Source organism: Paenibacillus paridis, assembly GCF_006345825.1.
In the GTDB taxonomy this organism is placed as follows: Bacteria; Bacillota; Bacilli; order Paenibacillales; family Paenibacillaceae; genus Pristimantibacillus; species Pristimantibacillus paridis.
Map to the genome: position 1 here is coordinate 57672 of NZ_VCIX01000078.1, position 57671 is coordinate 115342.

Consider the following 57671-nt stretch of genomic DNA (forward strand, 5'->3'; position numbering starts at 1 on the left):
AGCACCTGTAGAGCCGCCGAATGTACCGTCTACATTGTTATTCATGATCTTGAGCTGCAACGCTAGTTCGACATAACCTTTGGCCCAGTCGGATACTGTATTGTCAGTAACGCCAGGCTTTGATTCGGCTTCATCGCGTTTACCAAGACCTCGAACGAGAAATGTGGCCAGTTGCTCCTTGCTCACTTTGCCGGCTGGATTAAAGGTGCTATCGCTAACTCCATCCGTGATTCCTGAGTTTTTAAGCGCCTCAATATAAGGCAATGCATAACCGTTAGCGGAATCGTCCAACTTTACGTCTTTAAAGCTAGACTCCTTCAGGTTTTTATCGACATCCAATTGGTAGATCAACGCAGCCACTTTTGCAAATTGAGCGCGATTCATCTCTTCTTTCAAACCAAATTTATTTTCGCCGACGCCGTCAAAGATTCCAGCACTGATCAACGCATCGAACTTAGCTTTGGTGGCTGCATCCAGGTCTTTCAGGTCGGTAAAGTCTGCGGATGTTTTGGCCTGTGCAGGGACTTGTGTGAATACGAGCACAGAAGAGCTAAACAAAGCCACGAGACTCATAATGATCCATGTCTTCTTCATAATCAAACTCCTATCCTTATGTAATAGTTGCCAAACGTAGTTCTATTGTAGCAAAAGGCTAATAAACAAGAATGATGAAATTTGCAGGTAGAAAACCTAGAAAATGCTTGATAGACAAGGGTTGTAAAGAATCATTCTATTAAAATACCAGAATTTTCAATTTGTAAAATAAACTATTTATTGTCTTTTTTTCATATTAAACACGATTATAGACCTATCTCTTTAAATGCATGATCCGCTTAATCTCATCACCAGGTTCTTCCCGGTATTCGCGGCGTAACATTCGTTTAAGCACATCGTATTGTTTTAAGGCAGCGAGACGATCGTGATCGTCCAGATGCGCTCGAATCAGCAAGTTGTGCAAGGTTTCGTTCCATGGTATTTGTTTGATCGCTTTTTTGAGTAGTTTGATCGAGGCAGAGTATTTCCCTTCTTCCATATAGTAATGGTTCATTCCAATTATGAGCTCAAGATACTTGTTCTCAAATGATGCTCGACGCTGCTCGGTCCAGCTGTAATCCTTGTTCGCCAGGTAGCCTCCGGTATACAGCTTAGCGGCATCCTCGCATCCTTTAATGTTACCGAAATGAATGGTTTTACAGGTAGGCATCCAACGTTCAAAGGTAAGCGAGTCGACATCGAAGGCCTCCACCCGAATGCGATACATCCCCTTGTGATGCTGCAAAATATCGGATAATCCGATGTTTGTTAAATTGTTGCGTAGATAATGCGCCGTCGTATTGAAATAGGCAGGAGTTTTTGCGGCATCATCTCCCCACAGAGCGTCCATGATTCGAGAACGGTCTACAGCCTCTCCACGGTGGTGGACAAGATACGCCATTAGCTCTTGCGCTTTGGACGTACGCCATTTCAAAGCTTCTCCGCTCGGAGATAGCAGCATAAACCGTCCGAAGCATTGAATTCTGGCTTGTATAACGTTCATCCACAGTCCTCCTGGACCTTCTATTTCGTCTCATTAGTTCCACTACAATATCCTCCATAAGTGTAGCATCGCGAAATCATCTCGCCAAGTGAAAATATGCGTTCTTTCGACACAATCAGCGTCCCTATTAGCACAATATTCGACCTTAGCCAGGTGAACCGGCTATCGCCATCCTCTGCAAGAGACGGCGCCAGGCGAAACCCGTTTTTTGATGAAAAATCAGAAAGAAAACGAATGTAAACAGATAGAAACAATATGGGAATTAAATTCTAAACCTTATTATTTAAAGCTATTTTTGCGGTTTCATATTAAACCTGACTAAACAGATGGAATGAAAAGCATAATCATACATCCAGTTTTAACGGAATAATCGATCATTGCCTTTAATATAACTAGAAACTCAAACTCCATTTTCTGTATATGAAAGCTAGAACTTTATAGACTAGTGCCGGGTATAGTATAGACGTCACTAACACTAGCGCTACATTCACTTTCTAAATGTTCAAATAAATACAAAATATCCCCCACCAAGTGTTAAGTGAGGGCTATTAAAGCTTTTCCTTATTTCAATGTAACTCCCACCGCTTCAATAAACGCATCAACGGCTTCGTCTACCAAATAAGGACCATAGTTCCATTTGTTGCGGGTCACGTTTATGATACGGTTGTTCTTCACTGCTGGAATCGCCTGATAGACCGGCTCTTGAAATAGTTTGGTCATCTCTGGAAGTTCTTCAACCGTCATTTGAGTAAAGAAATAGTCAGCTGGGCGATCAATCAATGCTTCCATCGATAAAGCAGTTCCGCCATCCGCATATTGTTCGAATTGCTGCGGCATTTTGAAACCAAAATCCTCATAAATCAACTTGCCTAGCGTACCGCCTTTGCCTCCCAACAGCACCTCGCCGTTATAAAGAATGAACGTTGCGGCAGTAGTGCCCGGTTTAATATTAACATTGATTTGCTCCCGAATCCGTTGCAGCTTCTCCTCGAATTTGGAAATCCACGCCTCTGCCTCCGGCTTCCGATTCATTACGTCGCCCATGTCACGCAGCGTGTTGATCACATCCGGATCGCCTCCCCAGGCCACCGCAACTGTCGGAGCGATTTTTTGATACGTTTCATAGATTTCAGCGCTATGATAGTCTGGCAATATGATTATATCGGGCTGAAGGGCAGAAATAGCCTCTACATTGCCAAGCCCCTCCCCAATGCTTTCCACATCTGCAAATGCGTCTGGGTATAGATCAATGGTGCCCTTATCCGCGCCTACCGGCTCTAAACCAAGCGGCAGCAAATAACCGCCGTAAGTCACAACAACAGCCTTGCTGGGCTGCACTGGGATTTTCACCTCTCGTCCCAAAGCATCCTTATACAGCCTCGTCTCAGCCGGTAGCGCATCTGTGCTCTCTGCCTGCTGCGTGTTATTGCCCCCTGCATTTTGTTTTACTTCCGGTTCGGCTCCGCCGCACGCCGCCAGCAGCAGAGATAAGCTAAATAAGAGCGTAACGGCAAAAGATGGCTTAAACCTAAAATTCATTTCATTCACTCTCCAAGCATTTTGTTGATAATGATTATCACTGTTAACAATATAACCTTCTCCTGCTTGGGCAGCAATGAACGATTCGGGCATAAAATTCGTGCGAACTGAACCTTTTAGGGCTAGATTATGCATTTTAAATTGCGCAGGAGTGGCACCCGTCTGTTTTTTGAAAAGCCGGCTAAAGTAATACATGTCTGTATAGCCGATACTGTCGGCAACCTCGCGAATCGTTACATCCGTTTCGTTCAACAAAAACTTGGCCCGATTTATACGTGTTTGGATGAGATATTCGATGGGGCTGCATCCATACTTGCGTTTAAATACCCGGGACAGATAATGGGTACTGTAATGGAAACAACTCGCCAGCATTTCCATAGAGATGGCTTTCTCATAATGTTCCTGAATAAAATGGGCAATCTGCGCAGCCAATTCTGGCGCTGATGTATCGCTTTCTTCCATTTGCAGTTGACGAAACTGCTCATGCACAAATTGATAGAACAACCCCATCACCTGCAGACGATCAAGCGCTTCTGTACTCGTCCACTGCTTATACATCGGCTCTAACAAAGCAAGCAAAGCCAAGGGATATCTCGCTTGAAAAGTATAGATCCTCCCAAATGGAGCCGGCGGCTCATTCCGTTTATGCGCGGATGGACTAGCTAGGCCATCCAAAGGTTTATATAAAATTAAATAATAGTCAAATGGTTGCTTCAAAGCGCGGATGTTCAAGTGCGCGCCCTTGCCGCCATGAAGGACCTGCATTGGTGCTGATGCAACTTCCATGCCATCAAGCCTTAATTTGGCCCCGCCTTGGTTAGCGATGATAAACGCACATGCAGGAAGACGATAGGAGGCCAGTTCATCTCCTGCCTTCATTGCCAAATGCCGAATGTCTATTACTTTGACCTGCGTTTGGCTCCACCGTTTAATGGTTTCTTGCCATTCCATGAATACACCTCGTAACGGACTCCTTAGATTAACTACTTATAGTGAGAAGAGATATCATTTATAATAGTAATCATACCGTATTTCAATATGCACGGATACAGAAAGCAGGGCTCAGGAGATGGAAATACACGACCATATTGTGTTATGGAACCATGCTTACTGCAAAATTATAGACGTTCGTCGCATTCGAATGCGATCTAACGAATTCATGTTTCGCTACAGCGTTCCTGCCAGTATTTTTGTCATGTCTATTCGTGGAAACGCCCAGGTGAAATTGGACGGTACCGAGCATAATGCCAATGGCTTCAAGGTGCTTCATGCCGGCAAAGGGGCGATACTCGACATTTATCCGGGTGAAGAGGGATTTGAGTATTATGCCATTTATTATAAAGCAACTATTCCATTGCCCGCAGGACAGGAAATGATAACCCGCATGGACCAAGTCCTGCCCTTTCATGTTCAATATGGTTTCACGCCTGCATTTCCAGTAGCTTTGTATCGCTATATGACAGACATGTATAAGGAATGGGAAAAAAGAGATCCGCTCAGCCGACTTCGCGCGAAGACTTTGCTTCACCAATTTGTGTACGAGCTGATGCATCAAATGCAGATGCAGGGCATGCGTCTGGAGAAGCGCAACTTAGCTGCCCAGATTATCGCTATTATTCATGATCGCTATGCGGAAGCCATCTCTTTGGAATCTTTGTCGGAGAGCTTAAATTACAGCGTTCCTCATCTATCTTCCTATTTCAAAAGCCGGACGGGCCTTAGCCCCATCGATTACTTAATTAAGATACGGATGAACAAAGCTGCGGAGCTGCTGCTAGAAACCGACGCAACCCTCAAAGAAATTGCTGCAGGTGTCGGGTATCAGGACTCCTATTATTTAGGAAGATTGTTTAAGAAGCACACCGGACTCTCGCCTACACGCTTCAGAGAAGAGCATTCAACCAAATACAGGCTAGAAGATAGTCCTTCCACAACCATGAGATCGTCCATTGTCTCCCAGAAAACGCTCCGCTATACTAATGTCGATGATAATCATTATCAACGATCAGGAGAGGGAGAATTAACAATGTTTAAAGAAGCCAAACCGCCCATCGCAATGGCATTGCTTTTGAGCTTTATGCTATTGTTAAACGCATGTGGCGCAGGGAATACGGCAGAAACGAGCCCTACGCCAATAGAGACGGCACCTGCTGCCAGTGAACAGCCGCAAACCAAAACCATATCTACCATTGCCGGAGACATTGAGGTTCCTACCCATCCGCAGCGAGTAGTTGCAGGAGAATATTTGGGGAGTTTAATTGCACTTGGAGTTATTCCCGTGGGCACATCCAACCATCATATTCAAAATCCTTATTTCAAAGGCGCTCTGACCGGCGTAGAGGATATTGGCGATGGAAACGGCAATATCGAGAAGATTTTGGATATGCAGCCTGACCTAATCATTATGGATGATACCTATGCCGAAATGAACGAGCAGCTTCCCAAAATCGCTCCAACGGTCATCATTCCATTTGCGTCGCTAAAAACCGTACATGAAGAGATCACCTATTTTGGCGAACTGCTCGGCAAAGAACAGGAAGCAGAGAAATGGCTCGCTGATTACGACCGCCGCATTGCTGAAGCGAAAGAAAAAGTGCTGAAGGTCGTACCGGCAGACACCACATTCTCTGTTATGGAATTGATGGACAAAAACATTTCATCCGTTGGCCCAAACTTTGGCAAGGGCGGACAGGCCATATACAATAGCTTTGGCTTTAAGCCTCCCGCTGAAGTCGAACTGGAGCTGACTGATCCAGGTTGGGCATCGCTATCTGCGGAGGCATTGCCAAAATACGCGGGAGATTACATCATACTGACTACGGATTCCCATACATTAGAAGACCTTAAGGCTGATCCGATATGGAATTCACTGGATGCCGTTAAGAACGATAGAGTGTACATTTGGAGACCTGACCGTTCTTGGTATTGGGATCCGATTGCCATACTTACGCAGACGGAAGAATTGGCAGAGTGGCTAACGAGCAGATAATCCTGTATACATTCAAAAAGACAACAAAGGGGTTCGCCCATTGTTGTCTTTTTTTTCGTTTCTAGGCCGCTTAGAACACGCATATTAGATGCAAAACCTGCTTTGAAATTGCGATGAAAATCATTGTGAGCTACAATGATCCTAAGCTTGTCATAAGGACGGTGAGAAGGCTTGGATGATCTTGTACAGAACATGAAAAACAACGAATATAAGCCGCTGGAGGGCATGTGCTTTAAGCTTCGGGATATCGAATATATAAAAAATAAAACGCAGGAATGGTCATTGCGGCTTCAATTCATGGAATCACATCTTATTCTGGTCGCAGCAAGCGGGCAAGGGTGGCTCAACATTGACGGACGATTTAACGAATTGCGGCAAGGCAGCGCTTATCTATGCGCACCCGGCCAATTAGTCGAAGCGTCCGCGCACTCGTTTGATGAACGCGGATTTTATCATTTAAGATTCGACATCATTAGAGATGAGCCATCGGTGAAAGCTAATGATCAGGTTGAGAGGCAAAGCAGCAGCTTTCCCGTTAAAGGCGAAGTTGTTGTTCTATCCCCCGTTTCTGTTAATGAGCTTTGTGAAACGATTGCCCAGTGCTGGCAGCATGAGGATTATTTAAAGCGGTTCCGCAGCCAAATTCTCTTTCAAGAGATGCTGCATACGATTCTGCAAGACGCTCTGCTTGTGCAAGAAAGCGATTCCGAAGCTGCGCTTGATTTCACAAAAGTGTATATCGAGCAGCATTATCAACAAGAGCTGACGATCGAACAGTTGGCTAAGGTAGCTGGAATGAGCTCACGTCATTTTATGAGATTATTCAAAAAAAGATTTGGTTTCAGCGCGATTGACTATTTAGCCATTTACCGGATTGAACAGGCGCAGCAGCTCATGAGGATGAATGGTCATTATCGGCTTCGCGATATCGCACGGCATGTCGGTTACCATGATGATATCTACTTTAGACGCAAATTTAAACAGGTCACAGGCATCCCCCCCGCTGCCTTTATGAAAAACAGCAGGCAAAAAATCGCCGCTTATCATTTCCCAAGCATCGGACAGCTTATAGCGCTGCAAGTTACTCCTTGCGCTGCACCCGCTGCCCATCCCTGGACCGAATATTATAGAAGAAAATATGAGACGGATTCCGTGCTTCCTTTAAGCACCGATTATGAAGCTAAGCTAAGGGAGCTCCGGCTGCTGCATCCCGATTTCATTATCGGCATTGATAGCCTCGCCTCCCCTGAGGAACAGGCAGAGCTGCAGAAAATCGCACCCGCTTACTTCGTGTCTTGGGTCGGAAATGATTGGCGAACGCATTTGCGTTTATTAGCACAATTTCTGAATAAAACAGCAGCAGCGGAAATTTGGCTTGAACATTACGAACGAAAGGCTCGCTTTGTAAGAGAGCAAATCGAGCACACCGTTCATTCCGATCGGCTGCTCATTCTGAGAATAACGGGAGAAGACTACAATGTTCTGGGCAGCCACAGCTTGGGAACCGTATTTTACGACGACTTGAACATTGTCGCAGCTTACGGTGTCGATCTAATGAAGCCCGATCAGCAAGTCATGCCCGTTGAGCTAAATCGATTCAAAGCGAATCGGCTGCTGGTCATCGTCGATCAGGATGCCCAATCCCAATCCAGCTGGCATACACTCATGAACTCTGAGCCTTGGCGCAAGCTGAATGCAGTCAGAGACGGCCGAGTAGACTTTCTTCCCTCTTATCTTTGGGTAGAGTATACGGCCTTCACCCATGATCTTATGCTGGATGAAGCGCTGAAGCTGTGGCGGGATTGTACATGAAATAATGTCTGGATCGTCAATATTCTCATGTTATAAATTCATCTATACTCCTGTTATGTGATAATGATAATCAATTTTAATACGGGATTGTCATTTATAAATTAGATTTTCAGGAGGGGCACCAAAGAATGAAACGAAATACACGTACGATGGCAGGATTATTTCTTGTATTACTGTTAATGATCAGCACGGCCTGCGGAGCTGTAAATTCAGAATCCAATAAGACCACTTCGCCAACTGAGGAGCCCGTCACCACCAATACGGAAGCCTCCAATCAGCAGCGCGTCATAACCACCTTGAAGGGCGATATCAGTATTCCATCCAATCCGCAAAAGGTCATTGGACTCTCTGTCGTATATCCTGAGTTCCTGTATGCGCTTGGTGTTACGCCAATTGCGGTACAAAACTACCATGAGGACTTTCCTTCCTACCTGCAGGAACCGTTTAAAGATACGGTGAAAATGGGAATTGCCCAAACGCCTAACTTTGAAGCGATTCTTGCCGCTGAGCCCGACTTGATTATCGCGCCTACTTGGTGGTCCGATAAGGACTACGATCAGCTATCCAAAATCGCCCCTACTGTGCTTTTGCCTCAACGGGATAATTGGCGCGAGGAGCTTATGGATATTGCGGATGTTCTTGATAAGAAAAGCCTAGCCGAAAAGGTCATTCAAGACTTGCAAACCAAAGAGGCCGAAGCCAAAGAAAAGCTTCATAGCCTTGTCGGAGACCAAACGGTTATGTATATGATGATCATGGCTAAGGAAATCGTCATCTACGGGGAAAATATCGACCGGGGCAGCTTCATCCATAAGCAACTGGGCCTAAAGCCTATTCCGGAATACCCACAAACGGAGCTCAGCCTTTCGATTTCTCTAGAGAAAATACCCGAATATAATCCTGACCATATTATTTTGCAGCTTGATGATGAAGCCAGCGAACAAGTTCAGGACAGATACAAAGAGATGCTGGAAAGCTCATTATGGAAAAATATGACCGCTGTGAAGAATAATCAAGTCTATACGATGGGAGGCAAGGAATGGTTTAGTCTCGGCATGTCTCCTCTAGCAGACAGCTTTGCTATTGACGAGGTCGTTCGTGCCTTTGAAAATAAACAAAAATAAAAGGATGGCTTGCATGAGCACGATTGACTTTTGACAGCTGGAAGTGAATTTTTTGCTTACGTTAGATGCATTGGGAAGCACCGTGCTTGCCCTGCAAGCCTTCGATCTTACAAAGTCTGACAAGATACTGCATCTCATCCATGTATGTAGCCCACTCATCAAAACCAAGGAGCGGCCCGTAGCGGCCGCTTTTTTTCTGCAGCTGGTATGCGAGTGGTACAAAAAGACTTACTTCCCGCAACAATATTTATTTAAATCATCCTATAAAAAAAAGCAATTGCCCAGATATAGGACAATTGCATAGATAGCATTCCACCGATAAAGCGGACTGACTATGTACGTGGGACAGCCTCAAAAGCGGCCACGATTCCAGCCTTTTGCAGCGACGCTTGATCTTGCACGTTAGCTGGGCGGTAGCCCTTTTCTAACAATTCTTTAACGTACATTTTGTTATAAATAAAAGAAAAGATAATACCCGGAAGCCAAGCCCCAAAACCTAAAGTAAATACTCCAACGGCAGTTGCGGCGACAAACATAATAGCAGCCCATTTCAAATCGCCTCTAAAAAGAGCTGGGAAAAATCCAAAGAAAAAAGTAGTCCAACTAAAACCAATTTTTACTTCTTTCAAGCCACCAGCCGCATTGACCAATTGTACGTGCATGAATACATCTCTCCCTATAAATTTTTTCCAATTATAATTCGATTATAGGTAAATAGTAGTAATTTGTCGATATTTATTTTATTTTCCTAAATAAACTAATTTTAATGATCCTTAAGAACTACATCCTCAGAAGCATGCATTCTATTTTTCCTAAGCTGTTTACGGTTTTGATAGACAGCTCTCATCCATTAGTCGGATTCCTTCCTCATATACTGCCTTACCTTCTCCCTAATTTCCAGGTTGCTGTCATGCAGCAGCTCATCCCAAACAGTAGAAGGCAACCAATGATTAGCAATCAAAATATCGATAAACCCTTCCCTACAGCTCGTGCACCTACCTTCACGATAAATATGCAAAATTAAATCAATACTAGAAGGGTCCTTCTGCTTCTCAAAGATATGCATGACATCTAGAGCCCGATCATGAAAGGCATCCTTATTTTGTTTCTTCAATAAAATCCGCTCAACAATAGTTAAATCCTGCTGCTTATAGTTAAGCTCAAGAAGTTCTAAAGCATAATGATGCGGCTGCTCATCTTGCAGCAGTTCAAGCGCAAATTCATGCACGGCCTCTGATTCTATGTTTCTCAAGGCTAAGATCGCATAATTGGAAATGCTTTTTTTAGGGGAACGAGCTAAAGACAATAGGAACTCTTCAGATAAGGGGAATTTTCTTTTTAGAAAAATATTAAGATAGAGGCAAAGCTTTTTCTCATTTGTCTGTTTTAACAAGTCTTCTGCTGCAAGCCGCAAATCGTGATCCGAAGCTTTCTTACCCCAAAAATGATAAAAAAATCGATGTTTGCTCGTATCTTTTTGTGAAATGGAATCGCGGATCTCCTCATAGGGAATAAGCTCATATGGTGTTCTGCTGCTCTCTCGGTTCCTATATTCCATCACAGAGTTCAAGTAGGCACTCACGTATAAATGATGACTTTGGGACCGGAAGAACGCATCGACGGCATCTTCGCCTAATTGCTCAATTGCATAATTATAGGTAAAATCAATTTCCACGTAATCATCATCTACGATCTTCTTCCCGATCACTTCCACGACGCGCTTTAGTCCATTCTGTTTATCTATAGCGATTAGTTCCTCATCACCAATAAAACAATTCCACGCTTGGCTAAACTGAAAGGATTTCCGTATCGCCTCTCTGGCTTCTTCGTTTCCATCTTCTGCAAAACGCCTCGCAAGTCGGAGCATTTGCTGCGTATCATATTCTTCCTCAGACGATAACAAATGATCGAGCACTTCTTTTTGTATACGGCTTGAAAATCCCGAGTACTTTACTGCCTCGTATAAGTATTCCGTTCTTTCCGTTTCCACTTGCGGATCATAAGCCGTATTCCGAACACAGGCTTGCACGATCGTATGGATATACTTTTTTTGCGGTTTATTGCTATGGCTAATTAAATGCAGCAGCGGTGCGCCTAATCCCTTGAATAGTTGTTCCCGGAATGATTGAACTAGCAATTCCGTCCCTCCTACCTCTACGAATTCAAAATGTCCATCTCCTAGGCAAATCATTTTGCGCGAATGAATAGGATTCATTTATACTTATCTGAAAGACTACTATGCTAGCCACAGGAATGGAAGCCGCGATCGATTCATTTCCATAATAAACAGCAACTTAGAAGGAGTTGGCACTCATATGGAGCATTCAGGAATTCCCCTTCTCAAAAACATGTATGCTTATTCGGCAGCCTTGCAGGCGATAGACTGCACGTATCACCGGGATACTTATAGCTTATTATTCATAGATGCTTCATCAGCTACACTGACGATTCATAAACATTCACATAGGCTCAGTGGCTTTACCTGTATATCTTTGCCGCCAAATACTCCGCTCCATATTTACCAGGATGCAAAGGAGAGTCTTCATTCGCCTACCGATCAGCTTCGTTTATATGCTTGCGAATATGAATGGATCTGCGAGGAGCCTGCGAATGATCCTCCACTTTTGCCAACGCTGGTTGAGCAAAATAGTACTATTTTGTTGGATCAGATATCCGCCTTGTACGATTCCTACGAAAATAGGCTCTATCATAGCATATCACAGCGGCTTCCCTTACAGGCAAAGTTCATGACTCTATTCGCTGATGCATGGTGGGCGCTCGAACAGCCTGCTTCCATTTCGTTCACCAAAACATTAGACGGTATCGATCAAGTTATAGCTTATCTGCACACCCATTATGATCGCAAAATCCAGCGAGAGGATGCGGTGATCATGTCCGGGTTAAGTTTGCGGCAGTTTACGTTAAGCTTCAAGCAGCGTACCGGCTATACCTTTGTCGAATACCTTAATCGCATAAGGATCGACAAGGTTAAGGCCATGATGCTTCAGTCTCGCCAATCATTAAATGAATTAGCCCGTCAAGTCGGTTATACGGACGAATTTTATTTAAGCCGGAAATTCAAACAAGTTACCGGAATGTCCCCCACCGTCTACTTGCGCAAGCCCTTGAAAATTGCATCCTTGGACCATGCCTATACGCTGGATTTGTTGTCGCTCGGTGTCACGCCCTGCACGGCTATCACAGATACCTGGGTAAATCATCGTTTCCAGCTTTCCCAAGTTACTCGTTCGTTTCAACCGCTCTATTGGCAGACAAAGCAAGCCGAGCGCCTTGAAGTGCTGCAACGTGTTAAGCCTGATATTATTCTCCATCCACTGATGGATGCAGGCGACGATGGCCAGCTTGAACCGTATCGCCCTTTAGGCTTGGTCATACAGATCCCATGGCGCGGGATCAGCTGGAAACAACATTTTATGAATATTGCTCAAATTACGGGTTTGGAAGCACAAGCCTACCGCTGGTTGGAATATTTTGAGCACCGGGCAGGTCACGCACGCGAATCCTTAAAACGGGAATTAGATTCCCAAACCAAAATTGCCATCATAAATGTACGCAGCGACCGTTTGCTCATTTATGCCCATGGCTACATGGGAGCTGATTTGCTTTATGATATCTTGCAGTTGACACCTCCTCCGGCTGTGAGGGCGATGCGCGTTCAAGGATTAGAGCACCCAGAGCTTTCTATCCCTCAATTGCCTCTTTACGATGCCGACCACTATTTTGTATCCATTGAGAATAATCAAGCCGCGAGGCTACGAGCAGCAGAGATGATGAAGAGTCCCGAATGGATGACTCGGACGGCTGTGAAGCAACGATGCGTGTACCCGGTGGATATGACGAAATGGTACGGCTACGGACCCGCTGCCTTGGATGCACAATTAGACGATGTCATGCACTATCTTCTGCCCAATCGTCCAAAGAAACAGGTATCATTCTGACATGTACATGATCTGATGAACTTGCTATCATTGTTAATGATAATGAGAATCATTATATACAGGGGGCATATGGACAATGGGTAGGAAAAGGATCATACTGATATGTTTTATGGCAGTGGTCATGCTTGTAGGAATGATCGCCTGCAGCAATACGAAAAATTCGGAGAACAAAGCAGGCAATCCGGCCGCATCTCCGGCGACAGATAACGCGTCAGCTAACAACAATGCAGCGACTGATGTGGGGAATGAAAAGTCTACCCGCCTATACGAACATATGGCAGGCAGCTCAGAGATTCCTGTCAAAGCAGAACGTGTGGTCACGGACTGGTACTATGGTCAACTCGTTGCCCTTGGAATCAAGCCTATAGGCACAGATGATTATGTATTAAATAATCACCCTTTCATCGAGAAAGAGGGTACGGAAAGTATTGGGCAATCTTTGGAGAAGATCATCGAGCTTCAGCCTGACTTGATTATTTCCTGGGGAGCGACAAAATACGATGAATTCTCGAAAATCGCTCCAACGGTTCCCTTGGAATTAAGCGGCGGGCCAAAAGAGTCCGTACGGATTTTCGGAGAAATTCTTGGCCGGGAGGCCGAAGCGGAACAATGGATTACTCAATTCGATAACAAGGTACAAGCTGCAAGGGAGAAGGTCTCTCATACCATTAAAGAAGATGAAACGTTTACGATCTTTAACATCTGGAAAAACAAATTGCGTGTTTACGGATTTGTAAATATGGGCGGCTACGCCCTCTATGAAGGCCTGCAAGTCACGCCTGCGCCAAAAGTCGATGAAGTGTTCCGCAATTCCGAGGAATGGTACCGCGAAATCTCGTACGAAGTCATATCGGAATTCGCTGGCGATCACATTATTTTGACCACTTACGACCCCGAGGGCACCTCAACTGTCCTCAAGGACCTTGAAGCCAGCGCCATCTGGAATAATCTTGATGCAGTCAAAAATGGACGTGTGCACACGATTGACTATAACTCCCTGTATAATGACGACCCTATCGCCATTGAGAATCAGGTTGAACTATTAGCTGAAGCAATCCTTGCTGGACGTTAAAAAAACAAATCAAAAAACGCCATTACTGCAACAATGCAGTATGGCGTTTTTTGGCTTAGCTTGCCTGACGCCGTTCTCCTAATGGGAGAGCTCGCGCCATTCATTAGCTACCTGCTGATTTTATCCTTTAGTTCTCCTAATTTCTCCTGTGCGGTGCCTTTAAGCTTGTCTAGCTTGCCTTCAGCCTGCAGCTTCTTATTATCTGTGGCCTCACCATATCGATCTTTCACTTCGCCTTTGGCCTGGTTCGCCATGCCTTTAACTTTATCCTCTAGCCCATTGGTTTTCATGGTTACCATCTCCTCTGTCGTTGTATGCTCTTATCTTACCTCCAAGCGGGCATTTTGAAACATTCACGTAAGATAGAAGAGCGCATTATTCCATTAAAAGTAAGTCCCCAGTGAAACACCTGAAGCGATAATCCATGGTGAGCTGACGGCGACGCGATAGGTTCCGTAGGGCTGGCCAGTGGCAAGCGGATACCAGCTAGTCACCGTTTGGCCTGCCCCCACGTAGACCGAAGTTGTGCCTACGCTCACCTCCCCGGAGCTTGTTACCCGGTAAAGCGTAATATACATCGTTGTTCCGTAATCGCTGCGTGGATTCGTAAGCGTGGCGCCCATCCGAATATTGCCATACAGACCGGAGAAGGTCCAGCTGTCGTTGACAGAGGGCGTACTGACCACAACCGTAGACTCGGCGGTTTGTCCGTCACTGCTTCTTGCTACTACCTTGAACCAGACCGCTGAGCTCGGAATAACCGATACCGTATAATTCCTGCTGCTGGTCGTCGTAACATAATTACCATCTTTGTAAATATCAAAGTTCACTGCATTTGAAGAGGTCCAATTGAAGCTCACGGAATGATAATAAGCATTATAGCTAATCACGGGTGTTGACGGTGCGCTTGCGAACACAGAGGTAGCAAACGCTGGGATTAGCATAAAGATTAGGGTCAATGACAAAAAAGCCTTCGAAATACGCATTTTCATAAAATCCGTCCTCTCTCTTCTTTAAATGTTCTCCGTTGTCTACAAACTTTCTATTCATGCTGTGTTTGCAGCAGGCTTGTCCGTTGTTGCTCAATCACCTCCTTTTAATGTTCTAAATTCCAGACAAACCCATAGTAGCACCGCATTTCCAGTCACACAACGCCATATGAGCAATGCGATAAGATTACACATGAAAAGATAATTCAACCCCAGTATTTGTATAAAACAAGCGATAAACAGATGTTTAAACCTAGATGCCGCCACCGCATATCCAAGGCTTAAACAATAATAATGCACATGATAATCGTAGGAATGCATCTTCAGCATGCGATGCAACTGCTTTATGCTAGGATTATAAGATCGTTCACAGCGCCGCATGGTTATGCCATATTACCTGCCGATTTTGCAACCAATATTAGACTAATATTGGTTTTATTTATTTGTGGCTTACAGGCATGGCAATATGCAAAATGGGTTAGCGGCGTTTATTCATATCCCATAATTAAGGAGGTGGTTTCAAAAGAGAACGCCGGTCTGCGCAAAAATGAAAGCGCATTAATTGTTGTTTGGTTAAAAATATACTAGGAGGTTTTTTATGTTCTCTATGAGCCAAATGCTGCAAAGAAAACCGATTGTTATTTTATTTTTGGCATGTGTCCTCTTGTTATCACAGCTCACTCTGTATCCTTCCTCCTCTTCAGCCGCAGGCGGTCCTAACCTTGCTCTCGGCAAAACGGTAACGGCAAGCGGCCACGCCGATGTGTACGTTGCCAGCAATGTCAATGACAGCAATGCGGGTACGTATTGGGAAAGCACAAACAATGCATTTCCGCAATGGATTCAAATTGATCTCGGAGCAAGCACCAGCATTGATCAAATCGTGTTGAAGCTGCCCGCTGGCTGGGAGTCGCGTACGCAAACCCTCGCTGTGCAGGGCAGCACGAACGGCTCGACATTTACCACTATTGTCAGCTCTGCAAGCTACACCTTTAATCCTTCCGTAAGCAGCAACGCGGTGACCATTAATTTTGCCGCTACCAATACCCGCTACGTTCGCCTAAACATGACGGCTAATACAGGCTGGCCGGCTGGGCAGCTTTCCGAATTTGAAATTTACGGCTCCACCGTAACACCATCTCCTTCACCGACGGCTACGCCTACACAAACTGCAACTCCAACAGCAACACCGACTTCGACTCCTACACCAACTCAAACACCGACACCAACAATAGTACCTACACCAACAACTACGGTTACGCCAACGCCTCCGGCTGGGTCCAACTTAGCACTAGGCAAATCAATCACTTCTTCCTCAACGATCCACACATTCGTAGCCTCAAACGGCAATGATGGCGATACGGCTACATACTGGGAAGGCGGCAGCAATCCGAGTCAGCTGACTGTCGATCTTGGTGCCAACCACACTATTACATCCATTGTTGTGAAGCTAAATCCGTCTAGCGCATGGGGTACTCGTACGCAAACCATTCAAGTGTTAGGCAACACCCAAGACACGGCTGCATTCACTACCTTGGTTTCTGCTGGAACGTATACGTTCAACCCTGCTAACGGCAACTCGGTAATCATTCCGGTTTCAGCTACAGCCAAACAGGTTCGATTGAACATAACAGCCAACAGCGGCGCTCCTGCCGGCCAAGTAGCCGAGTTCGAAATTTATGGTGCCGCGGCTCCCAATCCGGACCTCACCATTACAGGTTTGACTTGGACGCCAACGGCTCCCATTGAGACAAACGCCATAACACTTAGTGCAACGGTTAAAAATATCGGCACCTCAAACTCTCCTGCGACTACTGTCAACTTCTATCTAGGCAACGAACTTGCCGGTTCCGCTCCGGTGGCTGCTTTGACAGCAGGCGCATCAGCAACCGTCTCGCTCAATGCCGGTACGAAAAATGCAGGCACGTACCTGGTTAGTGCCAAGGTCGATGAGGGCAACGCGATTATCGAACAGAACGAAACGAACAACAGCTACAACAGTGCGACTGCGCTGACTGTCGCTGCTGTGCCAAGCTCTGATTTAGTCGCAACAGCTACTTGGAATCCTAGTAATCCGAGTGCTGGAAATACGGTAACTTTTACAGTAAATCTTAAAAACCAAGGCAATATTGCTTCTGCAGGCGGCGCTCATGCCATCACGCTCGTACTCAAGAACGCTGCCGGCGCAACCATTCAAACCTTGAATGGCTCCTATAACGGCTCGTTAGCGGTAGGGCAATCCTCTAATGTGACAATGGGAACGTGGACGGCTGTCAATGGCAGCTATACGGTAACCGCAACGGTTGCCAATGATGCGAATGAAGTCGTCATCAAGCAAGCCAACAACAGCAATACGACAAGCCTATATTCAGGCCGCGGGGCAAATATGCCGTTTACCATCATTGAAGCAGAATCGGCTTCCAATACGACGAACGGAACTAAATTAGTTCCAAACTTCAAGCCTGGCGACTATGCCGGCGAAGCTTCCGGGCGCTCGGCCGTTCTTCTTGATGCCACAGGCGAATATGTAGAGTTTACGCTGACTTCGGCGGCTAACGCGTTTGTCCTGCGCAATGCGGTTCCGGAAAGCACGACTGGAACCGTTAGCATTTACGCTGACGGTGTAAGCAAAGGCAAATTCACGGTATCATCCAAGTTCTCTTACGTATACGCAACGCCAAGCACGCTTGGCCGACTTGGCTATGACAACAGCCCTGGAGCAGGCTTAACCGCTTACTGGCTCTATGAAGATGCCCAGCTTCTGCTTAACCAAGTCTATCCAGCCGGAACGAAGATCAAAATCCAGAAAGACGCCGGAGACGTATCGTCCATTTATGTAGACATGATCGAAACCGAAAATGTCGCTCCTCCAGCATCCAATCCGGACCCGACCAAATATGTTGAGGTATCTGCATCCAAATCCATTGAGCAAGCGCTTAATGAATTTAGACAGGATTCTACGAAAAAAGGAATCTTTATCCCTGCTGGCGAGTGGACGATTAACAGCAAAATATTCCTTTATGGACGCGCAACCGAAATTATTGGCGCAGGCCCGTGGCATACCAAATTGGTAGCCCCACAAAACCAATCCAATACGGATGTAGGCTTTAACATCGGTTCTACTGCAAACGGTTCGACGATTAAAGATCTGTCTGCATGGGGCAACTATGTGTACCGGACAGACGGACCTGGCAAATTTATCGACGGTAACGGCATGCAAAACGTAACGGTTCAAAACATTTGGGTGGAGCACTTCATCTGCTTGTATTGGGGAGTCAACTCATCTAACAATACGTTCAAAGACAACCGTATCAAAAACACATTCGCAGATGGCATTAACATGACAAATGGTTCTTCCTACAACGTCATCGACAACAACTATTCAAGAGGTGCTGGTGACGATGCCTTCGCCTTGTTCAGTGCAGTTGATTCGGGCGGTTCTTACAATGTAGGCAACAAGTACATCAACCTAACTGCAACTTGTGTGCGACGCGCAGCGGCTTTTGCCGTATATGGCGGATCGGATAACCTCTATCAGAACCTCTATGGTGCGGATACGTTAACTTATCCTGGCATAACCATTAGCAGCTTGAGCTTCGGTTACAACACATTAGGCTTTGGCGATAAGGATACCGTCATTGACGGCGTAACCTTAGATCGGACGGGTGGAGATTTCTGGACCAGCGTCGGAGCCGATGACAAAATCAATGAATATCAGAACTTTGGAGCGATCTGGTTCTTCGGTGGAGATCGAACCTTTAAGAACGTTCTGGTGAAAAACGTAGATATTAATAATCCGGTCTACTTTGGCTTAATGTTCCAGACGAAGTCCCCGGAGAACCTAGCTATGCAAAATGTTCGCGTTGAGAACGTCAACATTAACAATCCGAGCCGCTACGGGATCAAGCTTGTAGTCAGAGGAGAACAAGGCCAAGGCCCAGCGATTGGCGGAGCAAGCTTTACGAACGTGAAGGTAAATAACCCTGGTGTTGCAGCTATTTATGGCGAAAGCGGCAGCCCGAACTTCACCGTTACAAGAGTATCGGGCAACAACTGGTGATCTAACATAATGAACAGCAAACAGCTTACTCGGGTAGCCGGGTAAGCTGTTTTTTTATTTGATCGTGATAGCTGCTTCAACTCAATGCAAGTTTATGATGCGTGTGCCAATAAGATGGCATGAAATTTTAAATAAATCTCCCGCTCCATTGACTATCTTGGTTTATAGTTATAAACTCAGATTATAGGTTTATAACCACAAACCATTAAGGGAGGTTATTATGAGTAACTTAAAGCTATGTGAAAGTGATTATCGCTTTATGCTGGTCGTGTGGGAGAGCGAGCCGGTAGCGTCGGGAAGGCTGGTCACCCTTTGTTCTGAAAAGCTCGGCTGGAAAAAACCTACCACCTATACCGTGCTCCGAAAAATGTGCGAAAAAGGACTTCTTAAAAATGAAGATACGATAGTTAGCTCCATTATCCCGAAGGAGCAGATACAAGCTTACGAGAGCGAGCATTTTATAGAGCGGACCTTCGAGGGCTCGCTGCCCCAGTTTCTCGTATCTTTTTTCGGCAATAAAGGTCTCTCCACTAAAGAGGCCGAGGAGTTAAAACGCCTGATTGACGAGCATAAGGAGGGGTGAGTATGGAAACCATCTTTCTAAAAATACTTAATATGTCCCTAACCGCTACATACGTAATCGCTGCCGTGCTTCTCATCCGCCTGCTGCTGAAACGAGCGCCGAAGAAGTATTCCTATTTGTTGTGGGCGATTATGCTATTTCGCCTTGTTTGTCCGGTATCTATTTCTTCGGAGTTCAGCATCTTCAATGCTCCTCCTTTTGATATGGCGGCCGCACAAAAGAACAGTCCATCCGCGCTGAGCTATGTGCCTGCGGATATCGGCTATATGGAGAAACCGGGGATGACCGTGGGCATTCCGACCATGAATGCCATGATAAGCGAAAGCCTGCCTCCGGCTGCCCCTGCCGCTAGCGTAAATCCTCTGCAACTATGGATTAAGATCGGCACTATTGTTTGGGGTTCAGGCGTAGCTGCATTGCTCCTTTACGCCTTGGTGTCCTACTTCCGCTTGAAACGACGCATGGTCACGGCCGTCCGTCTAAATAACCAGGTCTACGAGTCCGACAGCATTCGGTCGCCATTTATTCTTGGCTTTATCCAGCCGCGGATATATATCCCCTTTGGCCTTCGGGAACAGGAACGCGTCTACATCCTGAAGCATGAGGCCTACCATTTAAGAAGGAAAGATCATCTGCTCAAGCCGCTCGCATTTGTAGTTCTTGCCATTCACTGGTTTAATCCATTTGCGTGGCTTGCCTTCGCATTAATGGCCAAAGATATGGAGATGAGCTGCGATGAACGGGTGCTGACCGAGACTGGTTCGGATATCGCTAAGGAATACTGTTCGTCGTTGCTAGCCTTTGCAACAAACCAGCGTTTCCCGTCTGCAAGCCCATTGGCTTTCGGTGAGACGGGCATCCGGGAGCGCGTAAAAAATATTTTGCGCTTTAGGGCGCCGAAAAAACGAATGATTGCCTTCTCTGCTGCTGCCTGTATCCTGGCTGTCGCCGTTTGTGCCACGAATCCAATCGTGAATGGAGCAATCGATGAGGATATTGAGCCGTATGGCAGCTATCGTTTTGAGGAGCAGGTCTATATGAATCTATTTAGCTCGTTTTTGGCCTTTGAAGGGTTTAAGGAATACTACACATTTACCGAAAACTCGCTTATCATCACTGATGAAGTCGGCAATCAACAGAAAATGGCGGCTATCTATGAACGGGAAGCTTTAGATGAGCAAGAATTCAAGAACAGCTTTATAATGCCTAATATGAAAGGCGCTAGCCTTAATGTCCCTAATATTTCAGGGTATAAAGAACGTTATCAATACAAACTAACTCATTCGGCCGTTAATTCGGATTATCGCCTTTATTTGCTGGACGATGAGCTATGGCTTGCAAAAATGCACAAGGACAACGTAAATACACTTAAGAGCGAATATGTTTGGAGCATCTATAAAATTTCAAAGCTTAACGAGGACATGCCCGAAAATACGACGATCACGGGAACTCAAGACGGTGTGGATGCTTTTCTAGCTTTGCAACAGGACTTCAAATCAGGCTATGACACAGACATGCCCTATAACATTACACCGGAATCAATGAAAGAAAACTCTGAATATCGGATTTTTAAATATGACCAATCCTCCGCATCCTTTTTGCTATATAAGGGGGAAGTGTATCCACTTGGGGAGTGGTTCGGCGGGTTTGGCGTGACCAGCATGGCTCTCGCCGATCTGGATAGCAGCGGGGAATCGGAGTTGTATTTTACCTATTCATTTGGCTCCGGCCTTCATCGCTCCCTAGCCGGTTACTTTGATCCGGTTACGGAGCAGGTCCAAGCCTTTGACTATGCGCATATGGGTGGGGATATGGCACTCATGCCTAATCGTGACGGCACCTTATCCCTTTATGCAGCAAAGATATCTAGCAGTGCTGGCTTTGTTAATTTCACCGCCGAGCGTACTGATTTTATTGCGGATATCGTTTATGCAAAGGGGCGTATCTCACTTAAGCCTGCAAGGGACGAATAATATGATTTGAACAATAAAACAGCTTATTCGGAAAACCGAGTAGGCTGTTTTTTTCTTGAAATATAGGAAAGGATATCATTTCGCTATCCCTTCACTACTAAATAAAGATAACGTTAATGTAATTATAATTGTTCGATAACCGCAGTGCTTCCATACTCGTCATCGAAGAGGATATCGATTAATTTTGCTGCTGTATCTTCCGCTGTTTGCAGCTTTCCTTCTTCTGCTAACTCTATAAATTGGTCGACGTAAGGAAATTGTTCTTTGCTTACCGAACGAATATCCGCCTGCAGCTGTGTATCAATCATTCCTGGGTATACGGAGGCTACCTTAACAGGTTTCAATTGATTTGACTGCTCCATGCTTACGCTTTTGGTGAACGAGTCCAAGCCAGCTTTGGAGGTGCTATAGCAGCTTTGTGACGGCATCAGATATCGGGCAGAAGCTGAAGAAATATTCATGATTCGCTTATCTATCCTTAATTGCTGTGAAAGCTTAATAAAATTGGACGTTGTAATCATCGGAGCAAGCAGATTTACATGTACATTTTCAATAATGCTGGCAGCAGTGTTTTGTTCAATTGGCGCAACCGGAGTTAGCATTCCTGCATTGTTTATCAAATAGATAGCGGTTAAATCAGCTGCATCTTCCACTTCTCGAAAAATCTTCTCAAATAGCTTATCAATTTCACCTAGTTGATTAAGATCAAATGAGCAATAGCTCAGCCTGGCTTTTTTTTCTTGGGCCCGTTCAATTAACCGTTTATTGGAGGTCCTTGATATGCAGAAAATATGATGACCCTCAGCTAGCAATTGATCAGCCAATGCTTCCCCAATTCCTCTAGATGTGCCGGTAATGATAAAACATTTCATTCGTCGCTTTCCTCCTCATTAACAATATGGTCACTTCGCTTGCGCAGCTCCTCTAAGAACACTATCAATGGTTTCCTTCCAAACCTCTTGATAATCCAAAGCAAATTTCATCATCATACATCTGGAAATATTATCGATGACTAATGCGAGTATCTGGGCCTTATAATCCACATTTTGTGAGGAGACAATGCCTAACTCTACCCCCTTAATCAATAGAGCACGAAAACCATTCAAAAACTCCTGCTGCATATCAGTTATACGTGCTCTGTAAAGCTCATCACGTTCGGCAAGCATCATAAACTCATTTAACACTCTCATTAAGGCATAATGTTCTTTGTCACCATCCGGCAACATTTGTAAGCCCCCTTGATACAAAGTATCTCTATAATTCTCTTTTGTCAGCGAGTGTGTCTGAAAATACTTCTCGAAATGATGATCTTTGAATATATGATCAAAGGTTCGACCCACAAGCTCCTCTTTGGTAGCAAAGTGATAGTAAATCGAAGGCTTTGTTATGCCGACCTTGCTAGCAATCATTCCTAAACTTGTTTTTTCCAATCCATGCTCTGCAAAAAGCTCAAATGCGGCTTCTATTAATTGATTAGTCGTAAGTTCCTTTTTCTTCATATACATCTGCCCCTTCCGTCCGATTCCTGGTAATAATTATAAACAGTAAAAATTTAAAAAGTCAATAATTTAACTACCGATAGTTAAAAAATTTTCTTTATTGCCTCTTCAAACTACTCTACCTTAGCGGCTTCAAATGGGGAGCTTGTAGCTGGGTTTTGGAGATATAGATCTAATTTTTAGATCTATTCTAGCGCAAATAGTCGAAATGGATGAAATAGGTCTAAAAAATAGATCTAATCTAGCCGGTCGGCTTCAAATGGGCAGCTTATGGCTGAATTTTAGAGATATAGATCTAATTTTTAGATCTAAGTTGGCGGCAAATGGTAGCGTCAAGAAGTTTGTGTAAGAAAGCAGTAAGTAGCTTCTCGGATGTTTGTTTGTAGGTGTGGATGTTCTTTGGGGCAGGGGGAACCCCTACCCAAAGAACAAGGGAATTAGGCAGTTTCTTCCGCTTCTTTCTGCACCGGATAACGCGCTTCAAACATCTCGTTCAGTTTCTTCTTTACCTCCAAATCACCGAAGCCGCGAATGACACGTGCGCTAAAACGTTCATTGTAATCCATGATGTCGAGGTAGACGATTTTCTCTGCAGCATCCATATTGGTTAGACTGTTCATCGGCTTCAGGCGCTTTCGGATTTCCTTGTTCATTCGTTCTATTGGATTGGAGGTGTAGATCGCTTCCTTCATGAGTGCTGGATACTTGTAAAACGTCAGCAAAGTGGACAGGTTTTCTTCCCAGGACTGCATTTCTTTTGGGTACAGCTTGCCCCATTTGGCCTTTACGGTGTCAAACGCAGCCATCGCTAAATCGTGGTCCAGCGCGTTGTAAATGGTCTTCAGATCTTCTATCACTTCCGTTTTGTGCTGTATCCGAATCTTTGGGAAGGTGGAGCGAACTTTGTGAACGATACAGTGCTGCACATCGGCTTTCGGGTAGGTTTCCTGGAAAGCCGCATCGAGTCCGGGCAGCCCGTCAAATACACCGAGCAGCACTTCCTGCGCTCCTCGGTTGTAGAGGTCTTTTAACACCTCTCGCCAGCCGTTTGCACTCTCTTGGCCACCTATGTAAAACCCAAGAATTTGCCGATGTCCATCTTCGTCGATTCCCATTGCGAAATAGATGACTTCTCCCTTGACGGTCCCGCGTTTGAGTTTGATGTACAGACCATCCAGATAGATCACGGAATAGCGTTTATTTAAGGGGCGTTTCTGCCACTGGTGAATGTCGTCAAGTACCGTAGCGGTAATGTTGCTAACGGTCGTGGGGGAATAGTGACTACCAAACATACTTTCAATAAAACGGGCCACATCTCGGGTACCCATCCCCGACTTGTACATCTGAATCACGGCCTCCTCCAGCCAGCCATCTCGTCTTTGGTACGGCTCAAACAGCTGGGTCTGGAAGAGCCCTTGCCGGTCACGAGGAACCTCTAAATCCTCCACATTCCCGTACTTCGTGTGCAGGTTTCGGGTGTAATATCCATTGCGGCTATTGCGCGTGCCTGCCTCATCGCTCGACATAAACGCTTGGATCTCCGCGCGCATAATGGATTCCATGTTATCCTTTACAAACTGTGTGACAAGATTTTCAAATAGATTATTAAGCTGGTTTTCTGGTAATATAGTCATCGAGTAGAGTCCCTTCTTGGTGGTGTCGTAATCCCGAGAATACCCTACTTTTTTGTTGCCTGACTAGGCTCCAAATTCTGGTACACAACTTATTTTACGCCATCGCGCAAATAGTCGAAACGGATGAAATAGGTCTAAAAAATAGATCTAATCTAGCCGGGCGGCTTCAAATGGGCAGCTTATGGCTGGGTTTTGGAGATATAGATAAGTTGAACTAAAAAAATGAAGTGTAAGCGAAGTGAGAAGATCGTTCTGGAGAAACGAAGTGTTCGTCTTTGTAGCCGGATCTTATCTTTACATGTCTTAGTCAATCAAAGAATCTGGTTACAACCGCGACCCTAAAGAATAATCTACTCACACAGTGACCACCACGAGAAACTTTAGTTCAACTTATAGAGATACACGCAGCAAAAAGCCCACAACTCGATCAACGAGATGTGGGCTTGAGCACGCTATTGCTTGAGGTCAACGGTTCAACGAAACCAGCCTAACAGCTTGATGCTGCTGACTAATTACAACACGCGCGTCAGCCTAACCGCCTGATAGATTTTATCCGGCAGCTCTAGCCTGCTTGTTCCGCTTAGCAGTCCCTCGACCTCGGTAATCTTCATTTCCCAAGTATCGATGATTTCCGCTTTGAAGCTGCTGCCCTCAGGCAGCTCAAGGACCCGGTATGCCGGACGGTGAATGCCAAAGTATTGCAGGTAGTACTCGCCTTCAATTCCAATGGTCGGTACGTCGTATACCTCAGGGATCGGCTTGCAGTTTTTCGGCGCTGCCTCCAGAATCATCCGCAGAAAGCGGATTCGCTCCGGGCTGTCGCCATGCAGCTTGCCTCCCTTGGCCCACCAGATGGTATCTTGCTCATCGGCATAGGTTTCTCCATGCGTGCAGTAGCTGCCTCGGGCGATGATATCCCAGAAACGGCGTACCATTTCCTCGCCTGTCACATTGCCCCAGCGCTGCGGCAGATTACCTTCATAGCAGCATTCATCCACCACAATGGGCTTGTGGAATTCCCTGTGCCAGATCGGCGGCATCGTTACATCCCAATGCTGAACGCTCAGATGAGTAATCCATGGCTGCTTATGATCGTAGAACACGACACTGGCATGATCATACATCTTCGTGCCGTTATGAATGGAACGCAGATGTGCGTAAGGATCTTCCTCCTGTGTCAGCTGCAGCAGGCGGTCCCAATCCGCCATATGCTTCTCTTCCATAAAATCGTATTCATTCGCCAGCGCCCACCATACATTGCGGAAGGAGCCCAAGCGGGCAATCACATAACGCAAATAATAATCATCACTTGACGCTTCCATAGCATCAAAACCCCAGCGGCCTTTGTCATAGGGATGAAATAGAATCAAATCCGCCTCGATTCCAAGCTGCTGCAAATCGGATATGCGCTGCTCCAGCTTGGCAAAGAAGCGCGGATCAAACCGCTCCAGATCAAAGCTGCCGCCTTCCTCCTTCACAAACGGATAGCAATCCGGATCGGTGGAGTTGAACGCATAGTGCTTCGGAAAAACGCACATCCGCAGCTTATTAAACGGCGCTTCTGCCAGGGTAGCCAGCGTCTGCTGCTGCATGGCCTCGTCCAGATGTATCCATGCATAACAGGTGGTCCCAAAAGGCGCGTAGCTGCTGCCGTCCGCATAGGCGAACTGGTACTCATCCTTCACTCGAACCGGACCATGATTCCCGGCCTGGGCAGGGATACATTCAAAGCTTCCCCTATGCCCATTCAACTGTGCTGACGAGCTTTCGGTTCTATAAGCCCATCGCCCCTCTTGCTCCGGCATGAATCGAATGCGGTATATGCCGCCTCCGTCATAGAATCCCCTGACCGATACCTCATGCCCGTCCTTGCTAAAATATCCCTTCAGCTCCTGCTCCGCATAAGGGTTGCCCTCCTGCGGGCCGGACAGTGAAATCTCAAATTGCCCCCATCGCTCCACTGCTTCTTCCCGTACCGTCATGCGCTCTTGCCCTCCCCCTTCGTTTGCAGCAGCAGCAGACGCTCTTCGGCCTGCTGCTCCCTAACAAGCTTTTTGACTAATCCTTTCCCGCTGTTTACCCTTTAATCCCCGTCGTAGAAATACCCTCTACAAAGTAACGCTGCAGGGAGAAGAAAATAATTAGGGCTGGGATCAACGAGACCACTGACATCGCGAACATAGGACCCCAGTTCGACTCGCCAGAAGAGTCCATAAACAGGCGCAGACCAAGTGGAACCGTGTAATTGCCCGGCGAGTTCAGATACAGCAATTGGCTGAAGAAATCATCCCAGGTCCAGATAAACGTGAAAATGGCCGTTGTAATTAGCGCGGGAAAAGCAAGCGGTAAAATAATTCGCCAGTAAATCTGGATTGTCCCACAGCCGTCAATCGTCGCTGACTCGTCGAGATCGCGCGGCAAGCCGCGGATAAACTGCACCATGAGGAAAATAAAAAATGCTTCCGTGGCCAACAGCTTAGGTACAAATAGCGGACCGAATGTGTCTACCCAGCCCATTTTGAAGAAAAAGACATATTGCGGAATGACCGTTACGTGATGCGGCAGCATAATGGTCACCATCATCAGCGCGAACCATACTTTTTTCCAAGAGAAGCTCAGCCTTCCAAATGCATAGGCCGCCATCGAGCATGAAACCACGTTTCCCACCACGCAAATCAGTCCGAGCATAATGGAATTGCCAATGAACGTGCCGAAGGAGGATTTGGATACGCCTGACCAGCCCTTCGTATAATTGTCCAGCGTGACCTCTTTGGGCCAAATCGACAAATCCGAAAAGATGAGGTAGCTTGGTTTGAACGAGCTGACCACCAGCCAAATAATCGGGTAGAGCATAACAAGGCCTAGCAAAATGACGAAGAGGTGCGTCCCCATAGCCTGTGCTCTTGAAGTTGTATTCATCGTCATTTCCCCCCGTCCGCATAGTTAACCCAATACTTGGATGTGCCAAAGATAATAGCTGTAAATATCGCAATAATGACCAGAAGTCCCCACGCCATAGCAGAAGCATAACCCATCTCGAAGAAGGCAAAGCCCTTTTGGTAGAGATACAGGGTATAGAACAGCGTAGAGTCGATAGGCCCGCCTTTGCCGCCGCTAATAATGAAGGCTGGCGTAAAGGCCTGGAAAGCCGTAATCAGCTGGATGACTAGATTGAAGAAGATCACTGGCGAGAGCATCGGAATCGTAATATTGAAGAAGCGGCGCATTCTGCCTGCTCCATCCACCTGGGATGCCTCATATAGCTCCATCGGGATCTGCTTTAAACCCGCCAAAAAGATAATCATCGACGAGCCAAACTGCCATACGGTTAACGCAATAATCGAATAAATCGCATATTTGGGATTCGAGACCCAATCCGGAGCCTGAATGCCGAACACGCTGAGCAAAAACTCATTCAGCACACCGCCGCCGCCAAACATTTTGCGCCACAGCACAGCTATCGCTACGCTTCCCCCAAGCAGGGTCGGAATGTAATAGACCGTCCGGTATAGTGGAAGTGCACGTATGCCTTTGTTCAGAAGCATGGCTACCGCAAGCGCAAAAATCAGCTTTAACGGAACGGATGCGAACACATAAGTAAAAGTGACCTTTAACGATTGCATGTAACGGGGATCATCGAGCATTCTGGCATAGTTTTCGGTCCCGATCCATTTGGACGGTGTCAGCATGTCATATTGGGTAAACGAGAGATAGAGTGAGCTGATCATCGGTCCGATCGTGAGTGCGAAAACCCCCAAAAACCAAGGCAAAAGAAAAAGGTAGGGGACCGCATTTTTCTTCCACAGCCCCTTGAGATACATTGAAGTCCGATTTGATTTAGCTGATTGCTTCAAACGCGGTCCCTCCTATTGGGATTTTATTTTGCTTTGGCAGCTGCAGCTTGAGCGGCCTTCAAAGCTTCTTGGGCAGATTCTTGAGCGGAAGCCGCGCCGAAAGCTATTTTCTGAGCCGCATTTTTCAAAGCGGCATCCCATTCGGCAATGTTTGGCATTTCGCGGTCCATCTCGCGGGACTGCTCAGCGGCCACATCCAGGTAGTTATACGTTTTCAATACGATTGGCTCTGCATTCGCTTTTAGAGCTTCACGAACGACCTTGGAGCCCGGGATACCTCTGTCGCTGCTTAAGATCGCTGTAGCTTCAGGATCATTAACAAAGAAGTTAATAAACGCAGCCGCTTCCTTGCCGTGCTCAGTTTTTGCGCTTACCCCTAGGAACTGGCTAGGCTGAATCCACATGCCCTTTTCGGTTCCGCCACTTGGCAGCGGGATCATTTCCAGCTCATCCTGCATCGCTTCCTGGAAGGCCTTCAACTGATTGGACCACATGACGACCATCGCAGTTTTACCTTCAACCAACATAGAATTGTCGGGAGCGACTTCCAAATAAGCAGCCGATTTCTCTGCTGAAGGAATGATGCCTTCGTCGCGGAAACGCTTCCACATCTCAAACCAAGAGGTCATGTCTGCTTCATCAAAGGAAATGCTGGTGCCATCAAACAGCGCTTTTCCGCTTTGACGCACATAATGTCCAACATAGTGGGTAAAGGCAGATTGATCGGCGAAGGCATAATAACCGCTGCCTAGCTTAGCTACAAGCTCCTTGCTATACTGCTCCAGCTCGTCCCAGCTCAGACCCGCTTTCGGCGGCTCCATGCCTGCCTTTTTGATCAGCTCGGTGTTATACACAATGCCAAGTGCATTGGAGCCCAAATTAATGCCATATTGTTTATCATTCAGCTTGCCGCTAGTGGCAATCGCCTCGTCAAAATCGCTCAAATTGATTTCGTTGCCCATGAATGGGTCCAATTCAAGCAGCGTGCCGCGGGATACATAGTCTGGGTAATTGTTGCCCAGTTGAATGAGGTCAGGAGCATTGCCTCCTGCAATTTGGGTGTTCAGCTTATCCCAGTAGCCGTCCGCTCCTAAATATTCGGCATTAATCGAAATGTTAGGATTTTTGCCCTCAAACAAATCAATGACCTTCAGCGTTGCTTCATGACGCGCTTGAGACCCCCACCACATCATTCGCAACTCTACTTTTTTGTCTGCGGCTTCCTCTCCTTTATTACTGCCAGACGGACTGTTAGTCGATGAGTTGCCGCATGCAGCGAGGAAAATCATCAGGGTGACGAGCAGCGAAGACCATAACATTCTGTTTTTGAACATTTTTAAAAACCTCCCTTTTAGTTAGCAAGCTAAAACATTAACGATGTTGCATAATTGCTATCGGTTTCATTTCAAGGAAAATGAATCCCGAGAAAGCTGCTGATCGGCGGTTTGCCGCGCATCTCATCAATCATGTTCAGTACAAGCAGGTTCCAATTCAAAAATCCGCCGTTCATGACGGGCTCCCCGGTTTCTGGAATATAGTACTCATGAAGCACGCCCGATTTCTCCAGATCCCTGCCGAGCAGCGTTACCGTCTTGATGCACAGCTCCTTGGCTTGCTCCACATATCCATAATTCATCAGGCCGCGGAAGACCACATAATTGGCAACGATCCAGACTGGGCCAAGCCAGTTCGACGGGTTATTCGTTGCCCGGCAATCGAACATTTTCTCATCCTGGGCAAGCGTAGCCATTCCGGACGGGCTGTTAAACGTATTTTTATCTGCTGCATGCAGCTCCGCCAGCAAAGCAGCCTGCCTATGATCGGCAATGCCCGCCCACAGCGGGATGAATCCGGACCATACCCTTATTTTGATAGGGAGTGTCTTCCAGAACACCCCAAGGCCAGTATGGAACCAATCATAAGCACGTGTTTTAATGTCCACATCTACCGAATAATAAAACTTGTCCCGCTGGTCCCAGCATTCCTCCTGAATGGCTTTACTTAGCTCGGCTGCCTTTTCTTCAAAGCGCAATTGCAGTTCAGGATGACCAAGGTGAGCCGCAATGGATGAAAAGGCTTTCATATCACTAACCATAAAACTGTTCAAATAGATATTCGCAGTTGAGAAGCGCGGGCGGCCAAAGGTTGCCGGATCATTATCCATTCCGATCATCACATCGTCCGCCCAAACATACAGCCGGCTATTCTCGTGATAATAGAAACGGTCATAGCAATCGAAGTAGCGTTCAAGCTGCTCCAGATGCGGCTCGATCCAGCGGTAATCCCCGCATGCCCCGCTTATAATCGCAATCTGCTGGCACAGGAAGGGCTTGTGCATGTTCATGATATGCCCTTCCTTGCGCTTGCCGATCAAATAAGGCTCGGGCAGCTTGCTCTTCTCAATCATCATCGGAATGTAGCCATCCTCAAGCTGATAATCCAGAAAGTTAAAAATATTGCCCTTGGCATGTGCGATATAACGGTCCCTGTTCTCATCTTCTGCCATATTCAGAAGTGCATATACCGCCCAAAAGGAGTCCCAGTCCCACAGATTTCCGTCATAGATAGAGCCAGGATCCACAAAGGGATGCTTGAGATAATGAGCGGGCGCCTTCAGAATGGTATCCGCCTTCTCGCCAATATAAGCTCTTAACAGCTGTTCATAATGCTCGAAAGCTTCACTCATTGGCATTCTCCCCCTTCCTTTTTGCCTGTCTTTGCGCAGTAAAAGGTATACGCTCCTGAGCCTACCTCATAATGCAAGCTGCCCGCTTCAAGCGATTTCGCTTGGCCTTGGGCTCGCACCGCCGGCCCTGGTAAAGTCACAGAAGCCGTTGTATTGGGCGGCAGACTGAGCTTTACCGTCACGCCTTGCTGCGCATCATATTCCCAGCTGGCTTCGATGCGGCCGTATCCGCTCTCATAATGCGCTTTCACAAATTTTAATGTTCCTCCCGGCCTTGGTTGAAACCGGATGTGCTTGAAGCCGGGCCGCTGCGGATCAGGGTCCAACCCTGCCATGTAACGGAACATCCACTCTCCGACCGAGCCTAGCGAGTAATGGTTGAACGAGTTCATGCTAGGGCTTTGGAAGCCGCCATGCTCCGTCCAGCCGTCCCACCGCTCCCAGATTGTCGTAGCCCCCTGCTTGACGGAGTATAGCCAAGATGGATAGCTTTCCTGATGAAGCAGCGTGTAGGCAAGCTCAGTCTGGCCAATCTCGGACAATACGGGCAGAAGATAACCTACGCCGAGGAAGCCCGTCGATAGGTGATTGCCATTCTCCTCAATGAGCTGTACCAGCCGCCGAGCCGACTTTTCACTCCGTTCCTCAGTCAGCAGGCCAAAATATAAGGCCAGCGCGTATACCGTCTGGGTATCTCCTTCAATTATGCCGTCCGTTGCAACAAAGCGGCTCATAAAGGCCCTCTTGATTTGTTCGAATAATTCATCGTAGCTAGCCGCATCCGCCTCATTGCCGACAAGGGCAGCAATCCGAGCAAACAACCGAGTACTGTAGGCAAAATATTGCGTGGCCAGCACATCTTTGGGCGTATCCGCATTCACCGACAACCAGTCGGCATGATCGGCATAACCCGGCCGGATCAGCTCATCGCTGTTAGCCTTCAAGTAGTCGATCCACTGCTTCATTCGATCGTAATACTGCTTTAGAATCGCAGAATCTCCGTACATCAGATACAATGTCCATGGAATAATGACTCCCGCATCTCCCCAGCCGGCATTATCCGGTGCGAACCATTTCGCGCTCGACACCTGCTTGAAGAATGACCAGTTCGCATCCGGTGCCGTATCGGGGAACGCGCCGTCCTCCCGCTGCGCATCAGCTACATCCACCATATACTTTTTGAAAAAGGCTTCGACGTCCATGTTATAGCAGGCCGTACGCGCAAAGATTTGCGCATCTCCCGTCCAGCCGAGCCGTTCATCCCGCTGCGGGCAATCTGTCGGAACACTGAAGAAGTTCCCCTTTTGCCCCCAGACAATATTGCTGTACAGCTGATTAATCATCTCGTCCGAGGTTTCTATCCAGCCGGACGTTTCAGCAGCCGAGTAGGCGGCGAGTCCAAGCAGCTGGTCTAGCGTTAGCTCTTCCTCCGCTCCTTCGACTTCCACATAACGAAAGCCATGATAGGTAAAATGAGGTTCCAGCTCCTCAGTTCCATTCCCCCGTAAAATATAAATGTCCGTTTGAACCGCCTTGCGGAGATTGGCGAGGTACAACGAGCCGTCAGCATCCAGCATTTCCGCATGCCGGACCGTAATTTCCTGTCCGGAATACCCACTCATTTGTAGTTGGGTCCAGCCGGCCATATTTTGCCCAAGGTCGTAGATATAGCTGCCTCGCTCTGTCTTCCTGACAGACACCGGACGAAGCTGCTCCATCACCCGGATCGGCGGATCAAGCTGCAGCGTCAATTCCCCTGCGTAAGGCTCAAAGCAGTGCGGCTGCTCCCAATCTCCATCCTGAAAGCCGGGCTCATCCCAACCGGACTGCGCCAGGCGGGCATCGTACTTTTCCCCTTTAATAATATCCGAATAAAGGATCGGCCCCTGGCTCATCTTCCACGAGCCGTCCGAGATTAGCCATTCTTCACTGCCGTCCTCATACGCCAGATGAAGCTGAAACAGCAGCCGCGGAGACTCCCCATATACCTGGCGTCCCATCATTCCCAGATAACCCGCGTACCAGCCTGTGCCTAAAATAATGCCAATCGCATTGCTCCCCTGACGCAGCAGGTGCGTGACATCGCAGACCTGGTATTGTGCCCTGGTATGATAATCCGTCCAGCCGGGGGCGAACCGCTCATCGGTCGCACGCTTGCCATTAATGGATAGCTCATAGAGCCCTAATGCGCTTGCGTAAGCGGTTGCATTTTTCACAAGCCTTTCCGTATGAAAGGCTTTGCGCAGATAGCTTGCCGGAGGCAGCTCCAGCTCTTTCGGAATAACGCTTCCAATCCATTGCGAAATCCACTCTGTTGGCTCAAGGCCAGCTTGCGTCCAGACAGCTGCTTCACTCCAATCCGATGGCGATCCAGACTCATCCCACACTCGGACTCTCCACCAGCATTGTTTGCCGCCTCTGGGTAGCAGCCCCTGGTATTCGACATGCAGCGATTGTCCCGATGCAACAACGCCGCTGTCCCACAGGTCCGGCTTCCCCTGCAGCAGCTGCTCTTGTGCAGATGCAGCCTGAATATGGTAAGCGCTTTGAAGCTGCTCCGACTCGGCGGATTGCAGCACCCAGCTCATGCTGGCGGCAGCGCCTATCGCCTTCTGCTGCGGCTCATGCTTATGAACCATTTTTAAACGGCTTGCGGTAATTCCCACATTCGCGCTCCTCTCTGCATCCTGCTTCGTTGATTAAAGTATAAAAGATCATGAATCGACATTTATGGGTTGATATCACAATAGATATAGGTCATTATCATTTTTTATACTTGATATTCCGCATGTAAAGCGCTTACAATTAGTGGTACAAAGCAAGAAGGGGAGCTGCGAAATGGTTCAGGTGCTGACTGGAGATCGTTTTTTCAAACCTGATTTCCCTATTTTTCTCAATCGGGAGACCGAGTCGTTCAAGGTCAAATATCATACGCATGATTTTATTGAGATCTGCCTGGTCGAAGAAGGGAGGGGCTTTCAATTTATTGGGGATCAGACCATTCCTGTTCAGAAAGGGGATATATTCCTGCTGCCGATCGGCACCTCTCACGTCTTCCGGCCTTCGTCTCCGCAATCGACCGAACCTCTGGTTATTTGCAATTGTATTTTCCAGCTCGAAGCGATTCGGGACGTGAAGGACTGGATTCCATCACAATCCGAGCTTTACCGGGTTCTCTACTCCCCGCAGGAACTGAAGCAGGGCTGGTATTATTATCAGGACAAGCATAACCGTCTTTCCCAGATGTTCCAAATGGCATACCTGGAGTTTCACCAGCAATTTTCCGAGCACCGTACGATGCTCAAAACGATTTTGCTGCAAATTTTGATTTTGCTGCACCGCATGCAATCCGAGGTTACCAATGCGGGCAAGCTTCAAAGCACGAACCGCTACCGCGAGAAGGTGGAGGATATGATCCAATTCATCCATCATCATGCGCATGAGCAGCTCACTCTAAAGGACATGGCGAGCTCCAGCTCCATCAGTGTCAATCATTTGCAGCAGCTGTTCAAGCAAGCTACCGGACAAACCTTTAACCGTTATGTGCAGCATGTCCGCATTCAGAGAAGCTGCGTCATGCTGGAGACGACGGACCTTCCCGTCAACGAAATCGTTGGACGTGTCGGCTATACCGACCTGAAGTTTTTCCATGCCCTGTTCCGCAAGCTGACCGGGTGTACTCCTCTGCAGTATAGAACCAAAGCCCTTAAAATCGGCGAATAAATCAACGCCACCAAAGGATTCGTCCATCCTTGCAGCCTATTCTGAGAAATTAGGACCAGAGCCCAACGCCTCAGTTACAGCATATATCTATTGTGATAAACTGGTTGTCGATATTATTTTTCCAAAATAAGCAATCCAACCCACATGGAATATTTGGTTTTGCTGGTAAGGAGGTAGGATGAACATGAAAAAACGGATGATACGAGGCTTGGGTGTTGTGGTTCTTGCAGTCACGCTTCTCACACTCGCAGCATGCGGCTCATCGGGACCATCGCAAGCCGATTATGACAGCTTACAGGAACGCGTTGCCGGATTGGAGAAGCGGCTCACCGATAAGGAGCAGGAACTGGATGAGTTAAAGGCTACTCTTACAGCTACTAATCAATCAGGCGGCAATAGCAACACTACTACAGTGCCAGACGACAATGGTCCCGCTGGCAAAGGCGATAGCGTGCTAATCACCTTTGAACAGTATAAAGAAATCGAAATCGGCATGACCTATAAAGAAGTAACCGAGATCATTGGCGGTGACGGCAAAGCGATCAGCGAAGCTGACGATATGGTCGTCTACTCCTACTTTGGCTCGGGAGACACAGGCGCCAATGCCATATTGTCTTTCCATAAAGGCAAGCTAATGAATAAGGCTCAATCAGGGCTAAACTAAACAAACATCGCCCAAGGTCCGAGGACCTTGGGCGATGTTTGTTTTTCTATGCTTTTCAAGGCTGACGGCTTCTCATCCTTCTTCCCTCTATATTAGGATTTACCGTTGAAGGTCCGCGAGTCGTTTTCTAATTTCGTTAACAAGCACATTTTTCTCCTCTTCGCCTATCCCATCCGCGGATAGCTTGCGTGCAGCAATAGGAGCAATCCAGGCATCCACTTCCTCATAAGTAATACCCGCTAGTTTAGTATATTCATCCATAAACACGTCGATGATGGACTCTCGAATCGTATTAATATAGTCCACTGCTTCGTCTGGCAGATAAGCTGGTAGGACAGCATATCTAATCATAATGATATATTCCGCCAAATCTGCTTCTGGATTGCCCATAGTCGCATTCATCCAATCAATCATGAGAGCATTGCCTTCTCTAATCATGATATTGCCTAGATTCGGATCGCCATGACATAATTGCTGCTTGCTCGGCAGGCTTTCCAACAGAGTAATGACATCTTCCTTCTCCTTGGAAGTTAAATAATTGACCCAGCCTATGGAGTTTTTGATCGTTTCTCTTTGCGACGGAACATTTAGATTGGATTTAGAATGGATTTCACTTAACATTTGAGCGGTGATCCGAACATCATCATGTTTATCCTCAATATGCCCCTGTTCAGTAACGCCTTCTTCGGAAGACGTCCTGTGCAAGGCATGCTGCACAAAACGTTTCATCAACGTCTCCCCATAAATCCGTTCAAAAACAATGCCCGGGCGGCCATCGATTTCTACAAATTCAAATGGTTGCGGCACAGGCAATCCTTGCTCCCAGGCCATACAATTGTGATCATACTCTCTTTTCATTGCGTCTATATCTGTATTCGCTCTTGCTAATTTGATGATTTTGCTAGCATTTTCCCACTCGAAAACTTCGGAGCAGCCGCCCTCACCAATTTTTTCACCGATCATTGCATTCATGTAGAACCCCTCCTCATTCTGTAACTTATTCGCTCGATTACCAAATTTTACAACAAGTATACACTAAGCGTTTCAATGCCGCCATAGCATTATTAGTTAAATCACAGTCATTCGGAGCAAAAAATACATAAAGGAATGCAGCTTTAAAGCAAGTCTTCAATCGCCACCAGATACAAGCAATGGCCTTCACTAAACAACACGCGATTCTCTCGAAAGTCTTGCGTTAACGGGGCAAGCGGTTCTCCTTTTTCATTCAGAAAATGGATTTTATGCCCTGTCGACAATCTTTCTGGCTTTTCATTTTTCTTGAGAATAAAGTCTCCGCTTTTTCCGTAACCGCCGTCAAACAAAAAGTGATAACCATCCGTACAAAACCCAGAGGAGCCTGAAATCTCCGGATTCATAAAGGTAACCTTGGGCTGTTCGAGTCCGCCCGAAACGCAGCCTAGCAAAAAGTCCGTATAATAATAAAACCAGACCTCCTCTTCCTTTACCACATTTAACGCATAACAATCGGCAATATTCGACACTTGATCTTCATATCGTTTGTTGCCATTCTCATCCCAAGCCACAAGTCCTGGCGCGCCGATAGGTTCACCCCAGCCGTTGTTTCCGAATACGCCTTCGTCGAAATAGCTGGTCCAGATGGTGCCTTGTTCAGTTACCTGTACACTTTGAATCCCATCCCCAAGCAAAAATTCTCGAATGGTATTTCCTTTATAATCGCATACTTTAGCGTTCAGCTCATACTCGCCATCACCGTAGTAAGAGCAGCGCGCTCCCACTAATAGCAGATGCCGATGAAGCGGCTGGACATAGTGATATTTAAAATGCTGGTCCGCGATTACCACTTCCTCGATATCCTGATCATCAAAGTATAAAACCTTATAAGTAAATGTTTTCTTTAGATCCTTTGACTCCGACCTCCCACGTTTCTGGACAGGGATCTGGTTAATTAGCAACACATACATGCAGCCATCCGAGCCTATTTGTGCCGAGACGATTTCAAAGCCCTCCGTATACGCAGAAATATCGGCCAAAGGCTGTAGAGTCACCGTTTGATTAAACATGCCAACTCCTCCTTCATGACAGTTATAAAATGACCTTCTATACTGGTTAACTGTATTATGTGTGAGCGGAACGCTCCTGAACATGGCGGAAGTATGGCAAGATATCGGCTTTAAAACAAATCATGCTGCGTTATCCCTAACTTCATAAAAAATACAGAGCATGTGGGTCTAAGACTCACATAGCTCTGTATTTTTTGATGTATGACGTATGGAGCTTCTCAGCTCTTATTCTTCATTCTGTAATTGGACTACTATATTTCGGCATAGAAATGAGGCTTCAACTTTTCTGAATATCACTGCCAAACTTTACCTCCATTATGTGTTACATACCAGTAAACCTTCTCATTCGATTTTACAACCATAAAACCTTCTTTACTAGAAATAAAACTAAAAGCCAAAATATGAGCGTTTTCTAAATTTAATGCTTCTGGGACACTTATAACCTCATTATTTTCTGGTGCAGCTGATACAATATATAAGTTTACTCCATCCGTCGTTTGCCAAATATGATTTACATCAACACTATTGAAGTGTAAATTTTGGTCTTCTTTTGGAACAACAATTTTCCGATTGTTAGATAGATCACTCCAATTGACTATTGGGAGAATACCTTCATTTTCATTATAAAAGGTTGGGGTTTGTGGTTCAGAGAACAAATCCGGCAGCGGTTTGTCAGTTACAACAAGTTTTTTCTTAGTCCACATCTCCCCGCCATTTGAAGTCGTATATAGGAGTGGTTCTCCAGGTAAGGTAGCAGTGATCAAACCATGATCCTTAGAGGTGAAGACAGCTCCATTTTTATAGCCTTCCTCCATTTGGTCATCCACCTTCACTTCAATCCACCCCTTACCTCCATCCTCTGTAGCTAATATTTCAATCCTGTTATTGTAGCCCTCACTTCGTACCTGCCCTGTTATCCAACCTGTGTTTTCATCTATAAAATAAACATAGTACATCCCGTCGCTTTTGGAATGAATAGTTGTCTCTTCCCAAGTAACACCTCGGTTTGTTGTACGATAAATTTGCTTTTCTTCCCCGGTGGTGCTAACAATAAATGCTGTATCCTTATTTATCGATGTGAATAGACCGTTTGTCGTTTCAGGAGTGACGTCCTTCCAACCTTCCGCTCCACCTTCCGTATTTAGAACCGCAAACTCTGGAACAGTGACCGTTGCCCAACCATTGCTTTGATCATACATTTTCAAATCATCAATGTTGTAAGGAATCTCCACTCCGCACACAGAGTTATCCCTCTTCATACTGGAACACCCAACGATAAACATAAACGTAATTAAAATAAGAATAGATTTGAATAAAATGCACTTCATGACATCATCACCAGCACTTTAAATTGTTTTTTTAATTTACTAAATTTTACAACAAGTATATCTCATGTGTATCCCAGCCGCCATAGCTTTCTTGCTTAATCCTGCAACAGCAAAGGCCGGCTCCCGTTCATTCGGGGCCGGCCTTCTTCTATTGTTCAGCTTTACGGAGTTGACGAAATGATAATGCGATTGACGTTGGCTCCTCCCAAACCGCCGTTTAATCGTATCACGTTATTAGCGCCGGGGTTCAAAGCAATTTGCCGGCTAACCTGGCCAGTAAACGTGCTCCAGCCACCTGTACCAGGCAAGGTAAGAGAATAGCCGTTCCCCGACTGATCGCCGCTGCTGTTCACTCTAAAAGTTGCTGCGGTGTCCGCGGAAGCGTACAGCACGGTAATCGTCACTTGGCCGCCAGCGCCGCCGTTGACACCAGTCAGCTCAAAGTAGGAGCCTGGGATATGCAGATTTTCAACCGTTCCGCCTGATCTCGTCGCGCCGCCGCCAACCGACACATTGCTTCCGTTCAGCGCATATTCCGTCACTGTACTCGTTGTTGGGACCAACGATACGCTGACGCCAGTGATATTGGCTCCGCCCATTCCGCCACCGAGCTTAATCACGTTATTCGTGCCTGCATTCAAATCAATGAGACGATTGCTTCGGCCCGTGTTGTTGCCCCAACCTCCGGTGCCAGGCAAGGAAAGAAAATAACCGTCTCCAGCCGTATCCCCGCTAGCGTCGACCTTAAAGGCCGTTCCGCTGTCGCCAGAAGCATAAAGCACGGTAAGCAGCGCCTTGCCTCCTGTACCTCCATTGATGCCATTTAACTGAATAAAGGAACCTTGGGTATGCATATTTTCAACCGTACCGCCTGAGCGGGTTGCCCCTCCTCCAATCGATACATTACTGGCATTCATCGCATATTCTGTTTTCTGGGTATATTGATCAAAGCTCTCATTAATTAGATCATAATATTTGATCTCTGTCGCAGGGGAAGGCGGTCCGACAGCCGGGACACCTCCAGTCGTTTGTACGACTTTTTGAATCGTCCCATCCGGATTGAAGTTTAGCTTATCCACACAGACCGAACGCAGTGTACCGTTGGAGGAGATTTCTCCATTATGGTAAAACATATACCAGTTGCCCTTGTATTCCACGATAGACCCATGCGACGTTTCGCTATTTTTGACTGGATCCAAAATGACGCCGCGATTTACCCACGGTCCAAGCGGGCTGCTGCTGGTTGCGTAACGCATCCGGTTCGCACCTGGGTTGTTGTCCGAATACATTAAGTAATACAGGCTTCCCCGCTTAAAGACCCAAGTGGCCTCATGGAAATCCTGCAGCTCGGTGAACTGCTTAATCGGGCCGTCTAATGACATCATGTCGCTATCCAGCTTGACACCATAGCTTGTACCTCCGCCTCCCGCATAAAGGTAATAAGTGCCATCGTCATCGCGAAATACGCTAGGATCGATTAAATTGCTGCCCGGAAGCCCCTCAATATAACCTTGGACGGTAAAATCAGCAGCCGGCTTATCGCTGGTTGCAACACCGATTTTCCAAGAATTGTTCCAGTTCGTATCGCTAGGATGAGGAAAATAGAAATAATAAGTTCCATCCTTGTATGCGGCGTCTGGAGCCCACATAAAACCGCCCTCCGGCCGACCCCACGGCACATCATCCGAGCTTAGAATTTCGCCTTCATCCACCCAGTCCACCATATTATCCGACGAGAACACATGGTATTTATCCATTAAATCGCTGCCTCTAGAAGGAAAGATATCGTGTGATGCGTAAACATAGATCCGTCCGTCATTCCAAACATGGGCAGAAGGATCGGCAGTGAAAATGCTAGTGAAAATAGGATTACCAGACATGGCAGGTGTATCAGCAGCAGCAGAAGAGGAAGTGAAAAAGAAGACGGACAACAGCATGGTCCCTGACAGGAACAAACTTAATAGTTTTTTTCTCATAAGTGTTACCTCCCCATTACATGAATTCGGGTTGCATCCCGGCATACCATTTCGCATTTATACCCTTAACGTGCGCAGCAACCAGACAGCTAAGATGATTTAATGATCACCCCTCTGCATTCAAAATGGAAAAAACTATAAAATTCATGATTCAGTAATAGCTTACAGTAAATGTAACCGCTTATATAGTGAGTCATTTTTAAACTTTCCCTGCCATTCTTAGCCTAATGACAAGCGATATCCAATAAAAAAAAGCAGCCGCAATGGCTGCTCAGCTTAACTCCCCGTGCCCTGATATCGATTTAGTCCCGCGCTCCAAACCCGATAAGCGATGAAGAACAGGAGCAGGCCGATGATTGGTGTGGCGTAAGGCAGCCACGATGCGAACAGCGCTCCTCCTTCTTTGTCGAGAATCAGATGGGACGGATAAAAATTGACGAAACCGTAAGGAATGATAAAGGTCAATATGACGCGCAAAAACTTGCTATAAATAGAAATGGGATAATCCGCAAAGCCTCGAATGCCAAAAATAACGATGTTCATCACGGATCGCGCACGAACAATCCAAAAGCACATGGAACCAGTGATGACGATAAACGAGGCTTGAACAAGCACCGCCCCTAGCAGCATAAACACAAAGCTCACTAGAGAGCCGAAGCCCGGATGAATATCCAGACGGTTAAAGCAGAATGTCAGCATAATGACTGCGATCACGATATCACCCAGAAAGAAATGCCCGAAGCTGCGAATAATCATGTGGATGAAAGGATTAATTGGCTTGACGAGCAGGCTGTCGAAGGAGCCTTTATGGACATCTTCTTCGACAGCATCCATTTGAAAAAAGAAGAAGACTGCCGCCACTGCATAAGTTAACATATTAAGCGTATAAAGAAGCATGACCTCATACATATTCCAGCCATTAATCGTCTGAAACCGGCTCATTAACGCCCAAATGACCGTATAGCTGACGATATGAGTGAGCGCAAAACCAACAAAATCCATATAAAAGCCAAAGCCGTGCTCGGTTTTGCTCTTGAAATAAATCGGAATAAAGCGCGCATAAAGCTTTAAGTATCTCATCTTAGCCTCCCTGAACGACAAGCCGGGTAACGGCTCTCGACCACATCCATTTTTGCAATAGCAGAAAACCGGCCATCCAGGCTAACTGCTGAATAAAGATGGCAAGCAGCTCCTGCCAGCCTGTCACTTTTCCCAAGTAGACGGAGATCGGCTCGTAATAAATGAGGCGAAAGGGCAGAAAGTACGAGACCTTTACCAGCGAATCCGAGAAAAACCAAATTGGAATAAAAGCTCCGGAAAAAAGCCGGATTAGCCCGTTCAGTACGGTATTGACCTGCCAGACGAGAATGTACCAGAAGGCGATTAACCCAATCGTATACGTAATCAGAAAGTTAAGAATCAAGCCATTGATGACAAGAATAAGGAAGGCCAAGCCGTTTGCCGGCGAGGGCAGCTGTACGTGGAAGAATAATAGGCTGACGATGATTAACGGAATTAATTCAAATAGCATGCGGTACAAGTTCGTGCCGAAAGCCTGACAGAAAATGACGGATCGGAAGCTCATAGGTTTAATGAGATCCATTGCAATCTCACCCGAGGACACCTTTGAGCTCACTCTGAAGATAACGTCATTCGTAGCGAATACCGAAATAACCGAGCTGATCACGACATACGTAATCATTTCTTGAATGGTAACCGCGCCCGCCTTCGAGGCTAATTGGCCCGAATCGCCAAACAAAGCGTACCAGATGTAAACTTGCACGAATATTCTAAACAGTTGTCCGAACAGGAAGAGCAGCACCTCGGCCCGGAAAGCAAGCAGCGATCGGAATGCGTTCAGTGTCATCTCCCGATAAAGCGCGACTCTCATACGATCACTTCCTGCCGCTGGCGCTCATCCTGACTAAAGCCGGCATACAGATTGCGAATAATCTCTTCGATCTCAGTTTCCTTGACCTTAAAATCCCGAACGGAGTAACGATCCATAATCCACTTGATAACCGCAGAGGAGTTAATATTTTTCTTATCGTAGACGAGCTGGCTTCGGGCGTCATCCGTTCGGCTGAATGAAATTCCCATACGGAGAAGCGCATCGTCCATCATAAAAGCCTCCTCCGTATCCAGCTCCATCGTCTCCATGTTGCCGTAATCGTTCTTCAGCGTATTCAGATTGCCGTCATACATAAGCCGGCCATGGTCGACAACCATTACGCGGCTGCATAGCTTCTCGATATCGGACATGTCATGCGTCGTCAATATGACCGTCGTTCCTCTTTCCCGATTGATCTCGCGAATGAATTCACGGATTCTCTCTTTCACGACAACATCGAGCCCTATCGTCGGTTCGTCGAGATATACAATCTCCGGATCATGCAGCAGCGCTGCGCACAGGTCTGCACGCATCCGCTGGCCGAGGCTAAGTGAACGTACGGCAACATGTTTAAATTCGTCTAGTCCAAGAATATCCCCAAACAGCGCCATATTTTGTTGATAACGATCCTCCGGTATTTCGTACATATATTTCGTTAGCCGAAGCGATTCAATCACTGGCGTATCCCACCAAAGCTGGCTTTTCTGGCCGAACACGGCGCCGATCTTCCGCGCATTCTCGATCCGGTTCTCGAAAGGAACGAGTCCATTCACGCGCACGTCGCCACTGGTTGGCACGAGGATGCCTACCATCATTTTGATCGTTGTCGATTTCCCCGCACCATTGGGCCCGATATAGCCAACAATCTCGCCTTGATCAATCATAAACGAAATATCCTCAACCGCCACCTTCTGCTCGTATTCCCGGTACACGAGACTTTTCATCAACGGCCAGAACCCGTCCTTTCGCTTTTGCCTTTTAAATTCCTTACGCAGATTTTCCACATGAATCAGCGACATCGATGCCCCTCCCTTCTACCGAATTTTATTATTATAAAAGATGGAAAAAGTTACAGATATATGGCGATCTAGTCTTTTGCAGTGTTCCTTTGGCTAACTGTCTGCTTTGACATGTGGAGCTCCGCTGCTCAGCAGAAAAAATAAGAAGGGCTGCGACAGGTCTCTCACTTGCACCCTGTTGCAGCCCTCAAATTAGCTGAAGATGAAATTTCCCCGATAGCAGCCTTATCCTTTTTTACATTTCCAAGACTGTTTCCCGCACCGCTTTCTATTCTCTTTGACGCCAACCTCCACAGCCGTTATCGAAGAGAGTTTAATATACGTAATGACGCCTCTTACATTAAGAATGACGCTGCCGTCTGAAATGCCCAAATAGATGCCTACATGCGACGTTCCATCAAAATGAATCCGAATATTGGGCGTTCCTACGCCAATTCGAAGAAGAATAGTTAAGATGCTGCTGCTTTTCCCACTACTTTTGTTGCAGCAGCTTTTATTCCCACCATTCTGATGGCCATCGCTTTTATTGCCTTGGCTTCGGTTCTTTGAGCTTTTGTTGCCTGAACTTTGGTCTCCTCCACCCTTGCTGCCATGGCTATGGTTCTTTGAGCCCTTACTGCCTGAGCTTCGGTCTCCTCCGCATTTGTTTCCCCCTTTTCCCGACATTCCTATCATCTCCTTCATATTAATAGAATCACTGCTATCATATGGAGATTAATAGATTTTGGTGTGTATATTTAGGTTACAGCTGCGATTCGAGGCTTTTAAACATATAATCCGCTATTTTTGCGTAGTCGTGGGTAGGGTGTGGCTGACCGATCTGTAACGTTGCCCACATGGCATTCCAGAATTGGACGACGAAGATCATATTATCCAGCGCGGAGAGCAGGGCTTTCCCTTCTGCCTCACCAAAATAACTGGAAAGCAGCCGTTCTTTCTCGTTTGGTGTAAACGAGCAGCCCATGCACGCGAGATCAAACAGAATATCGCCCATACCCGCATACTCCCAATCCAGCAGCCTAATGGAACCGTCATATAGGAAGTTATTGGCGAAAGGATCGTTATGGCAAAACCCTCGAAAACGGGCCGCCTCCAGCGCCCGGCTGTGCTGGATGTTCAGCAGCTTATTCACGAGGCTATCCAATGTTGAAGGCAATGAAAGCTGTCTCGCTCTCGCCAATTGAATGCGATCCTCAATGTCTCGGTATGGAGAAAATTCATAGGCAATGGATGGCATCTGATGAATTCTTTTGAACAAGTCCACGATTCCGTCAATTTGCTCCATTAAATCTTCGTCTCGAAATGCCCTTCCTTGAACAAAGCGGGTAATCATATGCCCATTCTCAGGGTCAAGAAACAATAGCTCGGGTGCTATCGAGTGGCCATCCAGCACTTGCAAAGCTGCTGCTTCGGCATGTCGATTGATACCTAGCTCATGTGATTTGGCACCGCCAATCCGTACCACTACCTTTTCCCCGCCATTGAATACGATAAAATTCCGATTGGTCAGCCCGCTATCTTGGAATTCAATCGACACCTCTTCAGAATGCCAACCCAACTCCTTCTTAATCAGTTGATGCACGAGCCTCATGCTCTCAGCCTCAACTCTAGCGCTCTCATCATTGGCCACAACGACACCTCTTCTTCAATTAAGAGTTCGTGGATAAAATAAATACGATTTCGCTTTCATTGTAATTTTTATCCTGAAATGTTGTCAATCAACTTCATATACTTGGTTAATACCAGCAAAAATAAAAAACGCCTTAATCATCCCGTGAAGAATGATCAGGCGTTCATTGCAAGCCGCGGCTTGGCATTTTCATTTGGCACACGGCATTAATTCAAATCAAGCTTAGACACGGCTTGCTTCATCTGATACAGAGCTTGCTCAAGCACGGCTCGCGGAAAGCCAATGCTCATACGAAGAAAACCTTCGCCGTTGCCGCAGGAAGCTCCGTCTCTAAACGCGATTTTTGCTTCGCGCAAGAAATACGGGGCAAGCTGCTCGGGCGGAAGCCCAAGCTTGCGGGCATCCAGCCATAATAAATAGGTCGCTTCCGGCTGAATGAGCTCCAGCTGAGGAATATGTTCCCGTAAGAATTCCCCTACCAACTTCGCATTTTCTTCAATGTACGGGACAAGCTGATCAACGTAATACCCCCCATGCCGATAGGCAGCCTCCAAGGCCACCATGCCAAATACCGGTCGGTCGATGGCTTTGTTGTTGATTAAGGCAACGCGGAACGCTTCGCGCCAGCGCTCATTCGGAATAATCGCTGCGGACGAACGCATGCCAGCTAGGTTGAAGGTTTTGCTCGGATTAACCGTTACCATGCAATGCTGGGCTATTTCTTCCGAAATGGCAGGCAAAGGAATGTGAGTGAACGCCTCGTAGACAATATCGGCATGTACCTCATCGGAGACGACAAACACATGATGACGCAAGCATAGCTCGGCCATCCGCGTCAGCTCTTCCTTCGTCCAGCAGCGCCCAACAGGATTATGCGGATTGCACAGCAGCATCAGCTTGGTGCGCGGGTTGCTGAGCTGTCGCTCCAAATCCTCAAAGTCTATCTCATAGCGGCCATTGCGCAGGACAAGCTTATTTTCCGCTTTCATACGTCCGCTATTGTCAATTAAGCTGTGAAATGCATGATAAACCGGCGTTTGAATTAACACTCGGTCTCCTGGCTGAGTAAATGCCTGCACCGCAAATACAAGCGAAGAACCAACTGAAGGTGAATATTGAACCCATTCCGGCTCAATGGGCAACTCGAAGCGGCTAGCCATCCAGTGCTGGACAGCAAGCCCCAATTCAGCGCTCTCTGCAACATAACCAAACATCCCTTGATTTACCCGACTAGCGAGCGCATCCATAATGGGCTGTGCGGTTTGAAAATCTGTCTCTGCCAAATGCATTGGCAATACATCTTCCGGATACAGGCTATACATTTGCGAATCGGTATGACGCCGATCGTACTGTACGCTAAAGTTATGGGTGAGAGCCATCATTTGCCTCTTTCTATGCTGTCAGTTTTCGGAAAATACCATGCCCAGAAATTTCTTCGTCCGCTCCTGCTGTGGATGTTCAAAAAAGCTTTGCGGATCGCCTTCTTCAATAATCGAGCCTTCCGCCATAAAGATAATTCGGTCCGCGATTTCTCTAGCGAAGGACATTTCATGGGTGACGATCAGCATCGTTGTATCGGTATTGACGATAGAGCGGATGACCTGCAGCACTTCGCCTACCAGCTCGGGATCAAGCGCCGAGGTTGGCTCATCGAGGAGAATCACCGAAGGATTAACTGCAAGAGCACGTGCAATCGCTACCCGCTGCTGCTGCCCGCCGGAGAGCATTGCCGGATAGCTGTCTGCTTTGCTCGCGAGCCCCACCTGCTCCAGCAGCCGAAGGCCGAGCTTCTCGGCATCGGGCTTAGTCATCTTCTTCGTGACAACGAGCGATTCAATGACGTTTTGCAGCGCTGTTTTATTTTTGAATAAATTGTAATGCTGGAAAACCATCGCCGATTTTTGCCTTAACGCGTAAGCGTCGGATTTTTTCAGCTTACTCGTGTCCACCTCTAGGCCGTCGATTTCAATATGCCCGGCGTCCGGCACCTCCAGCAGGTTGAGACAGCGCAGCAGCGTGGACTTGCCTGAACCGGAAGGGCCGATAATCGCAACAACCTCACGGCGCTTCACTTCTAAGTTAATGTGCTTAAGCACCTCGTTATCCCCGAAATGCTTCTTTAACCCGCTCACCTTTAGCATATCAGAACTCCTATCGATAAGGCTTGCTCATCACCTTTTCCAATTTTCCCTGCAGCATGCTCAGCACAATGGTTACTGCCCAATAAATCAGCGCAACGGCGATATAGCTCTCCAAAAAGCGGAAGGAGTTGCTAGCCAAAATTTTCGTTTGCGCGAAAATATCGGTGACGCCAACCGTAAAGGCCAGCGAGGACTCCTTGACCAGCATAATTAAATAATTTCCAAGACTCGGAACGGCGATCCGCAATGCCTGCGGCAGCACGACCCGGCGAAAGCCTTGCCATTTGGTCATGCCGACGGACAAGCAGGCTTCCATTTGTCCGCTATCCACCGCATTAAGCGCGCCACGGAATTCTTCCGCCAAATAAGCGGCATTCTTAAAGCTAAGGGCTACAATCGTCGCCGTAATTGCATCAATAAACGTGAATTCGGGGAAAACCTGCGGTATCCCTACGTAAAAAATAAACAGCGTAACCAATGTCGGCACCGAGCGGAAGAAGGAAATGTACACCTTTGCCAGCGGCGACAAAATAAAAATTTTATTATTGATGATAAGTGCCAGCACAATACCCATCAGGCAAGCCAGCAGCATGGAGCCTACTGCGAGCATGAGTGTCATCGGCAAATACTTCAGCAGCCGCGGTATCGCTTCGAATATAAACGCGGTATCGAAATTCATCAGATTAGTCAGCCTTGCTAATATCTTGTTTCAAATGCTCATTAGACAGCTTAGTCAGCGTGCCGTCCTCTGCAAGGGCTTGCAACGCTTCGTTGAAGGAATCACGCAGCTTTTGGCCATCTTCCGTATTCGGGAATGGGAAGGCTTCTTCATAAGTATACACAGGGTCCCCTGCTTTCTTCAAAGCAAGACCTGAGTTATCGATAAGCAGTTGTGCGCCCGCACGGTCCATAATATAAGCGTCGAGCCGTTTCAGAGCTACATCGTTTAAAATAACGCTTGGGTCTTCGTAAGTCGTAATGTTCAGCTCGTTGTTCGGATCGTTTGCCCGCAAATAAGCTTCTTTGCTTGTCCCTACGTCAACGCCGATTTTTTTGCCTTTCAAATCCGCCAGCGATTGGATGGAATCATCATCAGCACGAACGATAAGCTGTGCCCCTGAGTAAATATAGGTTTGGGAGAAAATATATTTCTCTTTACGCTTTTCATTCGCTTCAACCTGATTGGCAATCGTGTCGATTTTGCTCGCATCCAGCATTCCGAACATGCCAGCCATATCAGCGGTCGTCCAGTTTACTTTCGTGTAACCCAAATGCTTAGCTACAGCTTCCGCTACGGCAATATCATAGCCTTCCAGCTTGTCTCCATCTTTCTTGGAGAAACCGATGCTCACGCCGTAGGTAGCTAGGTTGAGCTCTTTACTCTCTGTAGCGCTACCCGTGCCAGTACCTTCAGAATCATTTGCTTTTGTACCGCATGCTCCTAGCACCAACGTCATTGCAAGCATTAACAAGACCACACTTTTTTTGCCAAACATGTTGAACAGCCTCCTTTTAGTAGATCGATCTAATTTTTCGCGAAACGTAGGCGGTTTGCCTTAAGAGCCAGCAGTCCGTACACGCTTGTTTCTATCGGAAAATAAGCATTGTTCATTTCCCATTAGTTTAGTTGGAATTATAGCAAGTTGAAATTTGAATGTCAATGACCGTTTTTAGGAATAAGGAAGGGGTGCATCGATTAATGCACGCCCATAAAATGAGTCGAAGATTCACGGATAACAAGCTTTGGCGGTAAAATGATTCTTGCAGCCTCCAGCGGAGCCCGCTCAGAAGCTTCAGGACTAATGCGCTCATGCAGTAGATTCGCAGCTTCAATTCCCCACTGTCCGGAGCCAACGGCGATAGTTGTCAGGCCAGGATTCGCAGTGGCTGCTTCTTTAATATCATCGAAGCCAACGAGAGCCAGATCCTTGCCGGCGACAAGGCGATTTTCCCTCAGGCCGACAATAACGCCAAGCGCGACAATATCATTATGACAAATCGCCGCCGTAGGCAGCTTGCCCTGCTGAACCAGCTCGCTAATAATGATACTTCCGCTTTCACGAGTAGGCGGCCCGGGAATCACTTGCTGGTAATCAGCAGGAATACGGGATATTTCCAGCCCTTCGTGGTAACCCGCAAGACGCTCATTATACGCGGAGGTATGCGGCGTGCCGCCAAGCAAAGCGATGCGCTTATGACCTTGGTCGGCCAAATGCCTTACGGCCATCTGCGTGCCCCATTTAAAATCAGTGCCAATATAATCAACTTGTACGCCAGAAATTTCACGTCCAATAAGAACGCAAGGAACGTTCAAATGCTTGAGCCGCGCAAACACAGCAGGATTAGTGCCTGCCACCGGAGCCATTATAATGCCGCAAACATGATGCTCCAACATTGTCTCCAATACGCGTTCCTGCTTGGTTTCCGATTCAAAGGTCATCCCAAGCAGCGTGGTGTAACCCAGCTCGTCCAGCCGATCCTGCAAATTGGCAAGCAGCTCGGAGAAGAAGGGATTTCCGATATCCGTTATAATAATGCCCACGGTGGAAGAACGTCTGGAGCGAAAGCTGGCAGCCACACGGTCATAGACATAACCTAGCTTATTCATCGACGCATGGACCTTCTGTTTGGTTTGCTCCGTAATCGATGAGCTGCCCCTGACAACAAGCGATGCCGTAGCCCGGGATACACCTGCATCCTTCGCGACATCCTGAAGCGTTACGCGTTTTTCTTTTTTGTCGCTCACAATCAGTCACACCTCTTTCGTTAAAAAAAATTATAGTACATAACAGCAGCATATGGAAAGAGCTGAGATTCCGCTTCCTGCTGTTGACAGGCGGAATACCGTTTTCTATAATCAATGGAAAGATTAGATCGATCTAATAAGGCAACTTCTATGTTAGTGGACATCCATTTCTATTCGTATAAAAGGTGGTAATATTCGTGTCAAACAATCCGGGAATTGAATTTCGCAAGGAAGGCCGCATCGGGATTATCCGTTTCAACAATCCTCCGCTGAATCTGGGAACAAATAACGGGCTTGCGCTGCTTGAACAGATTTTAGCCGATATCGAGTCGGATAGCGAGCTTCGTGCCGTAGTGCTGACCCATAATGGCAAAGTTTTTTCAGCGGGCTCTGACATGAATGAAATTCAGAAGCATCTGGAGAAGAACACGTATGTCAGCGAAAAAATGGAGAGCGAGGTTCGGCTGCGTACCCGCTTGTCCCTCCTTCCCATTCCGACAATTGCCGCGCTAGACGGCTCTGCATACGGCGGCGGCTTTGACTGGGCGCTCAGCTGTGACATGCGGGTTGCAGCTCCTCATGTTGTGCTTTCCTTGCCGGAGGTAAACATCGGCTCCTTCCCGGGAAGCGGCAGTGCTTACCGAATGACCCGTCTAATCGGATCGGGAAGAGCGATGCAATTTATGCTGTTTGCCAAGCAGATGAGTGCGCAAGAGGCGCTGAGCTTGGGCGTGGTGAACGAAATCGCCAATGAAGGGACAGCTTATGAGCTCGCCTATCGATGGGCAGAGGAGATTGCCGCCAAATCCGGTTCAGCCGTACGTGCTGTGAAGGAAGCGCTCAGCCGCATTTTTATGACGGAGCAGAGATGGCTTGATCTAACGCAGCTCGAAATTTCACAAAAGGTTGCGGATAGCGCCGACTTCCGTGAAGGCATGCAGGCCTTTTTCGAGAAACGCCCGCCTATTTTTGAAGGCGATGCCGCCCCTGACTCGAAGTAAGCGTGATATAACCATTAAAAAACAGCACAGACGAAAGCAATTGAAGAAGGAGAATCGTTCATCGTGCATACATCATTGAAAAAAAGAACGGGCCCCGTTCCCGTTTTGTCCGCGGAGGACGCTGTTCGCCTCATACCAAACGGTGCCACCGTCGCATTTAGCGGTGCCGGAGGCGGTATTGTTGAGGCGACAGCCGTTATCGAAGCACTGGCTGCGCGTTACCACAAGGAGCAGCAGCCGAGCGGCCTTACTTATCTCCATACCACAGGCCTCGGAGACCGTGCTGATCGGGGCATGAGTCCGATTGCTATTCCTGGCCTATGCGTCAAAGCCATAGGCGGACATTGGGGGCAATCGCCGCGTATGTCCGAGCTTGCCGAGACAGAACAGATTGAAGCTTATTGCTTCCCGCAAGGCGTCATTACGCAGCTTTTTCGTTCGACTGCGGCCGGACATCCCGGTATTTTGAGCCATGTGGGATTAGGCTCGTTCATCGACCCGCGCCAGCAAGGCGGCAAGTTAAATAAGCGCACGACAAAAGATCTTGTACGTCTGATGGAGATCGATGGAAAGGACTGGCTGTTCTACCCATCCATTAAACCGGATGTTGCGATTATTAGAGGAACAACCGCAGATACGGACGGCTATATTACGATGGAGGATGAACCAACCTTCCTAGATGTGCTTAGCATTGCCCAAGCTACAAAAAACAGCGGCGGCATCGTCATCGTTCAGGTGCAGCGCATGGTTCAGGCCCGCTCCCAGCATCCGAAGACGATTAAAATTCCAGGCTTCCTCGTTGATGCTGTCGTTGTCGTTCCTGAGCAGATGCAGACTTACCAGACTCAAAGCAACCGTTATATGAGCGGGGATTTGCTTGCTGTTCAGGATGGCATCGAACCCTTGCAGTTGACCGAGCGCAAGATTATAGCGAGGCGCGCACTGATGGAGGCATTCCCTGGCGCGGTAGCGAACCTCGGCGTTGGCATTTCCGATGGCGTTGGTTATGTAGCAGCCGAAGAAGGGGTCGGCGAAGCGCTGACGTTTACGGTTGAGCTCGGACCTATTGGCGGAACGCCGGCCAAAGGCATTATTTTCGGAGCGACGATTAGTCCAAGAGCGGTACTCGATCAGCCGTACCAGTTCGATTTCTACGATGGAGGCGGACTTGATGTCAGCTTCCTCAGCTTTGCGGAGATAGACCAGGCAGGAAACGTAAACGTCCACAAATTCAATGGAAAAATCATGGGTGTTGGCGGCTTTATCGACATTGCCCAAAATTCCAAAAAGGTCGTGTTCAGCGGAACCTTTACTGCTGGAGGCCTGGGCATTGAAATTAACGACGGCAAGGTACACATTGCTAAAGAAGGCCGCTTCCGCAAAATCGTCCCCGCACTAGCGGATATCTCTTTCAACGGTGTTGAGGCAGCACTGAGCGGCAAAGAAGTAATTTTCATTACCGAGCGAGCTGTATTCCAGCTTATAGCCCAAGGCCTGATGCTTGTCGAGATTGCGCCGGGCATCGATCTGCAGCATGATATTCTAGATTTGCTAGCCTTTGAGCCGATGATCTCTCCAGAGCTTAAGCTAATGGATGCAAGATTGTTTCAAGCGGAACCTATGGGGCTTAAGCAGGAATGGAATTTTGCATAAATAAGATACGACTTAATCAAATACACAGCTACATGCAAAAGAGACTGCTCAAAAGTAATTCACCTTTGAACAGTCTCTTTTTGTGTTTGGCTAATTGGTTTACTTATTAAGGAATATTTATAATTACACCCGAACTTAGGGTCTGGCTTGCTGGTGCAATATAATTCCCTGCATCTTTGCCTGTAAGGGTATAAACAATAGTTACTCGTTTATTGGTACCTATTTCTGCGTTCTCATACGTGGCTAGCGCGTGTACAAAGACTTCATCGCCACTAATAAGGCCAGTTATTTCGCCCGGCACTAAGTTTGCTGTTGTATTTCCATCGTAAACCTTGAGCGGGAGTACAGGCGGTAAAATTGATAATTGTCTTGCTGTTATTATGCCTGAATTCATGATGTAATCGCCTGGGCCTGTATAGTTAATAGAATCTACACCTAATATGGTATATGACACGGTCAATTCCTTGTTTGTTCCTACATTTTTATCTTCATAAGCGCCCGCTGCAAATACTGTTGCATCATCCCCAGGACAAATCCCATCTCCTGGGCAAGCCCCAACTCTAGAACCTGCAAATGCAGCTGCAGTTGTAGTTCCATCATATACTTTGGAATTAGCGATTAAATCGAGCACAATACCCATGTCTGCATTATATTGTACAAAAACAATATAGTTTGTGTTGTCTATAGGAGCAATGTAATTGGCACGATCCGCTCCTGTTAGGGTGTAAATCACAGTTAATGGTCTGACTTTCACCGCGGCTGCCGTATCGTAAACCGCTTCTACGCTTACCGTCACTTCATCGCCCGTAACTGCCCCAGCCAATGCACCTGCAGTTACTACTACTTCGGAATTATGATCTAGAGATTCTATGAGTGACAGTAATGGATCTTCAATTGTTAACTGTGCAGGAGAAATGACTCCTGTAGTTATCGCGTAGTTTACTGGTGCAATATAATTGCCTGCATTTGCTCCACTTATTGTATGAACTACTGTTATCGCTTTGTCTGTTCCTACAGATGCGTCATTGTAAGTGGCTACTGCTGATACGGTTACGGCTTCACCAGTAACAACCCCAACTAATGAACTTCCTATCACAACTGCAGAATTCGTTCCATCATATATTTTTTCTACTACCAGTGATTGTGAATTACCAATTGTTAACTGCATGGGTGTAATAACTCCAGTAGTTATCGTGTAGTTTACTGGTGCAATATAGTTGCCTGCATTTGCTCCACCCAATGTATAAACCACCATAATGGTTTTGTCTGTCCCTATTGCTGCGTCATTGTAAGTGGCTACCGCAGTTACGGTTACTATATCATCCCCAACAACACCGCTCAATGAGCTCGCTGTTACTGACGCTGATGTCGTTCCATCGTACATTTTATCCGTTTGCAGCGATGCTGGATTTGCAATCGTCAGCTGCTTCCTATTAATTACGATCTCATTTGAAGCTGTAGAAACATTATTAGAAGAATCCACTGCATACACAACATAGTTGTCTACAGTTAAATCTGCTGTCGTGATTGTTGAACTTGCGGCTGCTTCCACAGTTACTCTTATTCCTACCGATGAATCAATGGCTTGGTTTAAGTCTGTGAGAGTTGCGGCAGTTGTTGCTGGAACAAGATATATATATCCACTCTCATTACTTGTAGCAAATACGTCATCTCCAATAGTGATTTGGCCAGTCGTTACACTTGATAGAACCGGAGCGGTTGTATCGCTTGGTGCTGTTGGAGTAGGAGTCGCTGTTGGTTCAACTGTCGGCTCCGTTGTTGGCGTACTTGTCGGTGTATTGGTTGGTGCCGTTGTTGGTGCTGTTGTTGGCGCCTTAGTTGGTGCTGTTGTGGGAGTAGGCGTAGGTGAACCTTCTTCCAAGGCTTCTTTGACTGTAACTGAGCGGTATAATACGACTACGGCTTCAGCACGTGTAAGAGGTTGATTAGGTTTGAAGTTAGCGCCACTGGCATAGCCTTGTAAAATACCGTTTGCTACTGCAGCATCAACCGCTGCCTTTGCCCATGAGGCAATCGAGCTTGAATCTGTAAAGCTAGCTGCCGCGCTATCTGTATTTGTCAGATTTAGAAGACGATCTACGATAACTGCAGCTTCCTGTCTGCTAATTGGTTTATTTGCGCCGAAGGTTCCGTTCGCGTAGCCCTTAATGTAGCCAGCTTTTATAGCTTTGGAAACCTCGGTATAGATCCAACTAGATGAAGCAACATCGCTGAAGGAAACGTCTGCTGTTTCAGTAAAACCATAGGAGCGATTAATCAATGCAATGAATTCTACTCTTGTAATCGTGTTGTTCGGCTTAAAGCTGCCGTCCTCATAACCTGTAACATAACCTTTGTCTATCCAATCAGATACCTGGCTTTCTGCCCATGTTCCCTCGATATCAGATTTAAAAGATTCTGCAGCACCAAAAGCTACATTAAACGTTGAAAACAGCAAAACTGTAATCAATAGAGTGGTTACAAGCTTTTTAGCATTGCTCATTGATCGTATTCCTCCTATTTGTATTGCAAATTATGACTTGTTACACCTTATCACAATAATCGACATTTTTATACAATTTTTAATAATTCCAACCATTGGACATCTGCTGCTAGAACAAGTTGAAGGTAGGGTCCCTATATCCGCACTTAGCGACACCATACGTTCTAAATATCATATATACTATCTTTCCCTTTTGTAACTCTAAATGCAAATAAAATAAGACCGAATACCGTTCGTGAGAAGAGGGTTTCCGGCCTGTTCATATCGATACATCTCGACATTATTTTTTTAAAAAAACCACGACTTCCCCTTCATCTTCCAATCGCTTTTTAGTTTCATCAACCGTTATTTGGCCAAGCTGCTCCATACGTTCAAATGCCTCATCCAACGATAGACTTCCTGATAGCACTTGATCAAACAAAGATTGCCCAATTTCTTTAAAATTATTAATTATTTCAAAATGAACTTTTTCATATGGGTTATTGGATAATATGGAAGGTTTCAGTGAATATAATGGTGAAAGATCGTGATCTCCAATAGGCTCCAACAAGTCTAACTTACTAGGTACCCCATAATTCATAATCTGGTTCTTATTCTTTTTGTAATATCCTAAATCACTTGTTATAAATTCAATAAAGGACCATGCTTCCTCTTGGTTTACGGAAGAATTTGAAATCCCATATATCTCATTCAACTGATAATAATCCGAGAACTCTGGATTTAAGGGATCGACTGGAACTGTTACCATTCCCCAATCAATTTCTTCCAGTTGGTATTGTTTATGAATCTTTTCAAAGTTATAGGCGGTCGTCTGACTAGAGAGTTCCATCGCTGCCTGTCCAGTAAAAATTGGTGAGTGAACGAATTTCTCTGAGTTTTCATCTATATCCGAATATATCTTACCACCTCTGAAGGCATTAATAATATATTCCCCAATCTCTTTCCATTTGGCTGTATTTATATTTATCTTTAGCGTAGTTGGATCAAGGAATGATAACCCCTCAGTTTGGCCAACTCTCAAGAAAGTTGCAAATGAGATAAACTCATAATAATTCGATTTAAATCCGTATAATTTATTACCATTCTCATCACTATTTGGAAATAACTGAGCCAGATTTAATATTTCACCCCATTTCATTTGATTAGACGGATAAGGAAGAGAATAATGATCAAAAATTTTCTTGTTATAATAGATCACATAATTGCTAAATGCAGGTGACAATCCATACAACCCGCTATCCTCTTCCCAACGAAGCATGGAAGTAGATATATCACTGAGCTGCATCTGTTCTCTTTTTGATTTCGTAAAATATTGATTGAGATTCAGCAGAACCCCTTCACTTATTGCCTCTTGATATTCACGTTTGTTCCTCATAAATACAATGTCCGAAACTTGGTTTTCAGAAACATTCTCCGTTACTTTAATTCTGATGTTTGGGTATTTTGATTCAAAGGCATAGCCTACTCTTTCGAAAAATATACGTTCTGATGGGTAATTTACTGTCAGCGTAATTATTTTCTGCTCATCGACACTCTGACACCCTGAAGTAACAATTGTAATTATGACAATTAAAATTACTATGAATCCCCTGACCATTGTCTCCTCCTAAATGACAGAACAGATATTACTACATCTCATTATCAAAATACAAGCCAAATTTCACACCTTGCACAATGACTTTAATACCGTATACTAATGAGAAAAAGGGCGGGTTACACCCGCCCTGAATTTTACCAAGATGAACTAGAATATATTTGGTCGCTAGACGTTCCATCCGTATAATAAGACCTTGCCGCAGCATTTAAAGTATGACTTTTGGAAGAATCCGACCCCTGTCTTATCCAATCCGCAGTAGGATTTCCTGATTTCACATCATCGGTAATTGTTTTAGTTCCTGTTTTTAGTACAACATTTAAATTTATCTTTTTAAGATCTCCATGAACACTCGTTGCACTTGCTTCAGCAGTTACTGTACTCCCTCCTAGGGATGAAAGGAGGGTATTCAGCGATGCGTTATAATCGATAGCTGCAAAAGCTGGCATA

General features: G+C 46.4%; 45 protein-coding genes (2 of these 45 cut by a window edge). 12 read left to right on the top strand and 33 right to left on the bottom strand.

The genetic code is table 11. The features are described from left to right. From FJQ58_RS32280 to FJQ58_RS08425, 3 genes are all read right to left on the bottom strand, one after another. On the bottom strand, positions 1-594 hold the start of the coding sequence (locus tag FJQ58_RS32280; RefSeq protein WP_162341389.1) for an S-layer homology domain-containing protein. It extends 891 nt beyond the left edge of the window; only the first 594 of its 1485 coding nucleotides appear in the window; the start codon lies at positions 592-594; its stop codon lies beyond the left edge, outside the window. 214 nt (positions 595-808) lie between these two features. After that, positions 809-1537, bottom strand: a complete 729-nt coding sequence (locus FJQ58_RS08420; protein ID WP_139992258.1) for an AfsR/SARP family transcriptional regulator — start codon at positions 1535-1537, stop codon at positions 809-811. Positions 1538-2098: 561 nt separating this feature from the next. Next, entirely contained in the window at positions 2099-4027 is a 1929-nt protein-coding gene (locus tag FJQ58_RS08425; protein WP_139992260.1) for an ABC transporter substrate-binding protein, read from the bottom strand. Between the two features lie 118 nt (positions 4028-4145). Here FJQ58_RS08425 and FJQ58_RS08430 point away from each other — a divergent pair, with 118 nt between their 5' ends. From FJQ58_RS08430 to FJQ58_RS08440, 3 genes are all read left to right on the top strand, one after another. Then, positions 4146-6065, top strand: coding sequence for an AraC family transcriptional regulator (locus FJQ58_RS08430; RefSeq protein WP_139992262.1), 1920 nt, complete (start codon positions 4146-4148; stop codon positions 6063-6065). 171 nt (positions 6066-6236) lie between these two features. Next, entirely contained in the window at positions 6237-7877 is a 1641-nt protein-coding gene (locus tag FJQ58_RS08435) for an AraC family transcriptional regulator (protein WP_139992264.1), read from the top strand. Between the two features lie 128 nt (positions 7878-8005). Beyond that, the gene (locus FJQ58_RS08440; RefSeq protein WP_139992266.1) at positions 8006-9001 is read left to right on the top strand and encodes an ABC transporter substrate-binding protein; all 996 of its coding nucleotides are present in this window, start codon (positions 8006-8008) and stop codon (positions 8999-9001) included. A 332-nt stretch (positions 9002-9333) separates the two neighbouring features. On the opposite strand, the gene FJQ58_RS08445 is transcribed toward FJQ58_RS08440, so the two are convergent. Together FJQ58_RS08445 and FJQ58_RS08450 are read right to left on the bottom strand one after the other, a co-directional pair. Continuing rightward, the gene (locus tag FJQ58_RS08445; protein ID WP_139992268.1) at positions 9334-9663 is read right to left on the bottom strand and encodes a DUF2628 domain-containing protein; all 330 of its coding nucleotides are present in this window, start codon (positions 9661-9663) and stop codon (positions 9334-9336) included. A gap of 188 nt (positions 9664-9851) precedes the next feature. Beyond that, on the bottom strand, positions 9852-11138 hold the full coding sequence (locus FJQ58_RS08450; protein ID WP_139992270.1) for a hypothetical protein: 1287 nt from the start codon (positions 11136-11138) through the stop codon (positions 9852-9854). A 178-nt stretch (positions 11139-11316) separates the two neighbouring features. Between FJQ58_RS08450 and FJQ58_RS08455 the strand changes: the two genes are divergently transcribed. Further along, on the top strand, positions 11317-12960 hold the full coding sequence (locus tag FJQ58_RS08455; RefSeq protein ID WP_139992272.1) for a helix-turn-helix domain-containing protein: 1644 nt from the start codon (positions 11317-11319) through the stop codon (positions 12958-12960). 76 nt (positions 12961-13036) lie between these two features. Beyond that, positions 13037-14032: an ABC transporter substrate-binding protein gene (locus tag FJQ58_RS08460; protein ID WP_139992274.1), complete on the top strand. Its 996-nt coding sequence runs from the start codon at positions 13037-13039 to the stop codon at positions 14030-14032. Between the two features lie 107 nt (positions 14033-14139). On the opposite strand, the gene FJQ58_RS08465 is transcribed toward FJQ58_RS08460, so the two are convergent. Further along, positions 14140-14322 carry a CsbD family protein gene (locus FJQ58_RS08465; RefSeq protein ID WP_139992276.1) on the bottom strand — a complete coding sequence of 61 codons (183 nt, stop codon included), beginning with the start codon at positions 14320-14322 and terminating at the stop codon, positions 14140-14142. Positions 14323-14415: 93 nt separating this feature from the next. Beyond that, positions 14416-15024 carry a hypothetical protein gene (locus FJQ58_RS08470; RefSeq protein ID WP_139992278.1) on the bottom strand — a complete coding sequence of 203 codons (609 nt, stop codon included), beginning with the start codon at positions 15022-15024 and terminating at the stop codon, positions 14416-14418. A gap of 595 nt (positions 15025-15619) precedes the next feature. Between FJQ58_RS08470 and FJQ58_RS08475 the strand changes: the two genes are divergently transcribed. The 3 genes from FJQ58_RS08475 (at position 15620) to FJQ58_RS08485 (ending at position 21637) form a co-directional block, all read left to right on the top strand. Further along, on the top strand, positions 15620-19081 hold the full coding sequence (locus FJQ58_RS08475) for a discoidin domain-containing protein (RefSeq protein ID WP_139992280.1): 3462 nt from the start codon (positions 15620-15622) through the stop codon (positions 19079-19081). Positions 19082-19301: 220 nt separating this feature from the next. Further along, positions 19302-19664 (top strand): BlaI/MecI/CopY family transcriptional regulator, encoded by a 363-nt coding sequence (locus FJQ58_RS08480; protein ID WP_139992282.1) that lies wholly within the window; start codon positions 19302-19304, stop codon positions 19662-19664. Between the two features lie 2 nt (positions 19665-19666). Further along, positions 19667-21637 carry a M56 family metallopeptidase gene (locus FJQ58_RS08485; RefSeq protein ID WP_139992284.1) on the top strand — a complete coding sequence of 657 codons (1971 nt, stop codon included), beginning with the start codon at positions 19667-19669 and terminating at the stop codon, positions 21635-21637. A 122-nt stretch (positions 21638-21759) separates the two neighbouring features. Here FJQ58_RS08485 and FJQ58_RS08490 read toward each other — a convergent pair whose 3' ends face one another. The 9 genes from FJQ58_RS08490 to FJQ58_RS08530 form a co-directional block, all read right to left on the bottom strand. Next, positions 21760-22509, bottom strand: a complete 750-nt coding sequence (locus tag FJQ58_RS08490; protein ID WP_139992286.1) for a (S)-benzoin forming benzil reductase — start codon at positions 22507-22509, stop codon at positions 21760-21762. 30 nt (positions 22510-22539) lie between these two features. Then, positions 22540-23136 carry a TetR/AcrR family transcriptional regulator gene (locus FJQ58_RS08495; protein WP_139992288.1) on the bottom strand — a complete coding sequence of 199 codons (597 nt, stop codon included), beginning with the start codon at positions 23134-23136 and terminating at the stop codon, positions 22540-22542. 437 nt (positions 23137-23573) lie between these two features. Beyond that, complete coding sequence (locus FJQ58_RS08500) at positions 23574-24770, bottom strand: IS256 family transposase (protein ID WP_139992290.1); 1197 nt, start codon at positions 24768-24770, stop codon at positions 23574-23576. A gap of 512 nt (positions 24771-25282) precedes the next feature. Further along, a complete protein-coding gene (locus tag FJQ58_RS08505) occupies positions 25283-26752 on the bottom strand; it encodes a DUF5605 domain-containing protein (RefSeq protein WP_139992293.1) in 1470 nt (489 codons plus the stop codon). 94 nt (positions 26753-26846) lie between these two features. Further along, on the bottom strand, positions 26847-27689 hold the full coding sequence (locus FJQ58_RS08510) for a carbohydrate ABC transporter permease (RefSeq protein WP_139992295.1): 843 nt from the start codon (positions 27687-27689) through the stop codon (positions 26847-26849). Between the two features lie 2 nt (positions 27690-27691). Continuing rightward, positions 27692-28591 (bottom strand): carbohydrate ABC transporter permease, encoded by a 900-nt coding sequence (locus tag FJQ58_RS08515; RefSeq protein WP_139992348.1) that lies wholly within the window; start codon positions 28589-28591, stop codon positions 27692-27694. Positions 28592-28647: 56 nt separating this feature from the next. After that, positions 28648-29958: an ABC transporter substrate-binding protein gene (locus tag FJQ58_RS08520; protein WP_139992297.1), complete on the bottom strand. Its 1311-nt coding sequence runs from the start codon at positions 29956-29958 to the stop codon at positions 28648-28650. Positions 29959-30029: 71 nt separating this feature from the next. Continuing rightward, positions 30030-31310, bottom strand: a complete 1281-nt coding sequence (locus tag FJQ58_RS08525) for an MGH1-like glycoside hydrolase domain-containing protein (protein ID WP_139992299.1) — start codon at positions 31308-31310, stop codon at positions 30030-30032. Then, positions 31307-33976, bottom strand: a complete 2670-nt coding sequence (locus FJQ58_RS08530; protein ID WP_238403905.1) for an alpha-L-rhamnosidase — start codon at positions 33974-33976, stop codon at positions 31307-31309. Before FJQ58_RS08530 ends, FJQ58_RS08525 begins: the two co-directional genes overlap by 4 nt. Positions 33977-34148: 172 nt before the next feature. Between FJQ58_RS08530 and FJQ58_RS08535 the strand changes: the two genes are divergently transcribed. Beyond that, positions 34149-35033, top strand: coding sequence for an AraC family transcriptional regulator (locus FJQ58_RS08535; RefSeq protein ID WP_139992300.1), 885 nt, complete (start codon positions 34149-34151; stop codon positions 35031-35033). 184 nt (positions 35034-35217) lie between these two features. Further along, a complete protein-coding gene (locus tag FJQ58_RS32285; RefSeq protein ID WP_162341393.1) occupies positions 35218-35697 on the top strand; it encodes a carbohydrate porin in 480 nt (159 codons plus the stop codon). 99 nt (positions 35698-35796) lie between these two features. On the opposite strand, the gene FJQ58_RS08545 is transcribed toward FJQ58_RS32285, so the two are convergent. The 14 genes from FJQ58_RS08545 to FJQ58_RS08610 all read right to left on the bottom strand — a co-directional run bounded on the left by FJQ58_RS08545 (position 35797) and on the right by FJQ58_RS08610 (position 50470). Beyond that, on the bottom strand, positions 35797-36669 hold the full coding sequence (locus tag FJQ58_RS08545; RefSeq protein ID WP_139992302.1) for an aminoglycoside phosphotransferase family protein: 873 nt from the start codon (positions 36667-36669) through the stop codon (positions 35797-35799). Positions 36670-36812: 143 nt separating this feature from the next. Continuing rightward, positions 36813-37739, bottom strand: coding sequence for a hypothetical protein (locus tag FJQ58_RS08550; protein WP_139992304.1), 927 nt, complete (start codon positions 37737-37739; stop codon positions 36813-36815). A gap of 293 nt (positions 37740-38032) precedes the next feature. Then, positions 38033-38980, bottom strand: a complete 948-nt coding sequence (locus tag FJQ58_RS08555) for a WD40/YVTN/BNR-like repeat-containing protein (RefSeq protein ID WP_139992306.1) — start codon at positions 38978-38980, stop codon at positions 38033-38035. Positions 38981-39228: 248 nt separating this feature from the next. Further along, positions 39229-41043 (bottom strand): family 43 glycosylhydrolase, encoded by a 1815-nt coding sequence (locus FJQ58_RS08560; RefSeq protein WP_139992308.1) that lies wholly within the window; start codon positions 41041-41043, stop codon positions 39229-39231. Between the two features lie 276 nt (positions 41044-41319). Beyond that, entirely contained in the window at positions 41320-42123 is an 804-nt protein-coding gene (locus FJQ58_RS08565) for an ABC transporter permease (protein ID WP_139992310.1), read from the bottom strand. Between the two features lies 1 nt (position 42124). Continuing rightward, positions 42125-42934 (bottom strand): ABC transporter permease, encoded by an 810-nt coding sequence (locus FJQ58_RS08570; RefSeq protein ID WP_139992312.1) that lies wholly within the window; start codon positions 42932-42934, stop codon positions 42125-42127. Further along, positions 42931-43953 (bottom strand): ABC transporter ATP-binding protein, encoded by a 1023-nt coding sequence (locus FJQ58_RS08575; RefSeq protein ID WP_139992314.1) that lies wholly within the window; start codon positions 43951-43953, stop codon positions 42931-42933. Before FJQ58_RS08575 ends, FJQ58_RS08570 begins: the two co-directional genes overlap by 4 nt. 225 nt (positions 43954-44178) lie before the next feature. Further along, complete coding sequence (locus tag FJQ58_RS08580) at positions 44179-44619, bottom strand: hypothetical protein (RefSeq protein WP_139992316.1); 441 nt, start codon at positions 44617-44619, stop codon at positions 44179-44181. A gap of 76 nt (positions 44620-44695) precedes the next feature. Further along, entirely contained in the window at positions 44696-45583 is an 888-nt protein-coding gene (gene gntI, locus FJQ58_RS08585) for a guanitoxin biosynthesis pre-guanitoxin N-oxide kinase GntI (protein WP_139992318.1), read from the bottom strand. Positions 45584-45789: 206 nt separating this feature from the next. Next, positions 45790-46962 (bottom strand): MalY/PatB family protein, encoded by a 1173-nt coding sequence (locus FJQ58_RS08590; RefSeq protein WP_238403907.1) that lies wholly within the window; start codon positions 46960-46962, stop codon positions 45790-45792. Positions 46963-46983: 21 nt separating this feature from the next. Then, the gene (locus FJQ58_RS08595) at positions 46984-47724 is read right to left on the bottom strand and encodes an amino acid ABC transporter ATP-binding protein (protein WP_139992322.1); all 741 of its coding nucleotides are present in this window, start codon (positions 47722-47724) and stop codon (positions 46984-46986) included. 10 nt (positions 47725-47734) lie between these two features. Then, positions 47735-48406: an amino acid ABC transporter permease gene (locus FJQ58_RS08600; protein ID WP_420799821.1), complete on the bottom strand. Its 672-nt coding sequence runs from the start codon at positions 48404-48406 to the stop codon at positions 47735-47737. A 1-nt stretch (position 48407) separates the two neighbouring features. Continuing rightward, positions 48408-49220, bottom strand: a complete 813-nt coding sequence (locus FJQ58_RS08605; RefSeq protein WP_139992326.1) for a transporter substrate-binding domain-containing protein — start codon at positions 49218-49220, stop codon at positions 48408-48410. Between the two features lie 200 nt (positions 49221-49420). Further along, positions 49421-50470 carry a LacI family DNA-binding transcriptional regulator gene (locus FJQ58_RS08610; protein ID WP_139992328.1) on the bottom strand — a complete coding sequence of 350 codons (1050 nt, stop codon included), beginning with the start codon at positions 50468-50470 and terminating at the stop codon, positions 49421-49423. A 197-nt stretch (positions 50471-50667) separates the two neighbouring features. Here FJQ58_RS08610 and FJQ58_RS08615 point away from each other — a divergent pair, with 197 nt between their 5' ends. Together FJQ58_RS08615 and FJQ58_RS08620 are read left to right on the top strand one after the other, a co-directional pair. Continuing rightward, a complete protein-coding gene (locus FJQ58_RS08615) occupies positions 50668-51471 on the top strand; it encodes an enoyl-CoA hydratase/isomerase family protein (RefSeq protein ID WP_162341395.1) in 804 nt (267 codons plus the stop codon). A 63-nt stretch (positions 51472-51534) separates the two neighbouring features. Then, on the top strand, positions 51535-53124 hold the full coding sequence (locus FJQ58_RS08620) for an acyl CoA:acetate/3-ketoacid CoA transferase (RefSeq protein ID WP_238403909.1): 1590 nt from the start codon (positions 51535-51537) through the stop codon (positions 53122-53124). Positions 53125-53230: 106 nt separating this feature from the next. Here the strand turns inward: FJQ58_RS08620 and FJQ58_RS08625 are convergent, their stop codons facing one another. The 3 genes from FJQ58_RS08625 to FJQ58_RS08635 all read right to left on the bottom strand — a co-directional run. After that, a complete protein-coding gene (locus tag FJQ58_RS08625; RefSeq protein ID WP_139992332.1) occupies positions 53231-55627 on the bottom strand; it encodes a YDG domain-containing protein in 2397 nt (798 codons plus the stop codon). Positions 55628-55907: 280 nt separating this feature from the next. Continuing rightward, on the bottom strand, positions 55908-57224 hold the full coding sequence (locus FJQ58_RS08630) for an ABC transporter substrate-binding protein (RefSeq protein ID WP_139992334.1): 1317 nt from the start codon (positions 57222-57224) through the stop codon (positions 55908-55910). 134 nt (positions 57225-57358) lie between these two features. Then, positions 57359-57671, bottom strand: partial view of a hypothetical protein gene (locus FJQ58_RS08635; RefSeq protein WP_139992336.1) — the 3' portion only. 59 nt of this gene lie beyond the right edge of the window; 313 of the gene's 372 nt are visible here — the last part of the coding sequence; its start codon lies off the right edge, out of view — the gene reads right to left on this strand; the stop codon is at positions 57359-57361.

Coding starts and splice junctions, on each gene's coding strand:
- FJQ58_RS08420 (WP_139992258.1), bottom strand. CDS start 1,537: ATGAACGTTATACAAGCCAGAATTCAATGCTTCGGACGGTTTATGCTG.
- FJQ58_RS08425 (WP_139992260.1), bottom strand. CDS start 4,027: ATGGAATGGCAAGAAACCATTAAACGGTGGAGCCAAACGCAGGTCAAA.
- FJQ58_RS08430 (WP_139992262.1), top strand. CDS start 4,146: ATGGAAATACACGACCATATTGTGTTATGGAACCATGCTTACTGCAAA.
- FJQ58_RS08440 (WP_139992266.1), top strand. CDS start 8,006: ATGAAACGAAATACACGTACGATGGCAGGATTATTTCTTGTATTACTG.
- FJQ58_RS08445 (WP_139992268.1), bottom strand. CDS start 9,663: ATGCACGTACAATTGGTCAATGCGGCTGGTGGCTTGAAAGAAGTAAAA.
- FJQ58_RS08455 (WP_139992272.1), top strand. CDS start 11,317: ATGGAGCATTCAGGAATTCCCCTTCTCAAAAACATGTATGCTTATTCG.
- FJQ58_RS08460 (WP_139992274.1), top strand. CDS start 13,037: ATGGGTAGGAAAAGGATCATACTGATATGTTTTATGGCAGTGGTCATG.
- FJQ58_RS08465 (WP_139992276.1), bottom strand. CDS start 14,322: ATGAAAACCAATGGGCTAGAGGATAAAGTTAAAGGCATGGCGAACCAG.
- FJQ58_RS08470 (WP_139992278.1), bottom strand. CDS start 15,024: ATGAAAATGCGTATTTCGAAGGCTTTTTTGTCATTGACCCTAATCTTT.
- FJQ58_RS08475 (WP_139992280.1), top strand. CDS start 15,620: ATGTTCTCTATGAGCCAAATGCTGCAAAGAAAACCGATTGTTATTTTA.
- FJQ58_RS08480 (WP_139992282.1), top strand. CDS start 19,302: ATGAGTAACTTAAAGCTATGTGAAAGTGATTATCGCTTTATGCTGGTC.
- FJQ58_RS08485 (WP_139992284.1), top strand. CDS start 19,667: ATGGAAACCATCTTTCTAAAAATACTTAATATGTCCCTAACCGCTACA.
- FJQ58_RS08490 (WP_139992286.1), bottom strand. CDS start 22,509: ATGAAATGTTTTATCATTACCGGCACATCTAGAGGAATTGGGGAAGCA.
- FJQ58_RS08495 (WP_139992288.1), bottom strand. CDS start 23,136: ATGAAGAAAAAGGAACTTACGACTAATCAATTAATAGAAGCCGCATTT.
- FJQ58_RS08500 (WP_139992290.1), bottom strand. CDS start 24,770: ATGACTATATTACCAGAAAACCAGCTTAATAATCTATTTGAAAATCTT.
- FJQ58_RS08505 (WP_139992293.1), bottom strand. CDS start 26,752: ATGACGGTACGGGAAGAAGCAGTGGAGCGATGGGGGCAATTTGAGATT.
- FJQ58_RS08510 (WP_139992295.1), bottom strand. CDS start 27,689: ATGAATACAACTTCAAGAGCACAGGCTATGGGGACGCACCTCTTCGTC.
- FJQ58_RS08515 (WP_139992348.1), bottom strand. CDS start 28,591: ATGTATCTCAAGGGGCTGTGGAAGAAAAATGCGGTCCCCTACCTTTTT.
- FJQ58_RS08520 (WP_139992297.1), bottom strand. CDS start 29,958: ATGTTCAAAAACAGAATGTTATGGTCTTCGCTGCTCGTCACCCTGATG.
- FJQ58_RS08525 (WP_139992299.1), bottom strand. CDS start 31,310: ATGAGTGAAGCTTTCGAGCATTATGAACAGCTGTTAAGAGCTTATATT.
- FJQ58_RS08535 (WP_139992300.1), top strand. CDS start 34,149: ATGGTTCAGGTGCTGACTGGAGATCGTTTTTTCAAACCTGATTTCCCT.
- FJQ58_RS32285 (WP_162341393.1), top strand. CDS start 35,218: ATGAAAAAACGGATGATACGAGGCTTGGGTGTTGTGGTTCTTGCAGTC.
- FJQ58_RS08545 (WP_139992302.1), bottom strand. CDS start 36,669: ATGAATGCAATGATCGGTGAAAAAATTGGTGAGGGCGGCTGCTCCGAA.
- FJQ58_RS08550 (WP_139992304.1), bottom strand. CDS start 37,739: ATGTTTAATCAAACGGTGACTCTACAGCCTTTGGCCGATATTTCTGCG.
- FJQ58_RS08560 (WP_139992308.1), bottom strand. CDS start 41,043: ATGAGAAAAAAACTATTAAGTTTGTTCCTGTCAGGGACCATGCTGTTG.
- FJQ58_RS08565 (WP_139992310.1), bottom strand. CDS start 42,123: ATGAGATACTTAAAGCTTTATGCGCGCTTTATTCCGATTTATTTCAAG.
- FJQ58_RS08570 (WP_139992312.1), bottom strand. CDS start 42,934: ATGAGAGTCGCGCTTTATCGGGAGATGACACTGAACGCATTCCGATCG.
- FJQ58_RS08575 (WP_139992314.1), bottom strand. CDS start 43,953: ATGTCGCTGATTCATGTGGAAAATCTGCGTAAGGAATTTAAAAGGCAA.
- FJQ58_RS08580 (WP_139992316.1), bottom strand. CDS start 44,619: ATGTCGGGAAAAGGGGGAAACAAATGCGGAGGAGACCGAAGCTCAGGC.
- FJQ58_RS08590 (WP_238403907.1), bottom strand. CDS start 46,962: ATGGCTCTCACCCATAACTTTAGCGTACAGTACGATCGGCGTCATACC.
- FJQ58_RS08595 (WP_139992322.1), bottom strand. CDS start 47,724: ATGCTAAAGGTGAGCGGGTTAAAGAAGCATTTCGGGGATAACGAGGTG.
- FJQ58_RS08605 (WP_139992326.1), bottom strand. CDS start 49,220: ATGTTTGGCAAAAAAAGTGTGGTCTTGTTAATGCTTGCAATGACGTTG.
- FJQ58_RS08625 (WP_139992332.1), bottom strand. CDS start 55,627: ATGAGCAATGCTAAAAAGCTTGTAACCACTCTATTGATTACAGTTTTG.
- FJQ58_RS08630 (WP_139992334.1), bottom strand. CDS start 57,224: ATGGTCAGGGGATTCATAGTAATTTTAATTGTCATAATTACAATTGTT.